Consider the following 57,671-nt stretch of genomic DNA (forward strand, 5'->3'; position numbering starts at 1 on the left):
CGAGGAGCGTGCCGCGGATGCGGCTGCGGAAGTCCTGCTGCTCGATCCGCCCCCAGAGCCCGGTGACGATCCCCCTGCCGAGTGTCCTGCCTCCGGCGGGGGCGGCGGGGGTGGCGGCGGCGCCCGCCGGGCTCGCCGCCCGGCTCCCTCCCCCCTGCCCTCCGGCCGGGTCGGGGCCGCCGTGCGGGGCCGCCGTGGCGGTGCCGCCCGCCGGGTCGGGGGCCGTCGGTGGGGCCGCCGGGGCGTGGCCGCGCGCCGGGGCGGGATCACCCGTACCGACTGCCGGGGCCTGGCCTCCGGCCGGGGCGGCGGTGCTGTGCGGGGCCGCCGTGCGGGTGGCGTCCGCCGGGCTCGGGCCCGCTGTTCCGGCGGGCGGGCCGGGAACGTTCGTACCGGCCGCGGGGGTGGCGGAGTCCTGCGGTGCTGCGGCCCGGGCGGGAGGGAATCCCCGAGGCAGGGGGTTCGGGGGCACCGGGCCCGAGGCCGTGCCCTCGCCGTCGTCCGTATCGATCACGTCGTCCACCCCCGGCACCGCGCCCCCCGCTGACCTGTATCCGCCGCGCATGCGAAACCCGCACTGTAGTGGACAGCATCGATCGAAACCGGAAGCGGTACGCCAAGAGGCTCCTGAACGAGCAGAGATCGGCCGGAAATCGAATACTTCCTGCCGCGTCCCGCCTGGTGGCACGTTTTGCCACTTGTCTTCGGGGTGGTCGGTTCCGGCCACACCGCGTTCATCGGACGTTCTCGACGGCCGCCGAGCCTCGACGCCATGAAGAAGGCTCTCCTCGCCGCGACCGTCGTCGCCTCCGCGCTCACCGCCACCCTGATCACGGCCCCCGCCGCCCACGCCGGCCACCGCTCCGCCATCCCCTTCACCGAGGCTACGGTCACCGCCGCGGCCGACGGCTCCTTCACCCTGAAATGGAAGGCACAGGGTGCCGGGCGGGTCGAGATCAAGGCGAACGGCAAGGTCGTCGCCAAGGGCGGCGCCCGGGGACAGGCCGTGGTCACGGGCCTGCCCGCCGCCGACCGCCAGTGGTTCGACTTCAAGCCGCAGCACGGCCGGGGCCTGCGCCTCGCCGACCGACTGATCAAGCTGGACGGCACCGCCAACTTCCGTGACGCCGGCGGCTACCGCACCGGCACCGGCCAGTGGGTGAGGATGGGCGAGGTCTACCGCTCCGACGCCCTCGACAAGCTGACCTCCGAAGACCTCGCCAAGCTGCAGCGCCTGCGCGTCAGGACCGTCTTCGACCTGCGCATGCAGGACGAGCGCACCAAGGACGCCGACAAGGTCCCCGCAGGCGCCGCCTACGTCGTCGCCGACGTCTTCGCGGGCTCCGGCTCCTTTCAGACCATGCCCCGCACCCCCGAGGAGGCGGTCGAGGCCATGATTGACGCCGAACGGGCCATGGTCTCCGGCGAGGGCGGCAAGAAGGCGTACGCGCAGGTCCTCGACGGCATCGAGCGCGACCGCGCCCGCTCCGTCCTCTTCCACTGCACCGCCGGCAAGGACCGCACCGGCTGGGCGGGTGCGGCCCTGCTGACCGCCCTCGGGGTGCCCCGCGAGACCGTCGAGGCCGACTACCTGGCCAGCAACGACTACCGCAGGGCCGCCAACGACGCGATCCTCTCCCACCTGCCCGCCCAGCAGGCGGCCGTCTACAAGCCGCTGCTCGACGTGCGCCCCGAGTACCTGAACGCCGGCTACGAAGAGGTCGAGGACAGGTACGGCTCCTTCGACCGCTACCTGAGGGACGGCCTCGGCATCGACGCCCGCGAGCTGAAGCAGCTCAAGAAGGACCTGCTCGTCGGCTGACGACGACGGAGAGGGGCCCGGATCCACGGGCCCCCTCCGCCCCGTTCAGTCCAGAACGGGCAGCAGCTCCGGCAGGTGGCCGTCCGAGGTGCGGGCCGCCTGCTGCCGCTCCTGCGGCACCTCCCCGTACAGCGTCGTACGGGGCTTCGCGGGACGGCCCGCCGCATCGGCGACCGCCACCAGGTCCCGGACCGACTTGTACGAGCCGTAACTCGACCCCGCCATGCGGGAGATGGTCTCCTCCATCAGCGTGCCGCCGAGGTCGTTCGCACCCGAGCGCAGCATCTCGGCCGCGCCCTCCGCGCCCAGCTTCACCCAGCTCGTCTGGATGTTGGGGATGTGCGGGTGCAGCAGGATCCGCGCCATCGCCGTCACCGCGCGGTTGTCGCGGACCGTCGGGCCAGGCCGGGAGATGCCCGCCAGGTACACGGGCGCGTTGGTGTGGATGAAGGGCAGCGTGACGAACTCCGTGAAGCCGCCCGTCCGCTGCTGGATGCGGGCCAGCGTGCGGAAGTGGCCGAGCCAGTGCCGCGGCTGGTCCACATGCCCGTACATCATCGTGGACGAGGAGCGGATCCCGAGCTCGTGCGCGGTCGTGACGACCTCGATCCAGTCCGCCGTCGGCAGCTTGCCCTTGGTCAGGACCCAGCGCACCTCGTCGTCCAGGATCTCGGCCGCCGTCCCCGGGATCGAGTCCAGGCCGGCCTCCTTGGCCGCCGTCAGCCAGTCCCGTACGGACATGCCCGTGCGCGTCGCGCCGTTGACCACCTCCATCGGCGAGAAGGCGTGCACGTGCATGCCCGGCACCCGCTGCTTCACGGCCCGCGCGATGTCGAAGTACGCCGTCCCGGGCAGGTCGGGGTGGATGCCGCCCTGCATGCACACCTCGACCGCTCCCACGTCCCAGGCCTGCGCGGCCCGGTCGGCGACCTGGTCGAGGGAGAGGGTGTAGGCGTCCGCGTCCGTGCGGCGCTGCGCGAAGGCACAGAAACGGCAGCCGGTGTAACAGACGTTGGTGAAGTTGATGTTCCGGGTGACGATGTAGGTGACGTCGTCGCCGACGACGGACCGGCGCAGGTCGTCGGCGATCCGGCACAGGGCGTCGAGGGCCGGCCCGTCCGCGTGCAGCAGGGCCAGGGCCTGGGCGTCGGTCAGCCTCTCGGGGTCGTCGGCGGCCTGCGCGAGCGCGGCCCGTACGTCCGTGTCGATGCGCTCGGGGACCATGCCGGGGGCCGCGGCCTCGCGCAGGGCCTCCCAGTCGCCGTAGACGTGGTCGAAGTCCTCGCGCCGGTCGGCGGTGCGGCCCTCGGTGTCGATGGTGGCGTGCAGGTCCGTGCGGCCGGTGCCGCTGCCGCCGTACGCGGCGAAGCCCTCGTCGGGCTCCTGCCAGGGCCGGCCCTCGACGGTCGCGGACTCGTCCGCCAGGCCCGTGTCCGCGTCGGCCAGAGCCCGTACGTGCGGCAGCAGCCGCGGGTCCAGCCAGGGCTCGCCGCGCCGGAGGAACTCCGGGTAGACGGTGAGGCGTTCGCGCAGTTCGAAGCCGGCGGCGGCGGTCCGCGCGGCCAGCTCCTCGATGTGCGGCCAGGGGCGTTCGGGGTTGACGTGGTCGGGGGTCAGCGGGGAGACGCCGCCCCAGTCGTCGATGCCCGCGCCGATGAGCAGGGCGTACTCGGCGTCCACCAGGTTCGGCGGGGCCTGGATGCGGGCACTCGGGCCCAGGATGTGGCGGGCGACGGCGATCGCGGCGGCCAGCTCCTCCAGCTCCGCGTCCGGCATACCGCGCATGGCGGTGTCCGGCTTGGCGCGGAAGTTCTGGACGATGACCTCCTGGATGCCGTGGTAGCTGCGCTGGATGCGGCGCAGCTCGAAGAAGGCCTCGGCCCGCTCCTCGTACGTCTCCCCGATGCCGATCAGGACGCCGGTGGTGAAGGGGACGTTGGAGCGGCCCGCGTCCTCCAGGACGCGCAGTCGTACGGCCGGTTCCTTGTCGGGGGAGCCGTGGTGGGGGCCGCCGGGCTCGGACCACAGGCGGGTGGCGGTGGTCTCCAGCATCATGCCCATGGACGGGGCGACGGGCTTGAGGCGCTGCAGCTCGGACCACGACAGGACGCCGGGGTTGAGGTGCGGCAGGAGCCCCGTCTCCTCCAGGACCCGGATGGCCATGGCGCGGACGTAGGCGAGGGTGTCGTCGTAGCCGTGCGCGTCGAGCCACTCGCGGGCCTCGGGCCAGCGGTCCTCGGGGCGGTCGCCGAGGGTGAAGAGGGCCTCCTTGCAGCCCATCGCCGCACCCTTGCGGGCGATGTCGAGGACCTCGTCGGGGGAGAGGTACATCCCGTGCCCGTCCCGGCGGAGTCTGCCGGGGACGGTGACGAAGGTGCAGTAGTGGCACTTGTCGCGGCACAGGCGGGTGAGGGGGATGAAGACCTTGCGCGAGTACGTGATGACGCCGGGCCTCCCGGCCGCGGCGAGCCCGGCGTCACGGACGCGGGCGGCGGAGGCGGCGAGGTCCCGCAGGTCCGCGCCGCGCGCCCGGAGGAGCACGGCCGCCTCGGCCGCGTCGAGCGCGACGCCGTCTCGGGCCCGTCGCAGCGCCCGGCGCATCGCGTTTTCGGTCGGAGCCTCACTCGGAGTGGTCATGGGGCGAGCATACGATCCGACGCCCCGGCGCAGGAGAGGGTCATCTCATCAGCTCACCGGCGTTGACCAGCAGCGATTGGCCGGTAATCGCCCGGGCGCGGTCGGAGGCGAGGAAGACGGCGGCGTCGGCGACATCCCCGTCGGTGGCGAGATCGGGCAGCGCCATGCGCCGGGTGAGGCGGGCGTGCACCTCGGCCTCGGGGACGCCCTCGGTGTGCGCGGTGAAGGTGACGAAGGCCTGTACGGGCGGCCCCCACATCCAGCCGGGCAGCACGGTGTTGACGCGGATCCGGTGCGGGCCGAGCTCGCGGGCCATGGAGTACATGGCGGAGGTCAGCGCCCCCTTGGAGGCGGCGTACGCGGCCTGCTGCACCTCGTTGGGCGCGGCGACGGCGGACTGCGTCCCGATGATGACCACGGACCCGCCGCGTTCCTTGAGGGCGGGCAGACAGGCCCGGGTCATGCGCAGGGTGCCCAGCAGGTTGACGTCGATGATCTGCTGCCAGGTCCCGAAGTCGGCGTCCTGCAGCCCGCCGAAGTACGAGTCCCACGCGGCGACGTGCACGACGGCGTCGACGCCCCCGAACCGCTCCACGGCCAGGGCCGCGAGGGCCTCGCACTGCGCCTCGTCGCCGATGTCGGTCGGCCGGTGGGCGGTGTGGGCGCCGGCGGGGTCGATCTCGGCGGCGGACTTGGCGAGGTTCGCCTCGGTCCGGGCCCCGAGCACCGCGTTCCCGCCGTCCCGCACGACGGCGGCGGCGACCTGATGCCCGAGCCCGGCCCCGACGCCGGAGACGATGACGGTCTTGTCTCGCAACAGCACGACGTACCTCCAGACGCGCAGCCATATCTGACGCACCGTCAGGCTAGGGTCGCTTCCCGCGCAGGGGAAGGGGTGTGCACCACCGGCAGGAGCGGATGACAGGCGTGGCGTCCAGCCACCGTCTGGTGCCGGCGCCCTGCCTGGTGCACCCGGAGCGGGTGACGGACTACCCGGCCCGGGATCTGCCGGAGGAGCTCGCCGAGGCCTGGCAGGACGACTTCCGCCGACTGGCCGAGGCGTATCCGCTCGTGTCCTTCTCCGACGCGGCCGAGGCGCCGGGCATCACACTGGGCGGGTACCCGTCCTGGTTCACCCGGGAGGGGCCGGTGGAGGTGGACTGACAGCCCCGGGGCCCTGCGGTCCGCGTCGACGGTGGGGGGTGTTCGGGGGATGATCGGATGGAACGCGTGATCGGATGGAACGCGTCCCGGACGGGCCGGCAGGCCGCGCCGGGGCCCCGGTCGGAGGACGTGAGTCGGAGGACGTGAGGACCATGTCGCTCTCGCACCCCGTCGGCGCGCCGTGGCGCGCCCGGCTGTTCGCCCTGCTGGCGCTGGTCTGTGCGCTGGGCGCGTTGGTGGTGCTGGTGGTGGCCGGGGCGGGCGGCGGGCTGACCGTCGTCGTGGTCGGGGCGGCCGGTACGGTCCTCGCCGCCATGGGCGCCTGGTGGCTGGTGGCCCACCGCGGGCCGGTCCGTGCCGTCGGGGCCGTGCTGGTCGTGGCCGCCCCGGTGGCCGTCCTCGTCATCTACGCCCGGGCCGACCTGTGGCCCACCGCGCTGGCCGCCCTCGCGCTCTGGGCGGCCGCCGGGGCGTGCGCGCGGACGGCACTGCGCGCGGCGCGGCCACCCGCCGGCATGCGGGCGGTCGCCGCCGACCGGCCCCGCCATCCGGTGCTGATCATGAACCCGAAGTCCGGCGGCGGGAAGGTCGGCCGCTTCGGCCTCGTCGAGAAGGCCGAGGCGCTCGGAGCCCGGGTGGTGCTGCTGGACCCGGAGGTCGTCACGGACGTCGCCGCCCTCGCCCGCCGGGCGGTGGCCGAGGGGGCGGACCTGCTCGGGGTGGCGGGCGGCGACGGCACCCAGGCCCGGGTGGCCGAGGTGGCGGCCGAGCACGGACTGCCGTTCCTGGTGATCTCCGCGGGGACCCGCAACCACTTCGCCATGGACCTCGGGCTGGACCGCGAGGATCCGGCCCGGTGCCTGGACGCCCTGGCGGACGGTGAGGAGATCAGGATCGACCTGGGCTTCGTGGGCGGTCGCGCCTTCGTGAACACCGCGTCCTTCGGCGTCTACGCGGAGGTCGTGCAGCGCCCCGAGTACCGGGACGCCAAAGCGGACTCGGCGCTGAGCGCCCTGCCCGACCTGCTGCTCGGGTACGCGGGCCGCGCCCTCGAAGCGACCACCGACGACACGCGCCTGGAAGCCCAGCAGGCGCTGCTGATCAGCAACAACCCCTACTCCTCACCCGATCCCCTGGCCGTCGGCGCGCGTCGGGCACGCCTCGACCTGGGGGTGCTGGGCGTCGTCGGGATCCGGGTGAACAACGCCGCCCAGGCGGCCGACGTCGCGCTGCGGGGCGCGCGGGCGACGGGCCTGCACGTACTGACCTCCCGGCGGGTCGTTGTCGGATCGGACGCGGAGAGCCTCCCCGTCGCCGTGGACGGGGAGGCCCTGACCCTGCCCGCACCGGTCACCTGCTCCATCCGCCCGGGCGCCCTGCGCGTACGGGTGCCGCGGGGGCGTCCGGGCGCTCCGGCGGGCAGGCCACCCCTGCAGTGGCGCGAGGTCCTCGCCCTGCTCCTCGACCGGCCGTCGCCGCGCTGAAGGCGTGCTGACGGCGCGTGCTCCGGTGCGCCACCGTCCCGGGATGCCCGACCCACCGGGCGGCGTCACAATGAGCCGTACCCGGTGTCGCCGTTGCGGTGCTCCCGCAGTTCACGCTGGTCGTGGCGTGGCGGAGAGGAGACAGCATGAAGGACCTCAAGTTCGAGCAGAAGAGTTCCCTTTCTCGCCTGGAGGCCGCCGATCAGCTGTCCGCGCTCGCGGAGGCGCTGCGGCACGGGGGCAACGCCGAACTGCAACTCGGCCCCGGCACGATGACCCTGCGGGTCCCCGACGAACTCCGTACCGAGATCGAGGTCGAGGTCGGCGACGGGGAGATCGAGATGGAGATCGAGCTGAAGTGGCCCACCACGCGGTCCGGAGCCGGAGCCGGAGCCGCGTCGTAGTGGCCTCGGATGCCTCGGATGCCTCGGACCGCGGTTCGGAGCCCGGCCCGCAGCCCGGTTCGGAGCAGGGCCCGCCGCCCGGTGCGGAGCCCCGCTCGGAGCCCGGTTCGGAGCCCGGCTCGGAGCCCGGCCCTCGGCCCGGTGCGGAGCCCGGCCCGGAGCCCCCTCCGGGGCGCGCCCTGGAGGAGGCCTCGTACGAGACCCCCTACGAGGCCGTGGACAAGGTCCGCGGCGACTACACGGGTGCCGTCTACGGCTCGCTGCTCGCCGCCTCCGTCGTCGTCGGCGCCGGGACGCTCGGCTCGTACCCCCGGCTGCAGCTCATCGCGCTGCTGCTGGGCACCGGCGTCGTCTTCTGGGCCGCGCACGTCTTCGCCCACCTCTTCGGCGCCCGCATGGCGGGCCGGCTGAGCTGGCGCGCCATCCGCCGCACGGCCCGGGAGGAGCGCCCGATCATCGAGGCGGCCGTCCCGCCGGCGCTCGCCGCGGCCATCAGCCCGCTGTTCGGCCTGGGGCCGCACGGCGTCGCATGGACGGCGCTCCTCGTCGCCCTCGCCGGGCAGGTCGGCTGGGCGACCGTGGCCGCCAAGCGGGCCGGGGCCTCCCGCCGCCTGATGGTGGTCGCCGGTGCGATCAACCTCTTCCTCGGGCTGCTCATCGTGCTGCTCAAGGTCGGGATCCAGCACTGAGGTCCCACGGCTCGGCGTGGTCGCCGCCCAGCGTGGCGGCGTACTCCGCCAGGGCTGCTCCGAGGCGGCACACCCCCTCGGAGATCTCCTGAGGGGGGTGGTGCGCGCAGCGTAGCGAGAGAAACATGTAGGCGGCATGGATGTGTCGGGGGTGGACGCGACGCCACCCGCCCCTCCCGATCTGACGCCACATCAGCTAGACCGTTCCCATGACGACAGGAGAGCAGGACGCGCAACAGGACGCCGGCACCCGCGTCGACGACTACGCCGCGCTGGCGGCCGTCGGCCCCTACGGAGTCCGCCCCGGCCATGCGCTGATCACCATGGTGGAGCCGCACCCGGGCCACGAGTACGCCTACAACCGCTGGTACGAGGACGACCACTACTACGCGGGCGCCATGGCCATGCCCTGGATGTATGCCGGTCGCCGCTGGGTGGCCACCCGCGAACTCCAGGAACTGCGCTACCCCGAGAAGTCGGCCGTCGCCCAGCCCGTCACCGCCGGCTGCTACATATCGACCTACTGGGTCACCGAGGGCCGCTACGACGAGCACATGAAGTGGACCGTCGGCATCAACAAGCGGCTGAATCGCGACGGCCGCGTCCACCAGGACCGGACCCACGTCTTCACGGCCTTCCAGGACCACGCGGCGACCGTCTACCGCGACGGCGCCGCCGGTCCGCGGGACTACCACGCGCTCGACCATCCGTACGCCGGGCTGGTGGTGCAGGTGGTCGACGCCGACGGCTCCGAGCAGCGGGCCGAGTTGCTGGAGTGGCTGCGCTCACGCGCCCTGCCGAAGCGGCTGCACGGCTCCCCGGCGGCGATGGTGACCGTCTTCCGGCCGACACCGCTGCCCGGTGACCGGATGACGTATGTCAAGCAGGTGGAGGGGGTCGACACGCGGCTCACGCTGCTGTGGTTCCTGGAGGAGGACCCCCGGACCTGCTGGGACCGCTTCCGGGGGCTGGACGCGGAGGTCGCGGAGGCGGGACTGGGGCGGGTGGAGCTCGTGGCTCCGTTCATCCCGACGGTGCCGGGGACCGACCGGTACGTCGATCAGCTGCGCTGACGCGGGCATGGCCGAGCCCCCTCGGCCAGGACGGCGGACCGGTCGAGAGGGCTCCAGTCAGTGGTGCGGGTGGTGCGGGTGATGCAGGTGGTGCAGGTGGTGCCTGTGGTGCGGTCGGGACGTCTCGTGGTCTTCAGACGATGCGTCCCAGTCGGCCTTCGGTCACATCGGCGACGAACGAGGTCCACGAGCCGGGCGCGAAGGTGAGGGACGGGCCGTCCTGCGCCTTCGAGTCACGTACGGCGATCGACTCCATGGCGGGGGACTTGACCTCGACGCAGGCGCCGTTGGCGGAGTAGGAGGACTTGACCCAGTGGTCGGTGGCACCCTGGCGAATAGCCATGTTTCTCTCCGGTGAGCGAGTAGTTCCGGTGTCTTGTCGGCCATTTCCGGCTGACCTGATCGACGCTACCCGCAGCTCCTGACGGGTGAAGGAAGCATTCACCCGACCGAGTGGCATATTCCATTCAAGCCTTCTGTGGCTGGGGATCGACGGTGTACGGTGCCGCCCCTTCGGCCGTCCAGCCCCACGCGTCACAGGACTATTCACCCTTGTCGGCATATTGGTCGATGATCCGCAGGATGAACTCGCGTGTCTGGTCCACCCCCAGGGCCTGGGCGCGCAGGTGCTCGTACATCACGCTGTACTTCTGGACGTCGTTGGCCTTCTCCAGGTACAGGTCGCTCGTCACGCCCTCGATGTAGACGACCGTCGAGTCGGACGCGTCCGGGAACTCCAGGATCGCGTACTGGCCGTTCACGCCGGGGTGCGCGCCCAGCTCGAACGGCATCACCTGCACCGTGACGTGCGGCTGCTCCGACTGCTCTATCAAGTACTCCAGCTGCCGGATCATCAGCCGGGCGTCACCCACGTGCCGGCGCAGCGCGGCCTCGTCGATGACCGCCCACAGGCGCAGCGGGCCGAGGTCGGGGTTGTTGTTCTCCGTCTCGGAGAGCCGCTTCTGGCGGTGCATCCTGACCTGGACGCGCTTGTCCACGTCGGCCGGGGCGGTCTCCGGCCACGCGCCGCGGACGAGGGCCTGGGCGTACTCCGTGGTCTGGAGCAGACCCGGGATCACCAGGGGTTCGTACGTGCGCAGGCTGGCTGCGTCGGTCTCCAGCCCGATGTAGACGCTGTACGGGATGTCGCCGAAGGCGTGCCACCAGCCCTGCTGGCGGGAGTCCTTCGCCATCTGCATCAGGGAGTCGATGAGCCGGCGGTCCTCGACCTCGTACACGTCGCACAGGTCGCGGACGTCGCGCTGGCTGATCGAACGGCGGCCGTTCTCAAGTCGGCTGATCTTCGACTGGGAGACGAGGAGGCGCTCGGCGACCTGTTCGGCCGTCATGCCCTTGTCCTCGCGGAGCTTGCGCAGCTCCATTCCGAGTCGGCGGCGTCGGACGGTGGGATTGACATTGGACGCCACGTGAACGGCACCTCCGCCTTCTTCTGTCGTGCAGCTGTCTCTCTGCGTGTCTGATGTTCAGCAGACTGCCACCGAATCGGGCGGCGCCGCTGGGGAACGGCAGGGAAAACACAGACGCGCGGGGTGACGGGGCCGGCTGACCGGCCCCGTCACCCCGCGCGCTGGCGGCTCCCGGACCGGATCCTTGACAAGGCCGGTCACGGCGGTGGCGGTTCTGTGCGGTGGCGCTGCTGTGCGGTGGTGGAGCTGTGCGGTGGCGCTGCTGTGGGACCGGGGTGGGGACCCCGGACGCGTCCGGGCCCCACCGGGGGTGGATCAGTGCGCGGCCACGCGTGCCATCGCGCCCGTGCGGCGCGGCTGCAGCGGGACGCCGCCCGCCGCGGGCCGGGCCGGCGGTGCCGGTGCGCGGTCCCGGCGTGGCTGAGCGGCCACACCGTTCTGGACGTCCATCACGGCGTGCGCCACGAGTCCGCCCATCGGGTCGTGCCTGATCAGGTCCCGCAGGCGGGACCTGGACGAGCGTCCCTCGTTGCCGGGGTACAGGTGCTTGCCGAGTCCGACCGCGTGGGCCAGAGCGGCGAGCGCCGCGGTCCGCGGGTCCGGCGGTACGCCGGTGCGGATCGCACTGTCGAGCCGGGCTCGGATCTCCCGGCTGATGTCCGTGTCCGTCGCCTGGTAGCGAGTCGTCGGCAACACTCCGCACATCTGTCCCGCGACGGCGTGGACCATGCCGCAGCGCTCCAGGTGCGCGAGGTAAATCTGACGAAGCCCCAGCCGGGGTCCGCCGATCCAGTGGACGGCCCGTACCGGGCTGCCGCGCCTGCGCAGCAGTTCCAGTGCGGAGTCCAGAGTCGGATCTCCTGTCGGCCGTGGCATCACCACGGCGATACGATCCCCATCAGGGGCTATCCGTCCTGCCAGAGCCAGCTCCACTAGCTGTGCCCCGGCCAGGCCGAGGTCGAGCGACTGCGGCTGCGCCGTGGTACCCGTGGCCGGGTCCAAGGCGAGCAGCAGAAGCTCCTCCGGAATTGTTCTGCGGCTCCTGCCCATCCATGCCTCCCCGCGTGGATGAGTGACAGGGTGACGCCTCTCACATTCATCTGTCGAGAGCGCGTGGCCGCTTTGTGGGGGAACCCGCAGCTATGTCGTTCTCGTCTGGCACGGGGGCGATGCTCTCTAGACGGGACACTGTTAGACATTCGGACAGCCGAACATGGCGGCGATGAGGAGGAGCGGTGGCGGGCGAGTCCCCCGACAAGTCGGTAGATGAAGGAACGCCGGGGGCGGCGGGGTCGTCCGCGCAGCGCGACCCGAGGGTGTCGGTGTTCCGGCCGAGGGAATCCGAGGACGGTGCCGTGGTCGCCCGTGAGGGCGAAAGCGGTGCGGAGTCCGAGCGCGCGGCCGAGGCCGGTGCGGACGTCGATGCCGAGCGCGCGGCCGAGGCCGAGGCTGATGCCGAGGTTAGTGCCGGTGCCGGTGCCGGTGCCGGTGCCGAGGTCGGTGCCCGTGTCGGTGCCCGTGCCGGTGTCGGTGTCGGCGGGCGGGATCCGTTGCGTGAGGCGGTGGCGGCCTGGGTCGCCACGGCGGAGGCCCCGGAGCCGGATGCTGCCGGGCCTTCCGCTTCCGGCTCCGATTCGGCCCCCTCGGACGAGGACGGGCCGGGCTCCGCCGCTGCCGAGCCGAAGCCTGAGCCCGAGCCGACGGCGAAGCCCGAGGCGGCGGCGAAGCCGTCGGCCGAAGCGGGCGGGGCCGGCTCCGCGTCGGCCGGGCCGAAGGCGGCTCCGGCTGCGGACAGTGAGCACACGGCTGTTCTCCGTGCGGTGAAGCCCGGCTCCGGCGGGGCGGCCAAGCCGTCGGCAGGGCCGAAGGCTGAGCCCCCGGTGGCGGACAGCGAGCGCACCGCGGTGTTCCGGGTGCCGAAGGTGGACACGGTGAAGCCCGAGGGCGGGCAGAAGTCGAAGCCCACCCCCGCGAAGCCGGCCTCCGCCTCCGTATCGGCCTCCGCTTCCGCTTCCGCATCGGCACCGGCACCGGCACCGGCACCGGCACCGGCACCGGCACCGGCACCGGCTCCCGCCGACGAGGACGCGGACAGCGAGCGCACCGCCGTCTTCCGCGCCCCGAAGCCCAGCACCTTCGTGCCGCTGCGCACCGACGTCGGCGGCACGACGGACGCGAAGCCGAAGCCGAAGACCCCGGTTCCGCCGACCCCGTCGGCCCCGGCTTCCGCGTCGAGCACCACCGAGCTGCTCGACCGGAGCGACCGCAGCGAGCGGACCACGCAGCAGCCGCTGCCGCCCAAGCCGCCGCTCGACATGCTGGCGGACCTCACGAACAACCCGCCCCCGCCGCCGAGCCCGCTGCGCACCGCCATCCGCCGGTTCAAGATCTACGCGCCGCTCGTCGTGATCCTGGCGGTCATCCTGGCCGTCGTGCAGCTCGTACGCCCGCTGCCCGAGCCAAAGCTCGTGATGACCGCGAAGTCCTCGTACACCTTCGAGGGCGCCGCGCCGCAGCTGCCCTGGCCCACCGAGGGACAGGCGTACATGGCGGCCGCCGGCCTCGGCACGATCGGACAGTCCGGCGAGCAGAAGCCGGTGCCGATCGCGAGCGTCACCAAGTCGATGACGGCCTACATCATCCTGCGCGACCACCCGATAAAGAAGGGCGAGCAGGGCGCGATGATCGACGTCGACAAGACGGCCGAGACCGAGGGCAAGAAGAACGACTCCGTCAACAACGAGTCCACCCTCGACACGGTCAAGGAGGGCGACAAGATCTCCGAGTACGACGCGATCGCCGCCCTCATGATCCCGTCGGCCAACAACATCGCGCGGCTCCTCGCGCGCTGGGACGCCGGTTCCCAGGAAGCGTTCGTCAAGAAGATGAACGACACCGCCAAGGAACTCGGCATGACCAACACCACGTACACGGACCCCTCGGGGCTGGACGCGACCACGGTCAGCACCGCCGAGGACCAGGTGAAGCTGGGCCTGAAGCTGGTCGAGATCGAGACGCTGCTCGACATCACCAAGAAGCCGAACTGGGTCGACCCGTCCGGCAAGAGCTGGCGCAACTGGAACGGTCTGACCGGGCCCAGCGGTGCGCTCGGCATCAAGACCGGTACGACGACGAAGGCGGGCGGAAACCTGCTCTTCGCCGCGCAGAAGAAGATCGGCGACACCAACCAGCTGATCGTCGGAGCGGTCCTCGGCCAGCACAAGCCGTCGATCATCGACACCGTGCTCGCCGCGAGCAAGCAGCTGATGACCGGTACGCAGAAGGCTCTCGAAGGCGCGACCGTCGTCAGGAAGGGCGATGTCGTCGGCTACGTCGACGACGGACTCGGCGGCCGGACGCCGGTCGTCGCCACGGCCGACGTGGAGGCGATCGGATGGGCGTCGCTGAACGTGACCGTGAAGCTGGCGGACGGCGGCGGAACGATGCCCCAGACGGCCAGGGCCGGCACCGAGGTCGGCATGCTGACCGTCGGCGAGGGCGCAAGCCAGGTCAAGGTGCCGGTGGCGCTCAAGAGCGACCTGGCCTCGCCGGGCATCGGCAGCAAGCTGACGCGCATCGGCTGATCGACTGGTCGGCTGATCGGCCGACCAGTGGGCAGTGGGCAGTGGTCCGTGGGCGTCCTCGGGCGGCCACGGCCGCCGCAGGTGAGAGCGCTGATCCGGCGCCCCGGGCAACCCCGGGGCGCCGGTGCGCGTCTAGCGAGTGTCCGCCCGGTCCCGTCGGCCGGACGCGACAGGGCCTAGGGACCCGGGACGCGCGGACGCGTTCCGGTGGGGATCCATGTGTTGGGGAGTGCGGCAGTGACCACCGCTGAGCAGCAGGGCCGGCGCCGGGCAGCCATCCCGTCGGCAGACGGTGGCGGCCCGGGCCGCGGCGTCCTGCCGTCGCAGCAGGGGCCCCACGAACGGCCCCGGCGGCGCACCCGTACCCGCGTCCTCGATCCGTTCCGCCGCCACCCGGTGGCCGTCGCCACCGTGCTCGCGGCCGTGCTGCACGTCGTCTGGTTCTTCGCCTTCGCCAACAGCGGCGGTGACCTCGCCGCGCAGGACGCCTGGTCGGAGTTCGTCGGCCGGCATCCCGACTCCGCCTACAACCTCGCCTGGTACGGCGGCATGCACCCCGTCTCGTACAGCGTGGTCTCGCCGTACCTCATGCACATGCTCGGCGTGCGGACCACGATGATGATCGCGGGCACCGTCTCGGCCGGGCTCCTCGCCCTGATCCTGACCCGCTGCCGCGGGGCCGTACGGGAGCCGCTGTGGCCCGCCCTGGCGGGGACGTACGGGCTGTTCTGCAACGCGCTCTCGGGCCGGGTCACCTTCGGGCTCGGTGCGATGTTCGCCCTCGGCGCGGTCGCGGCGGTCTTCTGCTGGCCCCGCAAGTGGGCGCGGCGGCGCTGGGCGAAGGCCGCGGTCGCGGCCCCGCTGGCCGGGATCGCGACCGCCGCCAGTCCCGTCGCCGGCCTCTTCCTCGGGGTGGTCGCGGCCGCGCTGTTCCTGAGCCGGCGGCGCCCCGGTGCGTACGCGCTCGGGCTGGCGCCGGTGGCCGTGGTCGGGCTGTCGGCCTGGCTCTTCCCGTTCTCCGGGACCCAGCCGATGAAGATCGGTTCGGCCGGGCTGCCGTTCCTGTTCGGGCTGCTGATCTTCTTCCTCGTGCCCCGGCGCTGGCGGACCGTCCGGATCGCCGCCGCGGTCTACGCCCTCGGGGTATTCCTGACCTGGGCGATCGACTCCCAGGTCGGTTCGAACGTCACCAGGATGGTGATGCTGTTCGGCGGCGCCGTGCTGCTCGCGGCCCTCCCGTACGAGGTTCCGCGCTCGCGGCGGTGGTACGGGGTGCTGCTCGCGTTCGTCGGGCTGAACGCCTGGATCACCGCCAACAGCATCACGGACATCGTCCGCACCACCCCGGTGGCCGCCTGGAACCGGGAGCTGGCCCCGCTCGTGGACCAGCTCCAGAAGGCGGGCGCGGACCGCGGCCGGGTCGAGGTGGTGCCCGTCAGCAGCCACCGGGAGTCCTCCGCCTTCCCCTCGTACGTGAACCTCGCGCGCGGCTGGAACCGGCAGGCCGACCTGGAGCGCAACCCGCTCTTCTACGACGACACCCTCACCGCCGACAGCTACCGGGCCTGGCTGGAGCGCTGGGCCGTGCACTACGTGGTGCTGCCGGCCGACAAACCCGATTCGGGCGGCGTGGACGAGGCGAAGCTGGTGCGTGCAGGGCTCCCGTACCTCCAGCAGGTGTGGGGCGACGCGAACTGGCGGCTCTTCAAGGTCGACGCGCCGACGAACCTGGTGACGGGGCCGGCGAGCGTGGTGCGCGCGGGCGCCGACCAGTTGGTGCTCGATGTGAAGCAGGCCGGGCGGGTGCTGGTGAGGATTCCGCACTCCCCGTGGCTGGGGCTGGTGGACGAGGCGGGCAAGCCGGTGCCGCCGCCGCAGGAGACCGCGGACTCCAAGGCGCGGGGTGCCGTGCCGAAGGAGTTCGCGAACACGGCCGGATGCCTGTTCAAGGCGCTTCCGGACGACGAGGGCGACGTGTGGACCGAACTGCTGGTCCCGGTGCCGGGGGAGTACCGGGTGGCGGCGAAGTACCAGCTGCCGCGGGGCACGCCCTGTCCGGAGGAGGTCGTCCGGACGGCGCCGGGAGGGCCGGAGCGTCCGGCTCCGGTGACCGGCTCGACTCCTTGACTCCTGACTTCTTTGCATGCCGGTCCGGGTGCATTGCTCCGTATATATGCATACGATCCCAGTAGTCCGATTGGGTGCTTCCTGAGGGAGTTGACGACGGGATGAACAAAGAGCAGAAGCGGGACGTCCGGGCGGCCATCGCGAAGGCGCAGGAGACCTCCTCCGCGCCGCCCCGCCCCCCGGGCCACGGCTTCGACGGTCCTGTACGGAGCAAGGTCAAGGGCGGACTGCACACGAAGGCCGCGCTCAAGCGGGCCGGCACTCCGCAGGGTGACCGCATCGGCGAACGCACCAGCGGCCTGAGCTGATCCCAGGGCCCGGGACACCAAGGCCCGGCCCCGGATCCCAGGGCCCGGATGCCAGGGCCCGTATTCCCGGCCCCGGGTCCCCAGGGCCCGGCCCTGGATCCCAGGCCCCGGACCCCAGGGCCCGGATTCCCGGCCCCGGGTCCCCGGCCCCGGATCCCAGGGGGTCGCATCCGCGATGGCGCAGCCCTTCCGGCCCCGGCCGGGAGGGCTTCGAGCGTCCCGGTCCGGCTCGATCGAGGCCGGATCTCGTGGGACCGGGCCGGATCCCGCCGCCCGCCCGCGTGGGCGGGCGCATTACCGTGACCTGACCATGAACGAGATGCAGCGCGGAGCGCGGCTGCGGCCCCGCCTGCGGCTGCCGGCCTGGACCTCGACCCTGACCTGGAAGGCCGCGGTCTTCATCACCCTGATGTGCTGCGGGCTCGCCGCGCTGCTCGGATGCCTCGTGCACGGTGCCATGACCCGCCAGACCGTCGGTACGGTGCGCGAGAAGGCGCTCGTCAAGCTGGAGCGGAGCATCCACGGGTACGAGACCGGCGCGCGCCTGCCCCGGGGCGAGGGCATCGACCCCGCGGGCCTGCCCCCGGGGCTGCGCGCCCTGGCACGCGGCGGGAAGCGCGGCACGGAGGTCGGCACGCACCGCGGGCGCCCCGTGATGTGGGCGGCCGCGCCCGCCGAGGACGGCACCGCGATCGCGGTGTTCGTGGACTTCCGCGGAGCCGAGCGGACCATCCTCGACCTCGACCGGGCCATCCTCGGCTCCTCGGGCCTCGCCATCGGCGTCACCCTCCTTATCGGCGCGGTCGGCGTCACCCGGATCACCCGGCGGCTGCACGTGACCGCTCAGGTGGCCCGCCGGATCAGCGCCGGCGACCTGGACGCCCGGGTCGGCGACGCACCCCGCAACAAGGACGAGGTCGCCGCGGTCTCCCGGGCCCTGGACACCATGGCCTCCTCGCTCCAGCGCAAGCTGGAGGCGGAGCAGCGGTTCACGGCCGACGTCGCCCACGAGCTCCGCACCCCGCTGACCGGCCTGAACGCAGCCGCCGAACTCCTGCCGCCGGGGCGCCCGGCCGAACTCGTACGCGACCGGGTGCGGGCGATGCGCTCGCTGACCGAGGACCTGCTGGAGATCTCCCGCCTGGACACGCGCAGCGAACGCGTGGAGCTGGACTCGTACGACCTGGCAGACCTGGCGGCCCGCACCATCCGTGCGTCCGGCACGGACACGGCCCTGACGGTGCTGGCCTCCCCGCGGGTGGAGACGGACCGGCGCCGCCTGGAGCGGATCCTGGGCAACCTCGTGACCAACGCGCACAGCCACGGTGCCGCCCCCGTCACGGTCACCGTGGACGGCCCGACCCTGACGGTGACCGACGCGGGGCCGGGCTATCCGGAGTACCTGATCGCGACCGGCCCGCAGCGGTTCCGCACCGAGGGCACGAGCAAGGGCCACGGGCTGGGCCTGACCATCGCGGTCGGCCAGGCACGGGTCCTCGGCGCCACCCTCGCCTTCCGCAACCGGGCGGAGGGCGGCGCCGAGGCCCGCGTCACGCTCCCAGGGCCCGCAGCACCGGCAGCAGCTGAGCCTCCTCCCGGTCGAGATGGCCTTCCAGCTCCCGGCTCAGGCGCTCGACGCGCTCGCTGAACCCCTCGCGAGCGCCCAGGGCCCGTACCAGCTCCTCCTGAAGCCGTGCGATGACGCGGTGCTCGGCGTCGAGACGGCGGAAGAACTCCCGCATGTGCGGATGCTGTTGCTCCAGATACGGGAAGAGCCCCGCGTCCTCGCTGCGGTGGTGGAACTCCAGGGCGTGGCAGAACGCCAGGCAGTGCTGGCGCAGTTGGAGTCCGATCGAGGCCACCCCGTCCCCCCGGGCGCCCGCCTCCCGGGCGCCGTCCGCCGCGAGCTCCCGTACGTGGGCCAGCTGCACCCGCAGCCAGCCGTGCACGCTCAGCAGCTTCCCGGCGATCCCGCCCTCCTCCTCGGGGGCGGGGGCCTCGTGCGTGCGCTGCAGTGCCACGACGGGGATCACCCGCGCGGTGCGTTCCTGGTACTCCCCGTACCCGGGCTCGGCGCGGACGACCTGTGCGAACAACTCGTCGCGCCGCGCCCCGGCGGCGGGCAGGGCGACCGCCTCGTACTCCTCGGTCCCGGTCTCGACCCGGACGAGGGGGCGGGCGAGGAGGTTGTGGTACCAGGCGGGATGCCGGTCCGCCCCCGCGGCGGACGCGACGACGAGCGGCGTGCCGCCGTCGCGCAGGTAGCCGAGGGGAACGGTGTGCGGCGTCCCCGACCGGGCGCCGGTGGTGGTGAGAAGGAGCAGCTCGGCCCCTTCGAAGGGTCCGCCGACCTTGCCGGCATTGGCCCTGAACTCTGCGATGACGTTCTCGTTGAACCCGTTGAAAGATGACACGGAGTGTGGGTTTCCTCACGGTGTGCGTGCGTGCGACGGCAGCGTTACAACCGAGGGAGATCACCCGTAGCCGGTGGCGTATGCGCCCATGGGCCCGGTCCTTCACAAGCAGGTGCCTGCCCAACCACCGCCCGGCCCACATCTCAGTAGGCGGCGTCACGCGACACGTGCGCCATCCAACCACAACGCGAAGAGGACCCCCAGCCGCTTCGCGGCTGGGGGTCCTCGACTGTGCCCTCGGCAGGATTCGAACCTGCGACACCGGCTTTAGGAGAGCCGTGCTCTATCCCCTGAGCTACGAAGGCGGGGGCTTGTCGGAAACGTTGCCGGAAACCCCAGAGGGATCGCCCGGCCCGCCTCGACAAACATGCTGGTCAGATGACGTGCACACACCCGGGTCGAGATGCCCTCGCGGACACTTTCCCGGGCACACGCCTGGTAGCCGTCTGACCGCTGACAGCCTAGCGGATCAGGCCGGGAGTGGTCGCATGGATTGCAGCAGGCACGGGTCCGGGGCGAGGGCATGGTCGTGACCTGGGGGTTCTGAAGACCGGAGGGCCTGGGCGCGGAGGTCGGGTGCGGGGGGACGGCTGCGGCGTCCGTTCTGTCTGCTTGCCCCCCTGTGGGGGCGTAAATGGGGCGACGGCAGCCCCCTGGAGTGGGTGCGGCCCCTCGTCGGGTCGGGGTGTGCGTCAGGAGGCGAGGAGCTCCTGTTGGGCCTTGCTGCGGGCCCCGAGGCGGATCCGGTGGCTGGTGGCGTTCTGCGAGAGGGCGAAGCCGAGGACGAAGATCTTCTGCCGCTCGGTGCCGTAGGCGATCAGGCGACGGTTCCAGAGGCTGAGGTCGAACTGGCTGTGTACGGACTCGGAGTCGGCGCGGTAGGGGTAGAGGAGTTGGTGGGTGAGGCTGGCCTGAGGGATCTGCTGGAGGTATTCGGCCCGGTGGGAGCCGCGCTCGGTGTCGCTCTTGAGGCGCTGACCGGTGTCGGTGGAGCGCAGTGACCCGTCGGCGGGGGTGGTGGTGATGCCCACGGAGACGCGGTAGTCGTGATCACCGTGCCGACAGGGGACGCCTGGTCATCTGCGGCTGCGCACCCTCGCCCCCACGATCAAGGGCGCCGGAACTGACGACGTCACCGCCCGCGCCCAGAGCCTGCGGCCCGACACCGGGGCCGCCGGCCTCCCCCTCCTCCTCCGGTTCGTGGAGCTCGCCCTCGCCTTCCGCCACGCCGTCCGCGGTGAGGACCAGGACCAAGCCGCCGCCATCGGCCGGCTCCGGGCGCTCACCGCCAACGGCGACCTCGCCTACTTCACCGACATCGCGCACCTCATGGCCGGCTTTCCCCTGTCCGCCTTCTGCACCGAGCGGCGCGTCACGAAACAGGGCGAACGGTGCCTGATGCGGCACGAGTTCGCCACGGCGTGCGACCCGCTCGGCTGGCCCGTGGCCCGTGGCCCTCGGGCACCGCCACCGCACGGGCTCGCACTCTTCCGTCAGGCCGGTCATGGTGCAGGCGTCAGCGGGCGCTCGTGGACGCCGGCAGCCCCGCTGAGCCGGTCCTACGCCTCGCAGCCGTGTTTCTCGGCGAGCTTGGTGGCGGCTTCCCGCACCACGGCCGCATTGTTGCGGATCTCGGGGGCGTCCGGGTCGACGAGGTCCTTCTCCTCCTCTTCCCCCTTCTTCGAGGGCGCCATGAGCGTCACAGTGATGTTCGGCGCCGTCGAGCCCATGCGGGCGGCACAGCCGGCGGGCAGGTTGGCCTCGGCCTTGTCGAAAAGCGCCCAGCCGGTGAAGCCGGGGCCGAGGGGGACGGAGTTCCTGGGCTGGTAGTGGGGGTCGTTCCGGTTGTCTTCGATGATCAGGGTGTAGACCCCTCGGGGGTAGTCGCTGTCCGCGTTGGCGCGCAGCACCTGGCACCCCTTGAACACCGCGTGATCGGTGCTCTTGCCCTTGCTTTCCCACTCCTCCGCGCTGACCTCGCCACCTTTCCCGTCGTCGATCAGTTCCGCCGTCTGCCGGCTGAGCGCCCCATGACACAGTGTCTGCGGCAGCGGTGGGTTCTCGTCTTCAGGCCAGAAGCTCGCCGTCACGACGGCCACCCCGGCGGCGCCGAGCACGACGGTCAGCGGCAGCCACTTCCTCTCCATGTCTACGGCTGTCCCATCTTCTTCTGGGCGTCCTCGATGCCTTGCTGGTACCAGTTCTCGGCAGTCGTCTGGAGACCGTCCTCGTACTCGCCCGGGCTCGCGTCCAGCTCCTCCCTCGTGAGGCCCTTCTCGGTCGCCATCTTCCGCATCATGGCGTTCATCTGGTTCTCGCCATTCTCGAAGTGGTTGACCATGTTCTTACGCGTTTCCTCGTCGACCTTGGCGTTGAGCTCGTTCATGTACCCGGCCGTGCCGGCGTCGACCGTGCGCTGGAGCGCGTCGCCGACGACGGGGATGGCCGTCAGGGGTGCGCCGATGGCGTGGTAGTTCATCCTCTGGTTCCAGGCGTTGGTGTCCTTCTCCGCCTGGCCGAGGTCGTAGATGACATCGCCGCGCACGCCGTCGAGGTGGCCGAGAACCGACGCCGACTGCTTGACCCAGGCGCGCATCTCGGGATCCTCCTTGCGGTACGAGTCCGGCGGGAAGCCGTTCAGTCCCTCGGCGATCACCACGCTCTGCGAGTGGTGCATGACACCGAACGCCTTGGGGTCCTCGGCGACGCCGCGCATGAGACGGGTGAGGTCGCCCCGCTCGATCGTGAGGTTGTTGAAGCCGGTCGGCCCGTCCATGTTCTTGCCAAGGATCTGGTGCACGTCAGAGGCGTAGTCGCCAATCATGTTGCCCATGCTCGTGCGCATGGCCAGGGGCACGGAGCTCTGGGTCCCGTAGGTCTGCTCGCCGGTGTACTCCTTGGCGATCCGCTCGAAGATCGCGGCCTGCACGCCGTCGTGGTGGGCGGGGACGCCGTGCAGCGGACTGCCCGGCTCACGGCCGGTGGCCGCGGCCTCCAGGGCGGCCCCGAACTCGGCGCGGGCCGATGTGCGCTGCGTCTCCTCGGGCATCTTGAACTCGACGTCGCCGCCCGGCCACTTTCGGTCGTCCAGGAAGTACTTGAGGTTGTCCGTGGTGTTCGGGTCGAAGTAGTGGGTTGCGGCGGACGGGTTGCGGCTCATGGCGTTCATCAGACCCTTCATCGGGTCCTCCTGCGTGCCCTGCCAGTTCTTCATGACGCCGTCGTAGGCGTCGTCGTTGTCCGTCTCCCACTCGCGGATGGTGTCGCCGACCTCGTGCAGGAACGCCTCGCTGAAGACCGGGTCGCCCTTGTCCTTGTCGTACGGGGACGCCTTCTTGTCGTCCGGGTCGTACGCCTTGTCGCCGGCGTCGGCGGCCATCAGGTCCGTAAGGTCCTTGAGGCCGGCCGCGCCGCCCCCGAGTTGCCCCGGGTGCTGGCGGGGCAGGCCGTTGCCGTCGCGGGCCGTGGTGATGAGCTTGTCGGTCCAGGCCGAGGTGACGCCGCCGGGTGAGCCGATCGAGGAGTCGGGTCCGGTGGCGGTGGCGAGGGAGCCGGAGAGGGCCTTGTAGAGGCGGGCGTCGGTGCTGGACAGCTGGCCGTCGCGGCCGCCCGACTCCAGGCTGCCGGCGAGCAGCAACACGGCTTCCTGCTGGTCGCGGCCGCGGTAGCTGAGGTTGGTCATCAGCTGCTCGGCGAAGGCGGGCGAGTTCTTGCCGCCCTCGGCGAGCTGGAGCAGCCGGTCGCGCTCCTTGTCGTCGAGGTGCTCCCAGCGGGCGTAGAGCCCCGCGGCCTCGCGGCCGTTCTCGGCCTGCTGCTTCTCATCGGCGCGCATCTTCTTGGCGTCGGCGACGCCGCCCAGGTCGGTGGAGCCGAAGTCGTTGGGGTGGTTCTTGATCAGCGCGCGCAGGCCCCAGGCACACAGCTCGTCGGCCTCGTTGGCCCGCTTCAGGATGCCTTCGAGCTTGCCGCGCAACGCCTCGAACTGCGCCTCGGTGGCTATCGGTTCGGTGCTGTCCTTCGACCGGCGGTCGGGATGGACACGGTGGCTGAGCACGCCGTTCGGGTAGATGGTGATCCCCGGCGGAGGGTTTTCGTACGCAGCCTTGAGATCCTGGTGGGCGGTCTTGAACAGAGTGCGGGCGTCCTGGAGAAGGTCCCGCACTGATTCCGCCTCGGTGACGGCATCACCGAACTCCTTGGCCGTCTTCGTGACGAACTCCTTCGTCACAGAGGCGTTCTCGCCCTTCCAGGTGGACTTGTCCGCCTTGGTCTTCATGGCCGACGCATCGGTCTTGAGCTGCGTCAGTTTGGCGATCATCTCGGTCCACTGAGTGACCACCGTGTCCATCGGACCGAGGTTGGCATTCAGGAGCTGCTCGAACGTGGGCATGACTGCGGCTCCTTACCGGAAGAACTTGTCGATCTGGGAAGCGGACACGGCACCCTCGCGGCCAGGAGCGACGGGACCGATAATGCGCAGCTGCGCTCCGATCCACTCGTCATTGGCCTTGCTGGACTTCTTCGTATAGTCGAGGTGGTTCGAGATATGCGCGCATGCCTGGAGAAGGGTCTTCACCTGCGTCTCCCAAGTCTTGTGCACCTCCGAAAGCGCGGCACCCGTATCGAAGCCGTCACCCTTCAGGCTGCTCCCGGCACTCTCGCTCGCCGCGCTCGCGTGCTTCCCCGCAGGCTCCAGACCATTGAAGAGCCCATTGGCGGCATGGCCGATCTCGCCCAGGTCGTCGTCTTCGACCACGTAGTCGGCCGAGCCCGGCGTCGGCGCCGCACTGCCGGCTTGGTTCAATCTCATGATCACGGCTGCCTTGTCCGCAGCCCACTCTTCTTCGAACGACATCGTCAGCACCCCCGTATTGCTGGTCGTGAACTGCCCCGTCGGCCGCGCTCCCCACCGTAGTAGCGAACGGCTGACGGCTACAGATAATCGATCATACGAACAGGTTCCGTGCGATGGAGCGCCGCCGGGGCTGACCAGGCCGCAAGGCCGCCGACGTCCCAGTCACCGTTCATGCCGGCGCTCGCGACGCTCATGACACTCCGGCCGTTCAACCCGCCGCCGGGCATCACCATCAGCCCGGGCACCGTGTTGCCGCCGACAGCTGCGGCAAGCGCTATCGCCAAACCCGTGGCAGCCCGCCGCGGGCGATCTTCCATGTGGTGCGGACCGGCTGTGCCTGGCGGCGGTTGCCGATGGGCTTCGCGCCCTGGCCGACGGTGTACTGGTACTTCGCACGGTGGCACCATGAACGCCCCGTGGAGCGCATCCATGAGGTCCAGTAGCCGGTGTCACGTCCGGAGGAGTCGTACGGAGCGGCTGCTTGCCGGCTCGCTGTCGGTCTGGCTCTCCGCTTCGGCGGAACGGTCGCCCGGCTGGACCTTCCGTCGTGCGGGGACGGCGTGCGCCGCAACGCGCGTTTGTACACGGTGCCCGTCGGAGGTGACTCCCAGCTGCCGATGCTGTGGGTTCCCTGGCGGCAGGCCGTCGGTGAAGTGGCGTACCTCGGTATCCCGGAATTCGAGCTGTTCGTGGAGGGCTACCTCGAAGGCTGGATCCCGGACGGCTGGGTCACGCTCACCCCGGGTGGGCGGTTCGAAGGCGGTCGTCGCGGAGCTGGACCTGGCGACCGGCACAGAGGAGCCGAAGGGCCTCGATGCAGGTGTGCGCGTTCTGTACCTCACCGGCGTTAAAGCGATACCGGAGGGCTGTTCGATCACCCAGACGATGACCTCGTCGTGCGGCATCACGCGTAGCAGTACGAAGATGTCGCCACTATCCGGAGCCCGGGTGACGCCGCGGATCCCCTGGGCGATGCGGATCGTGCGGATGTGCGGGACCTTGGCCTGCTTCAGTGACTTCGGCTGAGCCCGCGAGGGGTACGAGCGCGTTACCCGACAGCGTCGCCGTCGAGGTCCAGGTGGATCAGGGCCAGCGCCGAGGCGATCTCGACGGTCATCTCGTCGTCGGAGCCGAACACCATGCACATGTCCTGATGGAGCGGTTCGAGGACCTGCCGGGCTTCGGCGGCTCGGCCCTGGGCGAGCAGCAGCATTCCGATGTTGTGCCGCAGCTCCACCGCTTCCTCGCTCACGTCACTGTCGACGGCCCGCACCACGTGCAGCACGCCCTGGAGCGCGGCGAGCGCGTCGGTGACCTGGCCCAGTTCGGCGCGGCACCGGGCCGCCTGGGCGCGGCAGGCGCGGGACTGCTCGCCCGTGGGTCCGGCGATGCGGGCGTAGGCGTCGGAGAGGGCCTCGAACTCGGGCAGCGCGGCCCGGTAGTCGCCGCCGAGGAGGCGGATGGCCGCTCGCCGGCGGCGCAGCGCCAGAACGGCCTTGCTCTCGGAGCCGAGGGCGAGGGCCGCGGGTTCGATGATCTCGCCGAGCACCTCGGCGGCCTGAGTGAACCGCTCTTCTTCCAGCAGGGCTTCGGAATGGGCGTACGCCGCCTTGATGTCCTCACGCAGTTGGGCGGGCACGGGGACCGGCCGGGACGGAGAAGACCGCGGGCGAGCTTCCGGCCCTGCGCCAGGTCCGCCACGTTTGAGACGAAGCCGTGCGGGTGAGTCTGGGGTGCCACTACCACCTGTACGAGCTCGGACCCACGTACGAACAGGTGCGGGTCTGGCGGGCCGAGGTCGGCGGTCTCGTCCGGGAACTCGGTAACTGACCGTTCGGCACCGTGCGGTTTCTGATAGTTGTTTCACGGGGTACGGGCACATGCCCGCGGCGGTGTCCCCCGGCACCGCAGGGAGGACGCACATGAGCACCACCACTCGGGACGAGATCCTCGCCGGCGAGCAGCGGGCGGTGGACCACGCGTACGACTGCTACACCACGAAACTGGCCGAACTGAGCGGCACCTCGGCGGCCACCGCCTCGGCGAGCGGCAAGGACGGGATCGCCAACCGGGCCGAAGCGGAGGCGCGGGCCGAGGCATACGGGGGACTGGGCGACGAGGCGCTGGTCTTCTCCCGCGTCGACGCCCCGGAGGACCCGGGCGGAGAGCCCCGGCCGTGGTACATCGGGCGCCGTGGGGTGAAGGACAGCGACAACGATCCGGTTGTCCTGCTGTGGACCAGCCCCCAGGCGCAGACCTGGATCGAGACCCGGCCCGAGAGCCCGGGCGAGGTGGTCCTGCGCCGTCAGCTCCGCTGCGTACAGCGGATCGTCGAGGGCTACTTCGACGAGATCTCCCCGCCGGCACCCGCTCCCGTACCCGTACCCGAGCCCGTCGGCGCACCCGAGTCCGCCGACGTACCGGTGCCCCGTCGGGCCGCCGACGACAGCACGGCGGAGGAGGCGGACGCGTCCCCCGCCCCGGAACGTACGCCGGCCCCCACGCCCGGCGATGTCGTACGACAGCAGCGGCGCAAGGCACCCCAGCCGGACGACTTCCTGCTGCAGGAGCTCCGGCGGTCGCGCGGCGGCCGGATGAGGGACATCGTCGAGACCATCCGCCGCGACCAGATGGCGCTGGTCACCGGCTCGCCCGCGGACATCCTCGTCGTGCAGGGCGGCCCCGGTACCGGCAAGTCGGCGGTCGGTCTGCACCGGGTGACCTGGCTCGTCAACAACGAGCACTTCAAGGCCCAGGACATCCTCGTCATCGGCCCCCACCAACGGTTCCTCGACTACGTCGGCCAGGTCCTCCCCACCCTCGGCACCCGGGACGTCAACGCCGTCCAGCTGGACCGCCTGTGGGAGGGCGAGACCCTCGGTGCGGACTCCCCGAAGGCGCGTCTGGCGAAGTCGGGGGAAGGCATGGCGGCCGTACTGCGGCGCCGGGTCGAGAACGACTACCGTCCCGACGCCCTCGACGCCCTCACCGTCGCCCCCTCCTACGAGGGCGACGAGCCCGGGGTCGTCGTCACCGCCGGCAGTACGACCCTCCGCGTGCCGAAGTCCGAGGTCCTCGCCCTCCTCGACCAGGCTCACGCCGGCGACGGGCCCTTCCGTGAGCGGCGGGACCGCTTCCGCGGCCTGTTCGTCGACCGGCTCCTCCAAGAGCTCGCCGATGTCGCACCGCGCCGCGGACAGGCCGGCACGATCCGCCGCGACCTGGAACGCAACCGCCGGGTCGAGCGCCTCGTCGAACGCGTCTGGCCGTCCCCCGGCCCCCGGGAGGCCCTGCGCAGCCTCTACGACTCGGCCGACCTCCTGCGGGAATGCGCCGACGGCATCCTCGACGAGGACGAGCAGACGGCCCTGCTGCGGGCGCGCGCCGCCAGCGCCGACGCCGACCCCTGGACCCTCGACGACCACGTCTGCCTCGAAGAGCTTCGCGTGCTGATCAGCGGCGAGACCCCGCCGCGATACGGCCACATCGTCGTCGACGAGGCCCAGGACCTCACGCCCATGCAGGCCCGCTCCCTGCGGAGGCGCTGCGCCGTGGGCGGCTCCATGACCATCCTGGGCGACCTCGCGCAGGCGACGGGCGCCCACACCCCGACGAGCTGGGACCTGCTCGGCGCACTCCTCTCCGACCACGGCGACTGGAGCGTGGCCCAGCTCACCACCAGCTACCGCGTCCCCGCCGAGATCATGGAGTTCGTCGCCCCTCTCGCCCGCGTGGTCGCCCCGTCACTGCCCTACCCCCAGGCTGTCCGTGAGGCGGGCGCCGACGCCGTGCGGGCCGTGGCGACCGAACCGTGGAAGCTGCTCGACGACACCGTCGCCCACGTGGCACGCCTGGTGCGCACCAGTGACGGCAACAGCCCCCGCTCCGTTGCCGTCATCGTCCCCGACGACTCCGACTGGCTGGACGCCATCAGCCACCGAATCCACGAGGGCGGCGACATCGCCGAGCGCGATCGCGATGCCGTGTCCGTACTGGCCGCCGCGCAGGCCAAGGGAATGGAGTACGACCACGTCCTGGTCGTAGAGCCCGCGACGATCGCCGACCGCGGTCCGGCCGGGCTGCGCCAGCTGTACGTGGCCCTCACCCGCAGCACCCAAAGCCTGACGGTCCTGCACACCGCCGCGTTGCCGGAGGCGCTCACCGCTTCCGCGGACGACGTCGAACCCGCGGCACCGGACGTCCGGCCGGCGGGCGCGGTGGAACGCCTTCCCCGGATCGGCAGCGATGTCCGGGTCGAGGTCGTAGGCCACGTCTCCGGCGGTCGGTACAAGGTCAGGCCGCTGTCTCCGGTGATCGGCCGGCCGCTCGTGCTCACCGTCCGCCAGGGCTCGGTTCCCCCGCGCCGGGGTGACAAGCTGGACTGCTGGGTGTTCGCGAACGACACGAGCCAGACGGTGCTCACCGCCGATCAGCGTGGCCGGTCGCCCGTCTCGGAGCGGATGGCGGGGCGCTACCTCGCGGCGCTGGACGTGCTGGGAGAGCTGACCGGCAGCGACGGCGACGTTCCCGACGCCCGCAGCCGCCTCTCCGAACTCCAGGGCATGGCAAACCGTATCCTTCGCCGGGACCAGGCCGACTGGGTCGATGTACTCCATCTGTTCGGTGATCCGGACAGAGAGCGCCTCGGGGCTCTTCGAGACCTTGCCGCGACAACCAACCGTGCCCTCAAGGACGGCACTTTCGACGCATGCCGGCTCGCGGAGGGGCTGAACGCTTCCGGCTGGGCAGGGCCCCTCGCCGAAGCACGGCGCGAGCTCCAGGAGCGTTTCGGCACGGCGACGAAACCGAACTCCGACGGCGCGATCCTCATCGCCCCGACGCAACCAGACCAGAAAGAGGAAGTGCAGATGACTACCGCGGACACCGCCGACCCAACACCGGCTGCGACCACGAAGGACGGCTTCCTCCGCGCGCTGGAAGCAGCTGCCGGGGCCGACCGTACGTGCAGGAAGCACGAGGCGGTTCGCCATGCGCTGAAGGCAGCACTGCTCTGGGCGGACCTCCAGCCGGCCGACTCCTCAGTCGTCGACGTCAGCTGCGCCACCCAGCATGGTCTCTTTCTCTACGAGGCCCTGGGCGCGGGCTGTTCCACCTATGCGGACCTGCGATCGGGTGCGACCCGCCTGCTCGAGATCAACCACACGCTGCCCGCGCCGGCCGACGCTCTCTACCTTGTCCTTTCCGAACCGCCCGCCGAAGACTGGTCCGTGGACACGATTCGCGACGTCTTCCGTGTCAATGTCATCTGGCGCAGCCCGACCGGCTGGGGCGGCGACAACGCACATGCCGCCTTCGGCTCCTCCGGGTGAGCAACCGAGTCGGACGTTCCCGGGTCTGCGGAGCGGGCGGTTTCCCTGCCGCTACCGCCGGACGCTCCGGAGCATCCGGCGGCGAGTGCGCCGAGCAGCACCGTGGCCACTGCGAGTGCCGGGGCGCGCCCCGGTCGTCGTGCGCGGATCACCGGGCGGCCGAATTGCGGCCGATGTCCCTCAGCGGCCGGCGCGCCGCCGCCAGCTGCCCCTGAGGGCTGTCCCGGCGCCGCCGCCCCCTGTGCGCAACGTCGGGGGGACGGCCGGTCGGTGCTGTGGCCGGCCGGGGCGGCTGTCGGCGAGGATGCCCGCGCGCTCTCGGCGGTCATGTCGAGCGGGCGCTGAGCGCGGCGTCGGGTGGGCTCTGAGCCGCGACGACGCGCCGACCGTTCCGAGAAGGCGGGCGTGCCTGGGCGGAGACCGCCTCGTGATCCGCCGACAGCCTGGCCGATCACCCTGCCCGCGGTGGCCCCGATTGCGCCGCGGTACGGCTCCGCCCTGACGTGCCGTCGGCGGGGCGTCGCGTCGTGTGGCCGACCTCACCCCCGGTGGATCGTTGCTGCCGGGTGTCGGACGTCGGATATCGTCCCTGCGGTGAAGCTCATACCCATACTCACCCGGCGGAGGTCCGCCGGGCCGGCCGCGGCGCCGGCCGCGACGTCGGGTGCCCGGCTCGGCTGGCTCGACGCGCTGCGCGGCATCGCCGCCCTGATCGTGGCACTTCACCACTTCGACGTGCTGCGGATGCTGCCCTTCGGGGGCGCCGTCTGGCGGAACTTCGACATGGGCCTGTTCGGCGTCATGCTCTTCTTCATCGTCAGCGGCTACATCATCCCCGCCTCTCTGGAGCGGCGGGGGGACGTCCGCGGCTTCTGGATCGGCCGGATCTTCCGGATCTACCCGGCCCTGATCGCCGCCATCGTCCTGTCGATGATGATCCTGCCGGCCGGGGACGGGTCGATCGCGCTGCTGCGCACCGGTGACGACCTGGCCTCGCTGGTGGCGAACGGCCTGATGCTCCAGGACCTGCTCGGCGTGATCAACGGCATGAACGTCACCTGGACGCTCTGCTACGAGATGGTCTTCTACTTCCTCGTCACCGCCCTGTTCACCCGCGGCCTGCACCGGCACAGCGCTCCGATCGCGGTCGGTCTGGCCGGTGTGGCGCTGGTGACCGGTACGGCCGTCGGCACCCAGCTGCTGAACGCGGAGCTCGGCTCGACCCGCACGCTCCTCCTGATCGTCACACCGATCGTGCTCGCGGGCCTCGCCGGTGTGCTCAGCGGCAACCGCACGCTGACCGGGGTGGGCGCCCTGCTGCTCGGCGGCATCGGTCTGGTCCTGGTCACGCTGAACAGCAGGGCCCCCGCCTTCGAGACCTGGATGATCTTCTCGACGATGTTCGCCGGTACGGTCGTCTACCGGGCGCAGCACGGGCAGCTCGGCCGGGTCCCGGCCCTGCTCGCCTGCGGGTTCGTCGTCGTCGCGGGTGCGCTGGCCGGCCGGCTCTACAACCACGGCAAGATCCTCGAACTGACCTGGTCCTCCGGCTGGAAGGCCTGGTCGGTGGCCTACCTGGCGGCCTGGGCGCTCTTCGCCGTCGGTTTCCTGCTGCGCGGGCGCCGCTTCCCGAAGGTGCTGACCTGGCTCGGCGCCATCAGCTTCTCCGTGTACCTGCTGCACATCCCGCTGCTGCGCACCGTCGAACCGCTGCTGGGCATCCCGCCGCAGCCGTCCTCGACGCTCGGCCGGATCGCCTGGACGGCGATCTTCCTCGGTGTCGTGGTGGCCGTCAGCCACCTGATGTACCACCTGGTCGAGATGCCGATGCAGCGTCTGGGCAAGCGCGTGCAGAAGGCGGTGGAGCGCCGCCGTCCGGCGGACCGGCCCGCGGCCCCGGACGCGCCCGCGGTTCCCGCCGGGCCCGAGCCCGCCCTGTCGGCACCGCGGACCGACTGAGTCCTCCTCACGGGCAGGACCGTGCCCCGGAACAGCCTGTGCGGCCGGTTCCGGGGCACGGTCGTGCGGGCGGCCGGGGCCGCCCGGCGGGTCAGTCCTTCTCGTAGAGGCCGAACATGTCGACGATCAGGTGCGTCCGGTCCCAGCCGCGGTTCCAGAAGTCGATGACGCCGGTGGTTCCGGTGCTCGCCTGGACCAGGTTGGGGACGGTCTCGCCCTTCGTCCAGTTCAGGTTGGAGGAGTTCGGCGGGGTCGGCCTGGGCGCGGTCCCGCTCTCGCGCTGGGGCCAGGTGTACGGGTCCGGGGCGACCGTGAGGTGCCCGCTGCCCCGGGTTTCGGTGACCGTGGTGTTCAGGACGAACGCCGTGACCGTCGTGCTGCCGTCCGCCAGCGGCAGCCAGCGGAAGTCCTGCCCCTCGACCGGGAAGTCCCACTCGCGCGAGTCGTGCAGACGCGTCGGCCGGGTGGGGACGTAGGAGGCCTTGCTGCCGGGGCTGTAGTAGCCCACGACGTCCACGATGACGTCGGCCGGGTCCCAGGCGCCGTTGCGGACGCTGATCCTGCCGTCGGGGCCCACCGGGACGATCACCGAGTTCGCGATGGTCTGGCCGGCCTTGAAGTTCACGTTCGACGTGCCCGGCGCCGCCTGCCCGCTCGGGAAGACGGTCAGGTGCCCCGCCCCGCGGGGGGCGGTGACGGTGACGTTGAGGGCCACCGCGGTGACACCGCTCGCCGGGACCGAGCCGTTGCCGGCGACCTGGAGATCGAAGGTGCTCTGTCCGGCGACCTGACCCCGGGTGCCCTGGCCCGTACGGCTGTCGGCGATGCGGAACGGGTCCAGCGAGGTGTAGCCGCCGGCGGCGGCCGAGCGGCTGAAGTACCCCGTGACGTCCGCGAGCAGGTCGACGTCGCCGTAGCTGCGGTTGACGAGTTCCACGTAGCCGTCCGCACCGACCGGCACGATCGTCATGTTCGGCACGGTCTGGCCCTCGACGAAGTTGACGTTCGAGGTGGTCGGCTGCACCGTGCCCGACGGGTAGGCCGTGATGTGGCCGGCCGAACGGGGGCTGACGACGGTGAGGTTGAGCGCCACGGCGGTCACGTCGGCCGGAATGCCACTGTTGCCGCCGACCCTCACCCGGGTTACGCCGTACGGGGTGACCGGGCGGTTGCTGCCGCCGATGCCGGCACGGGTGTCGAGCAGCCGGGTCGGGGCGTGCGGGGTGAACTTGGAGCCGAGGGACTGGACCTCGACGCTGTTGGTGGCGGTCACGTTGTTGTTCTGGTCGGTCAGGGTGACCGTGACCTTGTGCTTCCCGACCTCGGCGAAGGTGTGCTCCGAGGTGAGGAGCTTCGTCCTGGTGACGTGCTCGGTGTCGGTCCTGCCGTCGCCCCAGTCGATGTCGACCCGGACGGGGGTGTCGACGCCGGTGGTGATCCGGGACGCGAGGCTGATGCCGCGCGCGGTGGTGGCCGAGGCGCGCAGGTCGACCGCGAGGGCGGTGTTGTCCTTCACGGCTCCTGCGGCCTGCGGAGAGGCCGCCGCCTTGCCGGTCGTGCGGACCGTGCGCTCGGCGGGGCTGTGGAAGACGGCGGACTTCGCCGCTGCCGCCCTCGCGGACTCCACCTGTGCGGAGACGCTCCCCTTGCGCTCCGCGGGCTGGTCGGCGGCCTGGGCCGCGGTCGGTACGAAGCCGATGGCCGCCGCTACGACGGCAGCCGAGATCATGACGCGGTGGTGGTGCACCGGTCCCCCCTTGATGTTGAACGAGTTCAAAAAATGAAGCGCGTTCAGCGTACGCATACCGATCGGTCGATGCGAACATATTTTCGGAACACGCGAACGCCTTGCCGATGGGGACGACGGGGCGTGCGTGGCGGTTGCACCGAACGTGTTCGAGTTCGCGTCGCGTGGTTCGTGTGGGCGGGTGGGGCGGGCCGGGGCGGTCCGGGGCGGCGGTTGGGCCGCCCGGCGCCCGGTTCGAGGTGGTTTCGTCCGCCATCCAGGGTCGGTTTCAAGCCGTTTGAATTTGTCCTGAATGGCTGGGGCGCATTGGCGAGAAATGACTGCTCGCTGGTGACGAACAATCGGAATCGGGTCATCCCGGATGAGTGTGAGAAGTGCCGATTCGGGTGGACCGTTCGCAATCCGGCGATTCGATCTCGATGCCTCGGGCGTTCCTCGGATCCGAGATGAGTCGCTTGACTCGATCTGGGTCGCCCGTGAAAGATCTAGGGGTGCGGAAGGGGGCTGCGCGTTGCAGGCCGGTTGTTCGCGTCCCCTTCGTGGTGAAGAGGTCTACCAGGGGGAATGTCGTGAAGTTTCAAGTGCTCGGACCAGTTGAGATAGAGACCGCGGACGGGGTGCAGGTTTCACCGAGAGCGCTGAAGCTCCGCTCCCTGCTGGCCTATCTCTGTGCCCACCACGGCGAGGCGGTGTCCTCGGGCCGGCTCATCGAGGCCCTGTGGTCGGGGGCTCCCCCGCAGACCGCCTCCACCGCCCTGCACGTCTACGTGTCCAAGCTCCGCAAGCACCTCCAGGGCCTCGATCTCGACGGCGCCGCTCTCATCACCACGCAGCCGCCCGGATACAGGCTGCGGCTCATCGGCTGCGAGCTCGATGTCTATGAATTCGACCAGTTGCTCGGAATAGCCCGGGGATTGCGTCGGGTAGGTGAGCGGGAAAAGGCTTCCGCGACATTCGAGCGGGCTATTTCATTGTGGCGCGGACAGGCCCTGGAGGATCTGCGCAGCATTCCGGCATTCGAATCCCTCGGGCGTCGTCTCGACGAGCGTCGGTCATTCGCGCACGAGCAGCGGTTCGAGCTGGAGCTGGAACTCGGGAACCACAAGGCCCTCGTCGGCGAGATATATGCACTGCTCGACGACCGGTCCACATGGGAGAACCTTTACGCCTACCTGATGGTGGCGCTCTACCGGAGCGGGCGGACCGCCGAGGCGCTGGCGACGTACAGCAGGGTCCGGCGGAACCTGGTCGAGGATCACGGCATCGAGCCCGCCCCCCGCCTCCAGCGACTTCAGCACGCGATCTTGACCCATGCCCCGTCCCTGGACGACTGTGGCGCGGATCAACTGGTGGGCGTGAACGCCGCATGAGGGCGGCCGCTCCGCTGCATAGGCTGACCATGGGTCAATCCGGATCCGGGTCAGGGTCCATGGAACGAGGAGAAACACTGATGGTCGGGTCCCGCGTCCTTTCCTTCGGCCACTATCAGCCGTCAAAAGTTTTGACCAATGCCGATCTGGAGCAAATGGTCGAGACCAGTGACGAGTGGATTCAGAGCCGGGTCGGGATCAAGACCCGCCGGGTGGCCGCCGCGGACGAGTCGGTCTCGGACATGGCGGCGAAGGCCGCAGCGAACGCTCTGGCCAATGCGGGGCTGACCGGAGCGGACATAGATTTTGTCATCGTGGCCACCTGTACGGCGCAGGACCGCTCTCCCAACATGGCGGCCCGCGTCGCAGCCGCCGTGGGCGCCCAGGCCCCGGCCGCAATTGACGTGAACACGGCGTGCTCTGGATTTCCGCACGCCATGGCGCTGGCGGACCAGAGCATCCGGACCGGATCCGCGACGAAGGCACTCGTCATCGGCGTGGAGAAGCTGACGGATTTCGCCGACTGGACCGACCGCACCACCTGCGTGCTCATCGGCGACGGAGCCGGAGCGGCCGTGGTGGTCGCCTCCGAGGAGTCCCTGATCAGCCCGGTCGTGTGGGGATCCGTACCCGAGATGGGGCACGCCGTCCGCATCGAGGCGCCGTCCCACACCTTCTCCCAGGAGGGGCAGTCGGTGTACCGCTGGGCCACCACCGCCCTGCCGAAGGTCGCGCTCCAGGTGTGCGAGCGGGCGGGAGTCAAGCCCGAGGACCTGGGCGGCGTCGTCCTGCACCAGGCCAACCTGCGGATCATCGAGCCCCTGGCCCGGAAGATCGGCGCGGTCAACGCCGTCATCGCCAAGGACGTCGTCGACTCCGGCAACACCTCGGCCGCCAGCATCCCGCTCGCGCTCTCCAAGCTCGTGGAGCGCGGCGAGATCGCGAAGGGGGCGCCCGTGCTGCTCTTCGCGTTCGGCGGCGGCCTGTCCTACGCCGGCCAGATCATCCACTGCCCGTGACCGGGACGGACGGCACGACCACGGCGAAGTCCTCCTCCGCCGCCCCCTGGTGGCCGCTGCTGCGGCTCCGGGAGGCGGCCGCGCCCAGGCTGCGCCTGCTGGTGTTCCCGCACTCCGGCGCCGGCCCCAACACCCTCTTTCCCCTGGTCGATCCGCTGCCCGACGACGTCGAAGTGCTCGGGCTGTCGCTGCCCGGCCGGGAACGCCGCTTCGGCGAGACCCCCGGCTGCCGTCTCGACGAGGTGCTGGACTCCGTCACCGACGAGGTGCTCGGCCGGGACCCGCTGCCCACCGTGGTCTTCGGCCACAGCCTCGGCGCGCTCCTCGCGACCCGCGCCGCGCAGCTCCTCGGCCCGCACTGCCGCGCCGCCGTCATCAGCGGCCAGGCCCCCGGCCGGACCCCGCGCCGGGCCCACACCACCAGCACCGAGGAGGACGCCGTCCGGCTGCTGCGGGACGGCGGCGGCACCCCGGACTGGGTCCTGCAGGACCCGGACATGCTCGCCCACGTCACGCGCGTCCTGCGCGCCGACATCGACCTCAGCCGGGAGGCCGCCGTGGGGTTCGAGGACGTGAAGCTCGACGTGCCCCTGCACGTCATCGGCGGCACGGCCGATCCGCTGGTCCCGCACGAACCGCTCGACGGCTGGGCCGAGCACACCACCGGACCCTGCCGGGTCCGCCGCTTCGACGGCGACCACTTCTTCCTCCTCGCCGCCGCGCACCGCGGCGCCGTCGTGGACATCCTGCGCGCGGCCCTCGCGCACTGATCCGTACCGGCCGCCGCCGCGGGCACACCCCGCGGCGGCTGCCGTTCTCACGCCCCGTCCATCTCGGAGTCCAGGTGGGCGGCGAGGGCCACCGCCGTCGGGTGGTCGAAGGCCGCCGTCGCACCCAGCCGCACCCCCGCCTCCGCGGCGAGCCTGCCGGTCAGCTCCAGTGCGGTCAGCGAATCCAGGCCCAGTTCCCAGAAGTCACGGTCCGCGGCCACCGCGTCCGCCCCGGCATGTCCCAGTACCTCGGCGACCCGGCGGCGGACGATCTCGACCAGCTCCGCCCGCCGCTCCGCCGCCGGCAGCCCGCGCAGGGCCTCCCCCGGGGAATCCACCCCCGTGGGGCCGGCCGGGGACACCCCGCCGCCACCGGCGAGACCTCGCAGCAGCGCGGGCAGCCGGCGCCCGTCACCCCGCAGCGCGGCGGGCGCCAGGGCGACCGGGGCGACCACCGCCCGGTCGCCCGCGCAGGCCGCGTCGAACAGCTCCAGCCCCTGCTCCACCGAGAGCGGGGCCAGGCCGCTGCGCGCCATGCGGGCCAGATCCGCCGCCGACAGCCGGCCGCCCATCCCACAACCGCCCCACAGCCCCCAGGCCAGTGACAGGCCCGGCAGGCCGAGTTCCCGCCGGCGCAGGGCCAGCGCATCCAACTGGGCGTTGGCAGCCGCGTAGTTGGCCTGCCCGGCGCCACCGAGCAGCCCCATGACCGAGGAGAACATGACGAACGCCCGCAGCGGCGCCCCCGCCGTCAGCCGGTGCAGGTTCAGGGCCGCCGCCGCCTTGGCCTTCAGCACCCGCTCCAGCCGGCGCGGGGTGAGCCCCGTGATCGTGGAGTCGTCGGTGATCCCGGCCGCGTGCACCACGGCCGTCAGGGGCCGGTCGGCCGGTACGTCCGCCAGCACGGAGGCCAGCGCCCCCGCGTCGGAGGCGTCGCACGCCACGACGGTGGCCGACGCCCCCAGCTCCGCCAGGTCGGCCACCAGCCGCCCGGCGCCCGGGGCCTGCGGCCCGCTGCGGCTGAGCAGCAGCAGGTCGCGCACCCCGTGACGGCGCACCAGGTGCTCGGCCAGCAGGGCGCCGAGGGCGCCGGTGCCGCCGGTCACCAGCACCGTGCCGTGCGGGCCCCACGCGGGCGCCGCCGGCTCCAGCCCGCCCGCGGCGGTGGCGGCCCGGGTCAGGGCCGGGTGCAGCACCGTGCCCGCCCGGATCGCGGACTGCGCGGCGCCGGAGGCCACGACCGAGGCCAGCGCCCGCACGTCGACCTCCTCGTCCGGGGCCACGTCGACCAGGACGAACCGGCCGGGGTGCTCCGTCTGCGCGCTGCGCACCATCCCCCACAGGGCGGCGCCGGCCAGGTCGCCGACCTCGTCGGCGGCCGTCGCGGCCACGGCGCCCGAGGTGACGAACACCAGCCTGCTGTCGCCGAGCCGGGTGTCCGTCAGCCACTCCTGCAGCAGCAGCAGGGTGCGCTGCGCGGCGGAACGGGTCGCGTCGACGGTGTCCGGGGCCTCGCCGCGGGCCGTGACGAACACGACGTCCGGGACCTCCCGCGCGGCGCCCAGAGTCCCGTCCAGGGCGAGCAGGTCCACGAACGGGGTCACCGCGATGTCCCGCGCCTTGAACGCCGTGGCCAGACCCAGGCTGTCGGACCCGAGCACGGCCCAGCGCCCCGTGCGTACGGACGCGGACGCGGACGCGGGTACGGAGGCGGCGGGTACGGACGCGGACGCGGGTACGGGTACGGAGTCGGCGGCGGGCCGGGACGCCCGCCCGCTCTCCGGTTCGCTCACGGGCCCGGTCTCCGGTTCGGCCGCCGGTGACCAGTCGAGCACCAGCAGGCCGGTCGCCGCGTCGTCCCCGGCCGGCCGGGACCGGAACACCACCGACTCGGCCGTCAGCAGCGGCCGTCCCCCGTCGTCCGTCAGCTCCAGCGCGAACGTGCCCGCGCCCGGCCGCGCGTCCAGCCGCACCCGGGCGGCTCCGGCCCCGGCGCCGTGGGCCCGTACCCCGCGCCACACGAAGGGCAGCGGGGTCTCCTGCCCGCCGGAGTCGAGCGAGTCCACCAGGAAGGGGTGGAGGGCGGCGTCCAGCAGCGCGGGGTGCACCGTGAAGGCCGTCCCCGCGGGCCGGGAGCCGTCCGGCAGGGCCACCTCGGCGAACAGCGCGCCGTCGGCGCGCCGCATCGACCGCAGCCCGCGGAAGCCCGGCCCGTACGCGAACCCGAGTGCGGCCAGCCGCTCGTAGGTGCCCTCCGGCAACGCCCCGCCCGGGGTCCGGTCCCTCTCCGCCGGGTCCGCCGAGTCCGCCGAGTCCGCGGACGGCCCGTCAGGGCGTACGTGCGGCGGTTCCGGCACCTCCAGCAGGCCACCGGCGTGATCGGTCCACGGCTCGCCGCGGGCCGCACCGGCCGGCCGGGAATGCACGGTGACGGTGCGCGCGCCGTCCGGGCCGGGGGCCCCGACCTGGCAGCGCAGGTCCACGGCCACCCCCGGAGCCAGTGCGAGCGGGCGCCGCAGCACCAGTTCGGCGATGCCCGCGGCCCCGACGGCCGCGCCGGCCTGCAGGGCGATCTCGACGAAGGCCGCACCGGGCACCAGGACCGCGCCCCGCACGACGTGATCGGCCAGCCACGGGTGGCTCTCCACCGAAAGCCGGGAGGTGAACAACAGGGCGTCCTGACTGGGGAGTTCGATCTCCGCGCCGAGCAGCGGGTGGCCGCTCGCCGCGATCCCCGCCGCGGCCAGGCCACCGTCGGCCGGACCGGGCAGCGGCAGCCAGTACGCGTCGCCCCCGAAGGGGTAGGCGGGCAGTTCCACCCGGCGGGCGCCACGGCCGGACAGCACCCGGTCCCAGGCCACGGAGGTGCCGCGCACGTGCAGTTCGGCGAGGGCGCCGAGCAGCGTGGCGGGCTCCGGCCGGCCCCGGCGGGCCGCCGCGGCCAGAACGGCCTTCCCCGGCTCGGCCAGGCACGAGCGGGCCATGGCGCTGAGCACGCCGTCGGGGCCCAGCTCCAGGCAGGCCCGTAGGCCGGCCCCGGCGAGCGCGGTCATCCCGCCGAGGAAGTGCACCGGAAGGCGGACGTGCTCCACCCAGTGCTCGGCGGTGCACAGCTCGGCGGCGGGCACCGGCCGCCCGGTGCGGTGCGAGACGACGGGGATCCGCGGCGGGTGGTACGTCACGGACCGGGCGACGGCCGCGAAGCGCTCCAGCATCGGTTCCATGAGCGGCGAGTGGAAGGCGTGGCTGACGTTGAGGAGCTTGCCGCGCCGGCCCGACTCCAGGCAGCGCCGCAGGAGTTCCCCGACGACGCCCTCGTCGCCGGACACCACGACCGAGCGGGGGCCGTTGACGGCGGCGACGCCCGCGACGTCCTCGTGCCCGGCGAGCCAGCCGAGCACCTCGTCCTCGGGCGCGTGCAGCGCGGCCATGGCGCCGCCCTCGGGCAGCGCCCCCATCAGCCGGGCCCGGGCCGCGACCAGGGTGCAGGCGTCCGGCAGCGACAGCACGCCCGCCACATGGGCGGCGGCGAGCTCGCCGACGGAGTGCCCGAGCAGCCGGTCCGGGCGCAGGCCCCACGCCTCGACCAGCCGGAAGAGTGCGACCTCGAAGGCGAACAGGGCCGGCTGCGTCCATTCCGTACGGTCGAGCAGCGCCGCCCCGGCGGTGCCCTCCGCGGCGAACATGACGGTCCTCAGCGGGCCTTCGAGGAGGGCGTCGAGGTGCCCGCACACCTCGTCGAGGGCCCGGGCGAACACGGGGAAGGCCTCGTACAGCTCGCGGCCCATGCCGGGACGCTGACTGCCCTGCCCGGTGAAGAGGAAGGCGAGTCCGCCCGGGGCGGAGCCGGCGGTCCCCCGGTGGACGGAGGTGGTCGCCGCGCCGTCCGCGAGGGCCGTCAGTGCCGCCGCGAACTCCTCGTGGCCGGTGGCGAGGACCACGGCGCGGTGGGCGAGGGCGGCGCGGCCCGCGGCCAGCGAGTGGCCGACGTCGACCGGTGCGGGAGGCCGTCCGGTGCCCAGTGCGTCGCGCAGTCGCGCGGCGGTCGCGCGCAGCGCGTCCTCGTCGGCGGCCGACAGCGGCCAGGCGACGGGCACGCCGGGCGGGAGCGGTACGTCCCCCACCCCGGGAGCGGCGGCCGGGCCGGGGGCCGGTACGGGGGCCGGCGCGGCGGCCGGGAGGGGTGCCGGAGCGGCGGCCGGGCCGGGGGCCGGTGCGGGCGGTTCCTCGACGATCACGTGCGCGTTGGTGCCGCTGATGCCGAAGGAGGAGACGGCGGCCCGGCGCGGGGCAGTGGCCGCGGGCCAGGGCCGGGGTTCCTGCAGCAGCCGCACGGCGCCCGCCGACCAGTCGATGTGCGGTGAGGGGGTCCGGGCGTGCAGGGTGCGCGGGAGCAGGCCGTGGCGCATCGCGAGGACGGTCTTGATCACTCCGGCGACGCCGGCCGCGGCCTGGGTGTGGCCGATGTTCGACTTGAGGGAGCCCAGCCACAGCGGGGAACCGCCCGGCCGGTCCCGGCCGTAGGTGGCCAGCAGCGCCCCCGCCTCGATGGGGTCGCCGAGCACGGTGCCCGTGCCGTGGCCCTCGACCGCGTCCACCTCGTGCGGGGCGAGCCCGGCCGCGTCGAGGGCCGCGCGGATGACCCGCTCCTGGGAGGGGCCGTGCGGGGCGGTCAGCCCGTTGCTGGCACCGTCCTGGTTGGTGGCGGTGCCCCTGAGGACGGCGAGGACCGGGTGACCGTGGCGGCGCGCATCCGAGAGCCGTTCCAGCAGCAGCAGACCGGCGCCCTCGCTCCAGCCGGTGCCGTCGGCGTCGGCGGAGTACGCCTTGCACAGGCCGTCGGCGGCCAGCCCGCGCTGGCGGCTGAACTCGGTGAACATGCCCGGGTTGGCCATGACGGTGACGCCTCCGGCGAGCGCCGCGTCGCACTCGCCGCGCTCGATGGCCTGCGCGGCCAGGTGCAGGGAGACGAGGGAGGACGAGCATGCGGTGTCCACGGTCAGCGCGGGGCCCCGGAGCCCGAGGACGTAGCTGATCCGGCCGGATATGACGCTGGGCGCGGAGCCCGTCAGCAGGTGGCCCTCGGCGTTCCTCGGGGCCTCGTGCAGCGGGGGACCGTATCCGGAGGGCATGGCGCCGACGAACACGCCGGTGCGCCGGCCGCGGACCGACCGGGGGTCGATGCCCGCCCGTTCGAAGGTCTCCCAGGCCAGTTCCAGCATGATCCGCTGCTGCGGGTCCATCGCGAGGGCCTCGCGCGGGCTGATCCCGAACAGGGCCGCGTCGAAGCGGGCCGCGTCCAGCAGGAATCCGGCCCGGCGGGCGTACGTGGTGCCCGGGCGGGCGGGATCCGGGTCGTGCAGGGCGGCGAGGTCCCAGCCGCGGTCGGCGGGGAACTCCGACATGGCGTCGCCGCCCTCGGTGACGAGCCGCCAGAGGTCCTCGGGGGAGCCGACGCCTCCGGGGTAGCGGCAGGCCATCGACACGATGACGACGGGGTCGCCGTCCTCCCGCGGGTCCGTGGGGCCCGGCGCTCCCGCGGGCCCGTCGGACCGGCCGGTGTCCGGTTCGCGCAGTTCCCGCAGCCGCCGCGCGGTGGCGTCGGGCGTGGGGAAGTCGAAGAGCAGGGTGGCGGGCAGCCGCAGTCCGGTGGACTCGGCGAGCCGCCGCCGCAGCTGCACCAGGGTCAGGGAGCTGAAGCCGAGGTCGCGGAAGGCGGCGTACGGGTCGATGTCCGCCGGGTCCGCGTGGCCGAGCAGTGCGGCGGCGTGGCCGCGTACGAGGTCCAGCGGGTCCGGCGGGTCCGGCCGGTCCAGCGGGTCCGGCGGGTCCAGCGGGTCCGTGCCGGAGGGTTCCCCGGCCGGTACCGCCGCGGGCGACCGCAGGACCGGCTCGGCCGTCCCGACCGCCTCGGCGGGGACCGGGGCCGCGGTGCGCGGCCGGGTGCGCAGCCAGTGCCGGCGCCGCTGGAAGGGGTAGGTGGGCAGCGGGACGCGGCGGCCCCCGGCGGCCGAGGCCACCGCGGCCAGGTCGGCCGCGGCGCCGTGGGCGTGCGCCTCGCCCAGCGACAGCAGGAACCGGTCCGGGCCGCCCTCGTCCCGGGCGAGGGTGCCCACCACGCCGATGCCGGCGCCGTCCCCGGCCGGGCGCGACTCCAGGGTGTCGGCGAGCCCGGCGGCCAGCACGGCGTGCGGGCTGACCTCGATGAACAGGTCGAAGCCGGCCTCCAGCAGGGTCTGCGTGGAGCGGTCGAAGCGCACGGTGTCGCGCAGGTTGTGGTACCAGTAGTCGCCGTCGAGCACCTCGGTGTCCAGGAACTCCCCGGTGGTGCTGGAGCAGTAGGGGATCCGGGCCGTGCGCGGCCGGATGCCGTCCAGGGCCGTGCGCACCTCGTCGGCGATGCTCTCCACCTGAGGGGAGTGCGAGGCGTAGTCGACCGGGAGGGTGTGCGTACGGACGCCGCTCTCCTCGCAGGCCGCGCGCAGGGCGGCGAGCGCCTGCGGGGATCCTCCGGCCACCGCCGACGAGGGGCCGTTGACCACGGCCAGGGCCAGCTCCCCCGGATGCCGGGCGAGCAGCGGGCGAAGTTCCCGCGGGGACAGCGCCACCGACATCATGCCGCCGGTGCCTGCGAGGCGGACGATGGCCCGGCTGCGCAGGGCGACCACGCGGGCGGCGTCCGCCAGGTCCAGCGCCCCCGACACGCAGGCTGCGGCGATCTCCCCCTGCGAGTGGCCGACCACGGCTTCCGGTTCCACGCCGTGCGCGCGCCACAGCGCGGCCAGCGACACCATCACCGAGAACAGCACGGGCTGGACCACGTCCACCCGGTCCAGGCCGGGCGCCCCGGGTGCGCCCCGCAGGACCTCCGTCAACGACCAGTCGGTGTGGGGGGCGAGGGCCTCGGCGCACTCCTCGATCGAGGCCCGGAAGACCTCCGAGGACTCCATCAGCTCCAGCGCCATGCCCTCCCACTGCGAGCCCTGGCCGGGGAAGACGAAGACGGTACGGGCCGGCCGGCGCACCCGTCCGCGGACGAGTCCCGGTGCGGGGCGGCCCTGCGCGAGGGCCTCCAGTCCGGCGAGGAACTCCTCCCTCGTGCCCGCCACGAGCACGGCCCGGTGTTCCATCCGGTCGCGGGTCGCGGCCAGCGCGTAGGACACGTCGGCGGGGGTCAGGCCGAGGTCGGTGGCGAAGCGCTCGCCGAGGGCCCGGGCCTGGTCGCGCAGCGCCGAGGTGCTGCGGGCGGAGAGCACCCACGGTACGACGGCGCCCGCGGCGCTCTCCCGTGCCGGAGCGGGGGCCGGCCGCGGCGGGGCCTCGCCCAGGATCACGTGGCAGTTGGTGCCGCCGACGCCGAACGAGCTGACCCCGGCCAGCCGCGGGCGGCTCCCGCCGGGCCACGCGCCGTGCTCCTTCTGGACGGCGAGCCCCAGCCGGTCCAGGGGCACGAGGTCGCCGGGCTGCTCGAAGTTGCGGCTGCGGGGGATCTCCCCGTGCCGGATGCTGAGGGCCGCCTTGAGCAGTCCGGCGATGCCCGCCGCGCCCTCCAGGTGGCCGATGTTCGTCTTCACCGAGCCGACCCGCAGCGGGCCGACGGCCTCACGGCCGGCCGTGAACACGCCGCCCAGCGCCTCGGCCTCCAGCCGGTCGCCGCGCCGGGTGCCGGTGCCGTGCAGTTCCACGTAGCCGATGTCGGACGCCCCGACGCCCGCCTGCCGCAGGGCGGCGCGGATGACGTCCCCCTGGGCGTCGGGGTTCGGCACGCCGAGCCCCTCGCCGCGGCCGTCGTTGTTGACGGCGCTGCCGTGGACGACGCAGACGATCTCGTCCTCGTCGGCGAGCGCCCGGGCCAGCGGCTTGAGCAGGACCACGGCGGCGCCCTCGCCGCGTACGAAGCCGTTGGCGCGGGAGTCGAAGGTGTAGCACTCGCCGTCCGGGGAGAGCACCCCGAACCGCGCGGCGCGCACGGCGCTCTCCGGGATCAGGTTGAGGTGCACGCCGCCGGCGAGGGCGATCTCGGACTCGCCGCGGCGCAGGCTCTCACAGGCCAGGTGGACGGCGACCAGGGAGGAGGACTGGCCGGTGTCCACGGTCATGCTGGGACCGGTGAGACCGAAGGTGTAGGAGAGGCGGTTGGCGACGAGCGCCCGCTGCAGACCGGTGAAGGCGTACGGGCCGATCGCCTCGGGGCCCTGCTGCGCGAGCAGGGCCTCGTAGTCCGCGGCGATGGCGCCGACGAAGACGCCCGCGCCGCTGCCGCGGACCTCGGACGGGCGCAGGCCGGCGTTCTCGAAGGCCTCCCAGCCCAGTTCCAGCACGAGCCGCTGCTGCGGGTCCATCGCCTCGGCCTCCAGTGGGGAGATCCCGAAGAACTCCGCGTCGAAGCCGGCGACGTCGTCGAGGAAGCCGCCGCGCCGCGCGTTCGCGGTGCCCGGCCGCCGGGCGTCGCCGTCGTGGAACTCCTCCGCGTCCCAGCGGTCGGCGGGCACGTCCGTGACACCGCTCGCGCCGTCCCGCAGGAGGCGCCAGAAGTCCCGTGGACCGGCCGCGCCCGGCAGGCGGCAGGCCATGGCGATCACGGCGATCGGTTCGGCCGGCGCGGGCCGCTCCGGGTGGCCGGCTGTGGTCCCAGGCTTGCTGCTCATCGCTCTCTCGTCCGCCCGTCTGCTCGTCCGCTCGTCTGTTCCGTCCGCCGGCCCGCCGCCGCCCGCCGGTTCAGTCCTTGAGGAAGTCCAGGACCCTGCCGATGACCTCGGGGTCGCCCAGGATCCGGCGGTGGCCGAGCTTGCGCGTGATGAGCAGCTCCGCCCGGTCGCCGTAGCTCGCGGCCAGCCGACGGCCCTGGTCGACGCCGACCTCGCGGTCGTTCTCGTCGTGGACGACGAGGATCCGCGCCGTGACCTCCTCCGGCCGGTGGTCGGCGGAGAAGCGGTTCCAGATGTCCCGCTCGGGGGCGAAGTGCAGCTCGCTGCGCCGCCGCAGTTCGGTGGCGAGGGCGGGACGCAGGCCGAGCTGGCCGCAGAAGGTCTCCGGCAGCGAACCGAAGTCCGCCACGGAGGAGAGGGACACGAGCCGCTCGGTGACCAGGCCGCCGCGGGCCGCCAGGTAGGCGGAGGTGCCGCCGAAGGAGTGCCCGACGACCGCGTGGAAGTCGCCGTACCGCTCCTGCACCGCCCGCATGACCGCGCCGTGTTCGAGGATGGTGCAGGTCGAACCGGCCGACGCGCCGTGCCCGGGGGCGTCGTAGGCGACGGCGGTCAGGCCGAGGGCCTCGATGCCCGGGACGAAGCCGGCGAAGTTCGCGGCCCGCCCGCTCACGCCGTGCACCAGCAGGACGGGCTTCCCGCCGCTGCCCCAGCGGTACGTGCGGATCTCGCGTCCGCCGACCGTGAGGGTGTCCTGCTCCGCGCGGTCGTGGACCTCCCGCTGCTCGGGCCGGACCGGCGTGCGGGGCGGCGCGCCGAGGAACAGCTTCCAGGCCGGGCCCCCGGCCGCCTTGACGGAGACGTACGACACGGCGTTGATGACGTTGCGTATGGTGCTGAGGGAAGCCATCCGGCTGCCTGCTTTCTCGCGTGGTCGGGACGGGAAGTGGGGGGAACGGGCGCCGAACCGGGCACCCCTGGACGTCAGTTGACCTGACGTTCCCGGTCCTGCCAGAACCGGTCGCGCAGCTCCCGCCGGAGGATCTTTCCACTCGGGTTGCGCGGGAGGGTCTCGATGAACTCGAAACCGGACGGAATCTTGAAGTCGGCGATCGTGCCCTTGAGGGAGAGCACGAGCTGCCGCGGACTGACCTCGTGCCCGGGCCTGACCACGACGAACGCGTGGATCGCCTCCCCCCAGCGCTCATCCGGAACGCCCACGACCGCCGCCTCGACCACGGACCCGTGGCGGGCGAGCGCGTTCTCGATCTCGGCCGGATATACGTTCTCGCCGGCGACGATGATCGTGTCCTTGATCCGGTCGCAGATGAACACGTAGCCGCCGTCGTCGAGGTAGCCGGCGTCCCCGGTGTGGATCCAGCCGTCCACGAGGGTGTCGGCCGTGGCCTCGGGCAGCCCCCAGTACGAGAGCATCCGCGACGGAGTGCGCAGGCACACCTCGCCGACGGCGCCCGTGGGCAGCTCCCGGCCCGCCCGGTCGATCACCTTGGCACCGAAGCCCGGGTAGGGCCGCCCCGCCGCCTTCAGCCGGGCCCCGCCGGCCACGTGCTCGTGCGGCGGCAGGCACACGGCGGTGTTGCCCGTCTCGGTGAGCCCGTAGATCTGCGCGAACTCGCAGCCGATCCGCTCCAGGCACTCCTGGAGCAGGCTCTCGGAGATCGGCGAACCGCCGTAGACGATCTTGCGCAGGGTCGCGAAGTCGGCCGCGCCCGCGCCCGGTTCGGCCAGCATCATCTGGAGCATCGCCGGGACCAGGCAGGTCGTGCTGACCCCGTGCTCACGGATCAGCCGGACCGCCTCACCGCTGACGAACATCCGCATCGCGACGTTGGTGACCCCCGCGTTGAAGCCCTGCGTGGCCCACCACAGGCCGCCGATGTGGAAACCGGGGATGCCGATGAGGCTGACGTCGTCCTCACGCCAGTCGATCCACCTCAGTTGCTCGGACTCCAGGGCGTCCCGCACCTTGAAGAAGCTGCGGTGCGCGAGGACCACCCCCTTGGGCAGGCCCGTGGTGCCGCTCGTGTAGATCTGCGCGAGGGGATCGTCGGGGCCGGCGGACGTCTCCGGGTCGGCGACCGAGTGCCCCGACTGCCACGCGGTGAAGCCGCTGCCGGGCCCGTCCGGCCCGTCGAGGGGGACGATCAGCACCTGCGACGGCAGGTCGGCGGCCGCCTTCCGCGCGACGTCGAGGAACTCGTCCTCGACGAAGAGCAGACCCGTCCCCGAGTCGCGCAGGATGTGGTCCACCTCGGAGGCCGTCAGCCGCCAGTTGATGGGCACCAGGACCGTGCCGGCCTTCGCGCAGCCGAAGAGGATGTCGTAGTAGTGCTCCGACTCCTTGCCCAGATACGCCACCCGGGACCCGCGCACCGCCCCGGCGGCGTGCAGCGCCCGCGCCGTGCGGTTGCTGCGCCGGTGCAACTCCCCGTAGCCGACCTCGCGGCCCTCGCAGACCACGGCCGTGCGGTCGGGGCGTTCGGCGGCGTGGAAGGCCACCGTCCGGTCCAGCGTCTGCAACTGCGGGTGGTACATGTCCGGCTCCTCGCTCCTCAAGTCCACTGGTTGCCCTCCGGCCAGTACCGCCGGCCGCGTACGGGAACCGGCCCGGGGGCCTCCCGCACGGGCCCGTCCACGCCCTCCATCAGCACGTGCGCGTTGGTCCCGGTGAAGCCGAACGCGCTGACCCCGGCCAGCCGCCGCGGCCCGTCCGGCCACGGCGTCGAGGCGGTCGGCACCCGCAGGGCCAGGCGCCGCCACGGGATCGCCGGGTCCGGCACGTCGAAGCCGGGCTGCACCGGTACCGTGCGGTGGTTCAGCGCCAGTACGGTCTTGATCAGGCCGGCCGCGCCGGACGCCGTCTCCAGGTAGCCGAGGGTGCCCTTGGCCGAGCCGACGAGCAGCTCGGGGGCGTCCGGCACGTCCCGGCCGTAGACGCCGGCGAGCGTCTCCGCCTCGATGACCCCGCCCAGCTTCGAGCCGTTGGCCTGCGCCTCGACGTAGTGCACGGCGTGCGGGTCGATCCCGGCGGTGCGCAGCGTGTCCGCGATCACCCGGCGCTGGCCCAGCGCGGACGCCGCGGCCATGGCGGGCCGGTCGCCGTGCTGGTGGATGCCGCTGCCGCGGATGACGGCGTACGGGACGTCCCCGTCCGCCTTGGCGTCGGACCGCCGCTTGAGCACCAGTACCCCGCAGCCCTCGCCCCGCACGTGCCCGTCGGCCGCCGCGTCGAAGGGCCGGCTGCGGCCCGTCGGCGAGACCATGCCCGCCCGGGCGAACACGGCCGTGGTGAACGGCGCGAGCAGCAGGTGGCAGGCGCCCACCACGGCGAGGTCGCACTCGCGGGCCCGCAGCGCGTGCGAGGCCAGGTGCAGCGCGGTGAGCGCCGAGGAGCAGGCCGTGTCGACGGTGAGCACCGGCCCGCCGAGCCGCAGTCCGGTGGCGACGCGGGCCGCGGTGGCGCTCAGCGCGCCACCGGTGCCCATGTACGGGGACAGGCCCTCGGGCCCCACCCCGTTGCGCAGGCAGGCGTAGTTGTACTCGACGGTGCTCACCCCGGCGAACACCCCGACCCGGGTGTCCGTGCCGGGCTCGGTCCCCGCGTCCCGGAGCGCCTCGGCCGCCACGGTCAGCAGCAGCCGCTGCTGCGGGTCCATGAAGGCCGCCTCCTCCTCGCCGATGCCGAAGCGCTCGGCGTCGAAGAGGTCGATGTCGGCCAGGTAGGAGCCCTGGCCGAGCAGTCCGGCCAGGGGGGCCAGATCGGGCGCGGACACGTTCCACCGGGGGCGGCCGGCGGAGTCGACGGGTATCCCGCCGCCACCGGCCACCACCCGGCCGTCCCGCAGCGCCTCCCAGTACTGCCGGGGGCTGTCCAGACCGCCCGGCAGGCGGCAGGCGAGACCGGTGACGGCGATGCCCTCGCTCTCGCGCAGCCGCTGCCGCGCCAGCATCAGGACCAGCTGCTTGTGGGAGAGCCCCGACAGGGACTCGATGTACTCCTTCACCGCGTCACAGGTCCATGAGGTCGGCGAGTTCGGCGTCGGCGTCCGCCTCGGACAGCTCCCGGACGTCCTTCGGCTCCCGGCCCCCGGCCGCCTCGTCCGCGGCCGGCGGGGCGATCTCCTGGTCCAGGTACGCGGCCAGCAGCAGGATCGACGGGTAGTCGAACACGATCGACGTCGGCAGCGGCACCTGGAAGCCCGCCTCCAGGGCGTTCTTCAGCTCGACGGCCACCAGGGAGTCGAGTCCCAGCTCGGTGAACTTCGCGTCCGCCGGCACGTCGTCCGCGCCCTCGAAGTGCAGGAGCACGGCGATCCGTTCGCGGATCAGCTCGTTGACGGTGGCCCGGCGCTCGGACCGGGGGAGCGCCCGCAGTGCCTCCAGGTCGACCTGGCGCACCGCCGCGGCGGACGCCCGCGCCACCTCCCGGTAGAGCGCGCTGACCGCGGGACGCCCCGACGCGTACCGGTCCCAGTCGAACTCGCCGACGGTGACGTGCGATTCGCTGCCGCCCAGCGCCTTGAACAGGCACCGCGCACCGTCCGTCGGCTTCAGGAACCGCATGCCCTGGCCCTCGATGCCGCGGATCAGGTCGGCGCTGAGGTTCGCGGCCATGCCGACCTCGGCCCACGGTCCCCAGCCGATGCTGAGGCCCGGCAGGCCCGCCGCGGAACGCCACTGCATCACCGCGTCGATGAAGGCGTTGCCCGCCGCGTAGTTGCCCTGCGCCACCGGTCCCAGCACCGAGGCCACCGAGGAGTAGCCCACCAGGAACGGCTCCTCGGGGAAGGTCCGCAGGACCTGGTCGAGCTGCCAGGTGCCGAACACCTTGGCCTCGAAGACCTTCTCGACGCTCTCCCAGTCCATCGCCGAGATCGGCATGTCGGCCAGGACGCCCGCGCCGTGGAAGACACCCGCCAGCGGCCTGCCGGTCGCCCTCAGGTCCTCGGCGATGCGCCGTACGTCCTCGGCACGGGCGATGTCGCCCTGGTAGGCGGTCACCGACACCCCCTCGCCGAGGCCCGCCGCGATGGCCGCGGTCCGCTCGGCGGACACGGCGCGGCGGCTGACCAGAGCGATGTGCCGGGCGCCGAGGGCGACCAGGCGTTCGGCGGTGACGGTGCCGATGGCACCCAGACCACCTGTGATCAGGTAGGTGCGGTCGGCGGCGATCTCCACCGGCCGGGCCGGTCGGTCGCCCGGTCCGGAGAGGTCCAGGACGAGCTTGCCGACGTTCGCGCCCCGGCTGAGGACGCCGAACGCCTCCTCGATCTCGTCCAGGGAGTACGAGGTCGTCGGGAGCGGCCGGATCTCCTCCCGCTCCAGGAGGCCGGCGACGGTCTCCAGGATCTGCTTGTTCACCGCGCGCAGCTCGTGCTCGGGGAACTCGCTGAGGTCGAAGTTGTGGTAGGCCACGTCCGGCCGTGCCTCGCGCGCCTGCTCCGCCGACCAGATGCCGATCTTGCCGAGCTCCACGAAGCGCCCGCCCCGGCCCAGCGCCCGCATGCCCTCGGCGATGTACTCCTTGTTCAGGCTGTTGAGGACGATGTCGACCCCCGCGCCGCCGGTGATATCCAGGATCCGCTCGGCGAACTCCGGCGAGCGGGAGTTCAGAACGTGCTCGACGCCCTGGGCGCGGAGCAGGGCCTGCTTGCGGGGACTGGCCGTGGCGATGACCTCGGCCCCGGCGAGCTTCGCGAGCTGCACCGCGGCCTGCCCGACCCCGCCCGCGGCGGCGTGTACCAGGACCCTGTCGCCGGCCTTGATGCCGGCCAGGTCGTGCAGGGCGTAGTACGCGGTCACGTACGCGGTGGCCAGACCGGCCGCCTCGGCGAAGCCGACGTTGGCGGGCTTGCGCACCGCCATGGCGGACGGCACCGTCACCCGGCGCTTCATGCAGCCGAGGTGGCTCAGGACGACCTCGTCGCCCGGGGCGAACTCGGCGTCCGGGCCGGCCGCGACGACCGTACCGGCGCCCTCGAAGCCGAGGGGCAGCGGCCGGTAGGGCACCCCGGTGTCCTCGGCGTGCTGTTTGAGCAGGCCGAGGGCGTTGAGGACGTCCTTGAAGTTGAGGCCGGCGGCGTGCACCCGGACCTGCACCTCGTCCCCCTGCGGGGCGACGTCGGCCAGCGGGACCGGCTTGATGTGGGAGAACTCGCCGTACTCCGTGACACCGAGCTCGAAGTTCGCCTCGTCCGCGGCGGCCGGCTCCACCGGGCGCAGCCGGCGCACGTGCCGGTTGCCCGCCCGGTAGCCGATCTGGAACTCCTCGGCCTCCGCGGCCAGCCACTCGTCGGCCAGCGACCGCGCGTCGCCGCCCTCCGGCAGGTCGACCAGGGTGACCTTGTACGTCGGGTACTCGCTCCACAGGGACAGGCCGAAGCCCCACAGGGAGGAGGCGGGCACGGCACCGGCACCCGGCGCGGGCACGTCGCCCGGCAGCCGCTGCGCCCCCTCGGTGACCAGCCACAGCCGCTGCTCGCGGCCGAAGCCCTGCTGCTCCAGCGAGGCCAGCAGCGCCAGCAGGTCCCGGTAGTTGGCCTCGGACTCGGCGCGCAGCCGTTCCTCGGTGACCGGGCCCGGCAGGTCACGCCAGAACCAGGCCACGTCGGTGGGCCGGCCCGCCAGGGCCTGGGCCGCGCGGGCCGCCGATCCGGCGTCCGGTGCGAACGCCAGGGCGACGTCCGCGGCCGCGAGCTCGCAGACCGCCCCGGCGAGGGCCTCCTCCTCCCGTCCGACCACCAGGATCCGGCGGGCGGCGCCCTCCGCGGCGCGCCGCACCAGCGAACGCTTGGTCCAGCGCGGGGTGTGGAAGAAGCGGCGGCGGGGGCCGCCGGCGGTGTTGGCCACCCGCTTGAAGCCCAGGTCGCGCACGATGAACAGCGGCCGGTCGCCCTCCAGCAGCAGCAGGTCGGCGGTGAGTTCGCCGTCGGCGCTCTCCTCGCCGGTGATCCGGGCCAGGCTGCGCAGGACGCCCTGCTTGGGCTTCTTCAGCAGCTGGAAGGTGCCGAAGGCGACCGGCAGGTAGGTGTGGCCGTTGTCGAGGACGGCCGCGAGGGACTGGATGACGTTGTCGAGCACGGACGGCGGCATGTGCTCCACCGGGCCGGCCGGCCGGCCCAGGAGCCGTGCGACGGCCACGCCGTCGCCCTCGCGGGTCAGCAGCTCGATGCGCCGGAACTCGGGGCCGTACTCCAGGCCGAGGTCGGCGAAGTCGGCGTACAGGTCGTCCGCGTGGCGCGGGGCCGGGGCCTGCTCGCCCGGTTCGGCGGCGGCCCGCGCGGACAGTTGCGCGGCGGCCCGTTCCAGCTCCGGCAGGAGGGTCCAGCCGGCGGCGATCCGTGCGACGGCGTGCCGTCGCTCGATGGCCCGGCCGGAGCCGTCGACCCGGCTGACGATCTCCACCTCGGCGCCGCCGTCCGGCCGTTCCGTCAGGCGGGTGCGGACCTCGGTGGGCTGCTCCTCGGTGAGGATCAGCGGTTCGAGGATGTCCACGCCCTGAAGCGGCCGGCCCGTCTCGCCGTACACGGCGTCCTGCAGAGCCAGCAGGATCTCGACGTAGCCCGCTCCGGGGAAGACCACCTGGCCCATGACCACGTGGTCGGCGAGGTGGGCCGGGCGGTCGGGACCGATGACCGCGGCGAACTCGCGTACGCCCCGCTCCCGGCCCGCGGCGTCGGTGACCTCCTGGCCGAGCAGCGGGTGGTGGACGCGCGAGGCGTCGGCCACGAGCTCCTTGGAGTGCCGGACCCCGCTGATCGGGAGCCAGTAGCGCTTGCGGTCGAAGACCGTGCGCGGCAGCCGGACGCGGCGGTGCGGCCGGCCCGCGTGGTAGCCGGCCCAGTCGACGTGCAGGCCCGCGGCGTAGACGTCGGTGAGCGCCTTGCGGGCGGTGGCGCCGCCGGTGTCCTCGGCCCCGGAGCTGGCCACCCACACGTGGTCGCGGGCGTCGAGGATGCGCCGGCCCAGGCCCAGCAGGGTGGCGGCGGGGCCGACCTCGATGAAGACGTGGCGGCCGCGGGCGCCGATCGCGGCCATGCCGGCGCTGAAGTCGACCGGCTCGCCGATGTGCCGCACCCAGTACTCGGGGGTGGCCAGCTCGGCCGGATCGGCGACCCGGCCGGTCAGGTTGGAGACCAGGGTCAGCTCGGGCACCCGGAAGTCGATGGTGGCGACGACCTCGCGGAACGCGTCGAACACCTCGTGCATCAGCGGTGAGTGGAAGGCGTGCGAGACCGGCAGCGCCTTCGTCTTCACCTCGCGCTCGGTGAGCGCGGCGACGATCTCGGCGAGCGACGCGCTGCCGCCCGAGACCACGCACTGGCCGGGGGCGTTGAACGCGGCGAAGGAGACGTCCGGGTAGGACTCCAGCAGCGGCGCCACCTCCTCGGCGGGCGCCGTCACGGCGACCATGCCGCCGGGCGCGGTCACCGACTGCATCAGCCGGGCGCGGGCGGCCACCAGGCGCACGGCGTCCTCCAGCGAGAACAGCCCGCCGATCGCCGCGGCGACGACCTCGCCGATGCTGTGGCCGATCAGGACGCTCGGCTCGATGCCCCAGCTCAGCCAGAGCTTCGCGGTGGCGTACTCCAGGGCGAACAGCGCCGGCTGGGTGTACCGGGTCTCGTGGATCGCCTCGCCGTCGTCCGCGGTGCCCAGGACGAGGTCCTTGACGGACCTGCCGACGGCCTCGGTGAACAGCAGGTCGCAGGCGTCCAGGTGCTCGCGGAAGACCGGGTACGCCTCGTACAGCGAGCGGCCCATGCCGGGGTACTGCGAGCCCTGCCCGGTGAAGAGCAGCGCGACCTTGCGCAGGTCGGAGGCGGCCGCGGGGGGCTTGTCCAGCAGCGCCGCGAGCTCGGCGCGGTCGCGGACGACACCGGTCAGGCGGGTGCCGAAGTGGGCGCGGCCGACGTTGCCGGTGTAGCAGAGGTCGGCGAGGTCGACGTCCGGGTTGTCGGCGAGGAAGGCGCGGTAGTTCCCGGCCTGGAGGGCCAGGGCCTTCTCGCCCTTGGCCGAGAGGGTGAAGACGTGCCCGGTGTCCGCTGCGGCGGTCCGGTCCTCGTCCTCGGCCTGCCCGGCCCGCGGCCCGGCGGGCGCCGGGGGCTGCTCCAGTACGGCGGAGGCGATGGTGCCCTGGAAGCCGAAGGAGTTGATCAGGGCGCGGCGGACCGGGGCGGTCCAGGGGCGGCCCTCGGCCGGCACCTCGACGGGCATGGTCGCCCACGGGATGTGCGAGGAGGGCTTGTCCACGTGCAGGTGCGGGTAGATCTCGCCGTGCTGCAGCTGGAGCGCGGCCTTGACGACGCCGCCGATGCCGGCCGCGGCCTCCATGTGGCCGATGTTGCTCTTGAGCGAGCCGACGACGAGCGGCGCGTCCGCGGTGTGCGAGCGGGAGAAGACACCGCTGATGGCGCCCATCTCGATGGGGTCGCCGAGCGAGGTTCCGGTGCCGTGCGCCTCGACGTAGGAGACGTCGGCGGGCTCCAGCATCGCCGCGCCCAGCGCGGCACGCATCACCTGTTCCTGCGCGGAGCCGTTGGGGACGGTCAGGCCGCCGCTCTCGCCGTCCTGGCGCACGGCCGTGCCACGGACCAGGGCGATCACGTGGTCGCCGTCGCGCAGGGCGTCGGACAGCCGCTTGAGGACGACCATGCCACAGCCCTCGGCGCGGCTGTAGCCGTCGGCCGAGTCGTCGAAGGTCTTGCACGTGCCGTCGGGCGAGAGCATGCCCGCCTGGGAGAAGACGATGTGGTTGCGCGGGTGGTGGATGGCGTTGACGCCGCCGCACAGCGCGATCTCGCACTCGCCGCGGCGCAGCCCCTCGACCGCGAGGTGCAGGGCGACCAGCGAGGAGGAGCAGGCGGTGTCGATCGCCATGCTCGGGCCGCGCATGCCGAGGAAGTAGGAGATGCGGCCGGCCGCGACGCTGTGGGCCGTACCGGTGCCGACGTTGGCGTCCAGCTCGTCGTAGGCCAGGTCGTCGATCTCGATGGTGTAGTCGACGCAGCTGATGCCGACGTAGACGCCGCCGGTGCCGCCGCGCAGGCCGGTCGGGTCGATGTTGGCGTGCTCCAGCGCCTCCCAGGCCGTCTCCAGTACGAGCCGCTGCTGCGGGTCGATGTACTGGGCCTCCTTGGGGGAGATGTTGAAGAAGCGCGGGTCGAAGAGGTCGATGCCGTCCAGGAAGCCGCCGCTGTGCGGGAGGATCTTGCCCTTGGCGTTCTCGCCGCCGGAGGCGAACTCCGCTACGTTCCAGCGGGATTCGGGTATGGGACCGGTTCCCACACCCCCGGCGCGCAGGAACTCGGTGAAGCCCTCGGGGGTGTCGTTGCCGCCCGGGAACCGGATGCCGGCCCCGACGATGGCGATGGGTTCGTACTTCTCCAGCATCAGCTCCTTCAGGAGCTGCTGGTGCTGCCGGAGAGCCTCACGGGACGCCTCCGGCTCATCCTGCTCACGGGCGGGCGTGTTGGACACGGTCTTTCCTCCAGATCCGGCAGGGCCGCGCGGGCCCTGCCGGAGAGACGTGGTCAGGCCTGGTAGAGGTCGCTCAGCAGGTCGTCGACCAGGGACTTGCGCAGATCGGGGGCGGCCGGGGCGGCGGGCGCGGCGGGTGCCTCGGTGCCGGGGGCCGGCGTGCCGTCCAGCGGCTGGGTGAGCAGGTGGTCCAGGAGCCGGTCGACCGTCGGGCTGCCGAAGAGCACGGACGTGTCGATCGTGACGCCGAGACCGGCCTCCAGCCGCTGCTTGATCTCGGTGGCGCGCAGCGAGGTCAGGCCCAGGTCGAAGTAGTTCTGGTCGAGCGGAACGGTCTCGGTCCCGGTCATCAGCAGGGCCGTGCGGAACTCCTCGACCACGAGGGTCTCCAGCTCCGTCCGCCACTCCGACCGGGGGAGCCGCCGGAAGCGGGCGGTCGCACGGGGAACGTCGGTCATGATGGCACCGCAGTCGTCGGGTGGGTGATGGCGATCTTCACTTCGCCGTGGCAGTTGCCGCCGCTCGCGTCCCAGTACCGGCAGGCGGTGTGGACGACGAGCAGCGGCTCGCGGATGTCGCTGCCCTCCCACTCCACGACGTCCAGGATCTGGATCTCGCCGGAGAAGTGGCGGCCGCGCATGGCCCGCTTGAAGGTGCTGCGGAAGTCGGTGATGAGGAAGTCGGCCAGCTGACGCTGCCAGTAGTCCTCCATGGACCAGTGCGCGAAGGACTCCAGGAGTCCGTCCTGCACCGACCTGGCGATGACGTAGTACAGCATCTGGTTGTAACAGATGTTGAATTCCACCGAGTTGAAGTGCCCGGTGTCGTCGATGTAGCACGACTGTGGGATCTCGAAGGTGCAGCGCGCCGTCAGCGGCCCGTCCGCGCCCCCGTCCCCGGTCCCGCCCGTGACCTCGCACGACTTCAGGTACTGGCAGTGCTCCCGGTAGGGCCGGAGCACGCGTCCCAGCAGTTCGGTGTCGGTGTCGAGCCGGTCGGGGCGGGACCCGGCCGGTGGAGTTCTTGTCTGCGTCACGTGTCTCTCCAGAACCCGTACTCAGTAGGAGACGGGCAGTGCGACGGGCGAACGGATGAAGTAGGCCGGCCGGAGCCGGACGTCCTCGGCCGGGACCGTGAGCCTCAGGTCCGGCAGGCGACGCAGGACCACTTCGAGGGCGACCGCGATCTGGATGCGCGCGAGCTCGGTGCCGGGGCAGTAGTGGGGTCCGAAACCGAAGGCGACGTGCCGGTTGTTGTTCCGCGCGAGGTCGAAGGTGTCGGGCTCGTCGAACTGCAGGGCGTCGCGGTCGGCGGCGCCGAGGGAGAGCAGCACGGTGTCGCCGGCGGGGATGGTGACGCCCCCGATCTCGACGTCCTCGGCGGCGAACCGCCGGGCCGCGGTGTGGTTCGACCCGAACATCCGCAGGAACTCCTCGACGGCGTCCTCCATGAGTTCCGGCTCCTTGCGCAGCCGTTCGGCGAGGTCCGGGTCCTGAAGGAGCGTGTGGATGGCGCAGCCGATGACGCCCGCGGTGGGGTCGTAGCCGCCCAGCAGGACCATGAAGCCCATGCCGATGAGCTCGTGCTGGTCGAGGCTGCCGCCCTGGTCGTCCTTGCCCTCCAGCCACTCGGTCCAGATGTCGTCGCCGGGCTGCGCGCGCTTGCGCTCGATCAGGTCCGTGAGGACCTTCAGCATCCCGATCCCGCCCTCGCGCATCTCCTCCGGGTCGATGCCGAGGATCACGTCGGCCCAGCGCCGGAAGCCCGCCCGGTCCTCCTGGGCGATGTCGAGCATGTCCGCGATGATCTCGATCGGCAGCGCGGCGGCGTAGGAGGCCATCAGCTCGGTCTCGCCGTGCTCGCCGAGTTCGTCGACGAGGCGTTCGGCCACCTCGACGATCCGCGGCCGCAGGGCCCGGACCCGCCGGGGCGCGAACGCCATGTTCATGAAGCGGCGCAGACGGGTGTGCTCGGGCGGGTCCTCCCGTACGAGCGACTTGGTGAACTCCACCGGCAGCGGGAACCGGTGGTAGGTGTCCTTGGCGTGCCGCACGTGGCGCACGAGCCGGTGGTCGCCGAGGCCCTTGCGGACGTCGGAGAAGCGGGTGACCAGCCAGGCCTCCACACCGTCCGGAGTCCTGATGTGGTGCACCGGGCCCTCGGTGTGCAGCCGGCGGTACGTGGCGTAGGGATCGGCGAAGAACTGGGCGTCGAACGGTGTGCCGAGCGGCCCCACGGGGCATCGGGCGGCGTCGACCCGCACGGTGTCCTGCGCCAGGTCCTGACTGCTCTGCAACGTCGTCTCCTCGCTGTGCATCAGACCGTGATGTGCAGGGACTG

Annotated in this window: 38 protein-coding genes, 1 tRNA gene and 2 pseudogenes (2 of these 41 running past the window's edge); 17 read left to right on the forward strand and 24 right to left on the reverse strand. The window is 72.5% G+C overall.

All coding sequences use genetic code 11. The features are described 5' to 3' along the window. Positions 1–70: the beginning of an ADP-ribosylglycohydrolase family protein gene (locus ACIPXC_RS13835; protein WP_401616785.1), read on the reverse strand. It extends 1,067 nt beyond the left edge of the window; the window shows 70 of its 1,137 coding nt (coding positions 1–70); its start codon is at positions 68–70; its stop codon lies off the left edge, out of view. A 702-nt stretch (positions 71–772) separates the two neighbouring features. Here ACIPXC_RS13835 and ACIPXC_RS13840 point away from each other — a divergent pair. Beyond that, positions 773–1,822 carry a tyrosine-protein phosphatase gene (locus ACIPXC_RS13840; protein ID WP_401616642.1) on the forward strand — a complete coding sequence of 350 codons (1,050 nt, stop codon included), beginning with the start codon at positions 773–775 and terminating at the stop codon, positions 1,820–1,822. Positions 1,823–1,867: 45 nt separating this feature from the next. Here the strand turns inward: ACIPXC_RS13840 and ACIPXC_RS13845 are convergent, their stop codons facing one another. Both ACIPXC_RS13845 and ACIPXC_RS13850 read right to left on the reverse strand, forming a co-directional pair. Further along, on the reverse strand, positions 1,868–4,459 hold the full coding sequence (locus ACIPXC_RS13845; RefSeq protein WP_401616645.1) for a bifunctional FO biosynthesis protein CofGH: 2,592 nt from the start codon (positions 4,457–4,459) through the stop codon (positions 1,868–1,870). 40 nt (positions 4,460–4,499) lie between these two features. Next, a complete protein-coding gene (locus ACIPXC_RS13850; protein ID WP_401616788.1) occupies positions 4,500–5,282 on the reverse strand; it encodes an SDR family oxidoreductase in 783 nt (260 codons plus the stop codon). A 104-nt stretch (positions 5,283–5,386) separates the two neighbouring features. Between ACIPXC_RS13850 and ACIPXC_RS13855 the strand changes: the two genes are divergently transcribed. From ACIPXC_RS13855 to ACIPXC_RS13875, 5 genes are all read left to right on the forward strand, one after another. After that, complete coding sequence (locus tag ACIPXC_RS13855; protein ID WP_401616648.1) at positions 5,387–5,623, forward strand: hypothetical protein; 237 nt, start codon at positions 5,387–5,389, stop codon at positions 5,621–5,623. A 152-nt stretch (positions 5,624–5,775) separates the two neighbouring features. Beyond that, positions 5,776–7,107, forward strand: a complete 1,332-nt coding sequence (locus ACIPXC_RS13860; RefSeq protein WP_401616651.1) for a diacylglycerol/lipid kinase family protein — start codon at positions 5,776–5,778, stop codon at positions 7,105–7,107. 146 nt (positions 7,108–7,253) lie between these two features. Beyond that, complete coding sequence (locus ACIPXC_RS13865) at positions 7,254–7,511, forward strand: amphi-Trp domain-containing protein (protein ID WP_401616654.1); 258 nt, start codon at positions 7,254–7,256, stop codon at positions 7,509–7,511. Between the two features lie 179 nt (positions 7,512–7,690). After that, positions 7,691–8,200: a hypothetical protein gene (locus tag ACIPXC_RS13870; protein WP_401616791.1), complete on the forward strand. Its 510-nt coding sequence runs from the start codon at positions 7,691–7,693 to the stop codon at positions 8,198–8,200. Positions 8,201–8,409: 209 nt separating this feature from the next. Next, entirely contained in the window at positions 8,410–9,273 is an 864-nt protein-coding gene (locus tag ACIPXC_RS13875) for a hypothetical protein (protein ID WP_401616657.1), read from the forward strand. A 133-nt stretch (positions 9,274–9,406) separates the two neighbouring features. Here the strand turns inward: ACIPXC_RS13875 and ACIPXC_RS13880 are convergent, their stop codons facing one another. From ACIPXC_RS13880 to ACIPXC_RS13890, 3 genes are all read right to left on the reverse strand, one after another. Beyond that, positions 9,407–9,616, reverse strand: coding sequence for a DUF397 domain-containing protein (locus ACIPXC_RS13880; protein ID WP_401616660.1), 210 nt, complete (start codon positions 9,614–9,616; stop codon positions 9,407–9,409). Positions 9,617–9,815: 199 nt separating this feature from the next. After that, on the reverse strand, positions 9,816–10,700 hold the full coding sequence (locus ACIPXC_RS13885; protein ID WP_401616662.1) for a helix-turn-helix domain-containing protein: 885 nt from the start codon (positions 10,698–10,700) through the stop codon (positions 9,816–9,818). 315 nt (positions 10,701–11,015) lie between these two features. Continuing rightward, positions 11,016–11,750, reverse strand: a complete 735-nt coding sequence (locus ACIPXC_RS13890; protein WP_046778813.1) for a GPP34 family phosphoprotein — start codon at positions 11,748–11,750, stop codon at positions 11,016–11,018. 185 nt (positions 11,751–11,935) lie between these two features. On the opposite strand from ACIPXC_RS13890, the gene ACIPXC_RS13895 reads away from it, so the two are divergent. The 4 genes from ACIPXC_RS13895 (at position 11,936) to ACIPXC_RS13910 (ending at position 18,367) form a co-directional block, all read left to right on the forward strand. Next, entirely contained in the window at positions 11,936–14,284 is a 2,349-nt protein-coding gene (locus tag ACIPXC_RS13895; protein ID WP_401616665.1) for a D-alanyl-D-alanine carboxypeptidase, read from the forward strand. 237 nt (positions 14,285–14,521) lie between these two features. Further along, complete coding sequence (locus ACIPXC_RS13900; protein ID WP_401616668.1) at positions 14,522–16,411, forward strand: MFS transporter; 1,890 nt, start codon at positions 14,522–14,524, stop codon at positions 16,409–16,411. Between the two features lie 101 nt (positions 16,412–16,512). Then, positions 16,513–16,719, forward strand: a complete 207-nt coding sequence (locus ACIPXC_RS13905) for a hypothetical protein (protein ID WP_401616671.1) — start codon at positions 16,513–16,515, stop codon at positions 16,717–16,719. Between the two features lie 310 nt (positions 16,720–17,029). After that, positions 17,030–18,367 carry an ATP-binding protein gene (locus tag ACIPXC_RS13910; protein ID WP_401616674.1) on the forward strand — a complete coding sequence of 446 codons (1,338 nt, stop codon included), beginning with the start codon at positions 17,030–17,032 and terminating at the stop codon, positions 18,365–18,367. Here the strand turns inward: ACIPXC_RS13910 and ACIPXC_RS13915 are convergent. From ACIPXC_RS13915 to ACIPXC_RS13945, 7 genes are all read right to left on the reverse strand, one after another. Next, on the reverse strand, positions 18,270–19,133 hold the full coding sequence (locus ACIPXC_RS13915) for a nitroreductase/quinone reductase family protein (protein WP_401616677.1): 864 nt from the start codon (positions 19,131–19,133) through the stop codon (positions 18,270–18,272). The two genes, ACIPXC_RS13910 and ACIPXC_RS13915, sit on opposite strands and share 98 nt — an antisense overlap. Positions 19,134–19,365: 232 nt before the next feature. Then, positions 19,366–19,438 (reverse strand) — tRNA-Arg (locus ACIPXC_RS13920). A 387-nt stretch (positions 19,439–19,825) separates the two neighbouring features. After that, positions 19,826–20,164 carry a hypothetical protein gene (locus tag ACIPXC_RS13925; protein WP_401616680.1) on the reverse strand — a complete coding sequence of 113 codons (339 nt, stop codon included), beginning with the start codon at positions 20,162–20,164 and terminating at the stop codon, positions 19,826–19,828. A 19-nt stretch (positions 20,165–20,183) separates the two neighbouring features. Further along, positions 20,184–20,639, reverse strand: coding sequence for a hypothetical protein (locus tag ACIPXC_RS13930; RefSeq protein ID WP_401616683.1), 456 nt, complete (start codon positions 20,637–20,639; stop codon positions 20,184–20,186). Positions 20,640–20,692: 53 nt separating this feature from the next. Next, complete coding sequence (locus ACIPXC_RS13935) at positions 20,693–21,280, reverse strand: hypothetical protein (RefSeq protein WP_401616686.1); 588 nt, start codon at positions 21,278–21,280, stop codon at positions 20,693–20,695. 2 nt (positions 21,281–21,282) lie between these two features. Continuing rightward, positions 21,283–23,523 (reverse strand): DUF6571 family protein, encoded by a 2,241-nt coding sequence (locus tag ACIPXC_RS13940; protein WP_401616689.1) that lies wholly within the window; start codon positions 23,521–23,523, stop codon positions 21,283–21,285. A 12-nt stretch (positions 23,524–23,535) separates the two neighbouring features. Then, positions 23,536–23,988 carry a hypothetical protein gene (locus ACIPXC_RS13945; RefSeq protein ID WP_401616691.1) on the reverse strand — a complete coding sequence of 151 codons (453 nt, stop codon included), beginning with the start codon at positions 23,986–23,988 and terminating at the stop codon, positions 23,536–23,538. Positions 23,989–24,284: 296 nt separating this feature from the next. On the opposite strand from ACIPXC_RS13945, the pseudogene ACIPXC_RS13950 reads away from it, so the two are divergent. Beyond that, positions 24,285–24,431 (forward strand): annotated as a pseudogene (locus tag ACIPXC_RS13950) (transposase); the annotation flags it as partial. A 301-nt stretch (positions 24,432–24,732) separates the two neighbouring features. Next, complete coding sequence (locus ACIPXC_RS13955) at positions 24,733–25,014, forward strand: hypothetical protein (protein WP_401616794.1); 282 nt, start codon at positions 24,733–24,735, stop codon at positions 25,012–25,014. A gap of 22 nt (positions 25,015–25,036) precedes the next feature. Here the strand turns inward: ACIPXC_RS13955 and ACIPXC_RS13960 are convergent. Continuing rightward, positions 25,037–25,636: pseudogene (locus ACIPXC_RS13960) on the reverse strand (serine/threonine protein kinase); the annotation flags it as partial. A gap of 274 nt (positions 25,637–25,910) precedes the next feature. On the opposite strand from ACIPXC_RS13960, the gene ACIPXC_RS13965 reads away from it, so the two are divergent. Further along, entirely contained in the window at positions 25,911–29,318 is a 3,408-nt protein-coding gene (locus tag ACIPXC_RS13965) for a HelD family protein (protein ID WP_401616694.1), read from the forward strand. Between the two features lie 594 nt (positions 29,319–29,912). Next, positions 29,913–31,277 carry an acyltransferase family protein gene (locus tag ACIPXC_RS13970; RefSeq protein WP_401616697.1) on the forward strand — a complete coding sequence of 455 codons (1,365 nt, stop codon included), beginning with the start codon at positions 29,913–29,915 and terminating at the stop codon, positions 31,275–31,277. Between the two features lie 91 nt (positions 31,278–31,368). On the opposite strand, the gene ACIPXC_RS13975 is transcribed toward ACIPXC_RS13970, so the two are convergent. After that, positions 31,369–33,081, reverse strand: a complete 1,713-nt coding sequence (locus tag ACIPXC_RS13975) for a hypothetical protein (protein ID WP_401616700.1) — start codon at positions 33,079–33,081, stop codon at positions 31,369–31,371. Positions 33,082–33,605: 524 nt separating this feature from the next. Here ACIPXC_RS13975 and ACIPXC_RS13980 point away from each other — a divergent pair. From ACIPXC_RS13980 to ACIPXC_RS13990, 3 genes are all read left to right on the forward strand, one after another. Further along, positions 33,606–34,394: a BTAD domain-containing putative transcriptional regulator gene (locus ACIPXC_RS13980; protein ID WP_401616703.1), complete on the forward strand. Its 789-nt coding sequence runs from the start codon at positions 33,606–33,608 to the stop codon at positions 34,392–34,394. A gap of 80 nt (positions 34,395–34,474) precedes the next feature. Further along, a complete protein-coding gene (locus ACIPXC_RS13985) occupies positions 34,475–35,413 on the forward strand; it encodes a beta-ketoacyl-ACP synthase III (RefSeq protein WP_401616706.1) in 939 nt (312 codons plus the stop codon). Continuing rightward, positions 35,410–36,183, forward strand: a complete 774-nt coding sequence (locus ACIPXC_RS13990; protein WP_401616709.1) for a thioesterase II family protein — start codon at positions 35,410–35,412, stop codon at positions 36,181–36,183. The genes ACIPXC_RS13985 and ACIPXC_RS13990 overlap by 4 nt, the downstream gene beginning before the upstream one ends. A 47-nt stretch (positions 36,184–36,230) precedes the next feature. Here ACIPXC_RS13990 and ACIPXC_RS13995 read toward each other — a convergent pair whose 3' ends face one another. The 9 genes from ACIPXC_RS13995 to ACIPXC_RS14035 all read right to left on the reverse strand — a co-directional run. Then, a complete protein-coding gene (locus ACIPXC_RS13995) occupies positions 36,231–44,831 on the reverse strand; it encodes a type I polyketide synthase (RefSeq protein ID WP_401616712.1) in 8,601 nt (2,866 codons plus the stop codon). 70 nt (positions 44,832–44,901) lie between these two features. Then, a complete protein-coding gene (locus ACIPXC_RS14000) occupies positions 44,902–45,741 on the reverse strand; it encodes an alpha/beta fold hydrolase (RefSeq protein WP_401616715.1) in 840 nt (279 codons plus the stop codon). 74 nt (positions 45,742–45,815) lie between these two features. Further along, positions 45,816–47,387 carry a fatty acid--CoA ligase gene (locus ACIPXC_RS14005; RefSeq protein ID WP_401616718.1) on the reverse strand — a complete coding sequence of 524 codons (1,572 nt, stop codon included), beginning with the start codon at positions 47,385–47,387 and terminating at the stop codon, positions 45,816–45,818. A gap of 17 nt (positions 47,388–47,404) precedes the next feature. Then, on the reverse strand, positions 47,405–48,856 hold the full coding sequence (locus tag ACIPXC_RS14010; protein WP_401616721.1) for a polyketide synthase: 1,452 nt from the start codon (positions 48,854–48,856) through the stop codon (positions 47,405–47,407). A 4-nt stretch (positions 48,857–48,860) separates the two neighbouring features. Continuing rightward, positions 48,861–55,331: an SDR family NAD(P)-dependent oxidoreductase gene (locus ACIPXC_RS14015; RefSeq protein ID WP_401616724.1), complete on the reverse strand. Its 6,471-nt coding sequence runs from the start codon at positions 55,329–55,331 to the stop codon at positions 48,861–48,863. Positions 55,332–55,384: 53 nt separating this feature from the next. After that, a complete protein-coding gene (locus tag ACIPXC_RS14020; protein ID WP_401616727.1) occupies positions 55,385–55,789 on the reverse strand; it encodes an acyl carrier protein in 405 nt (134 codons plus the stop codon). Further along, positions 55,786–56,367 (reverse strand): FcoT family thioesterase, encoded by a 582-nt coding sequence (locus ACIPXC_RS14025; RefSeq protein WP_401616729.1) that lies wholly within the window; start codon positions 56,365–56,367, stop codon positions 55,786–55,788. Before ACIPXC_RS14025 ends, ACIPXC_RS14020 begins: the two co-directional genes overlap by 4 nt. A gap of 21 nt (positions 56,368–56,388) precedes the next feature. Continuing rightward, positions 56,389–57,648, reverse strand: a complete 1,260-nt coding sequence (locus tag ACIPXC_RS14030; protein ID WP_401616732.1) for a cytochrome P450 — start codon at positions 57,646–57,648, stop codon at positions 56,389–56,391. Then, on the reverse strand, positions 57,648–57,671 hold the 3' end of the coding sequence (locus ACIPXC_RS14035) for a cytochrome P450 (protein ID WP_401616734.1). 1,176 nt of this gene lie beyond the right edge of the window; the window shows 24 of its 1,200 coding nt (coding positions 1,177–1,200); the start codon falls outside the window, past its right edge; the stop codon is at positions 57,648–57,650. The genes ACIPXC_RS14030 and ACIPXC_RS14035 overlap by 1 nt, the downstream gene beginning before the upstream one ends.

The sequence above is a fragment of the Streptomyces sp. NPDC090021 genome (assembly GCF_044748225.1).
GTDB lineage: Bacteria > Actinomycetota > Actinomycetes > Streptomycetales > Streptomycetaceae > Streptomyces.

Coding starts and splice junctions, on each gene's coding strand:
- ACIPXC_RS13840 (WP_401616642.1), top strand. CDS start 773: ATGAAGAAGGCTCTCCTCGCCGCGACCGTCGTCGCCTCCGCGCTCACC.
- ACIPXC_RS13845 (WP_401616645.1), bottom strand. CDS start 4,459: ATGACCACTCCGAGTGAGGCTCCGACCGAAAACGCGATGCGCCGGGCG.
- ACIPXC_RS13860 (WP_401616651.1), top strand. CDS start 5,776: ATGTCGCTCTCGCACCCCGTCGGCGCGCCGTGGCGCGCCCGGCTGTTC.
- ACIPXC_RS13865 (WP_401616654.1), top strand. CDS start 7,254: ATGAAGGACCTCAAGTTCGAGCAGAAGAGTTCCCTTTCTCGCCTGGAG.
- ACIPXC_RS13875 (WP_401616657.1), top strand. CDS start 8,410: ATGACGACAGGAGAGCAGGACGCGCAACAGGACGCCGGCACCCGCGTC.
- ACIPXC_RS13880 (WP_401616660.1), bottom strand. CDS start 9,616: ATGGCTATTCGCCAGGGTGCCACCGACCACTGGGTCAAGTCCTCCTAC.
- ACIPXC_RS13890 (WP_046778813.1), bottom strand. CDS start 11,750: ATGGGCAGGAGCCGCAGAACAATTCCGGAGGAGCTTCTGCTGCTCGCC.
- ACIPXC_RS13905 (WP_401616671.1), top strand. CDS start 16,513: ATGAACAAAGAGCAGAAGCGGGACGTCCGGGCGGCCATCGCGAAGGCG.
- ACIPXC_RS13910 (WP_401616674.1), top strand. CDS start 17,030: ATGAACGAGATGCAGCGCGGAGCGCGGCTGCGGCCCCGCCTGCGGCTG.
- ACIPXC_RS13930 (WP_401616683.1), bottom strand. CDS start 20,639: ATGACCGGCCTGACGGAAGAGTGCGAGCCCGTGCGGTGGCGGTGCCCG.
- ACIPXC_RS13935 (WP_401616686.1), bottom strand. CDS start 21,280: ATGGAGAGGAAGTGGCTGCCGCTGACCGTCGTGCTCGGCGCCGCCGGG.
- ACIPXC_RS13940 (WP_401616689.1), bottom strand. CDS start 23,523: ATGCCCACGTTCGAGCAGCTCCTGAATGCCAACCTCGGTCCGATGGAC.
- ACIPXC_RS13945 (WP_401616691.1), bottom strand. CDS start 23,988: ATGTCGTTCGAAGAAGAGTGGGCTGCGGACAAGGCAGCCGTGATCATG.
- ACIPXC_RS13965 (WP_401616694.1), top strand. CDS start 25,911: ATGAGCACCACCACTCGGGACGAGATCCTCGCCGGCGAGCAGCGGGCG.
- ACIPXC_RS13975 (WP_401616700.1), bottom strand. CDS start 33,081: ATGCGTACGCTGAACGCGCTTCATTTTTTGAACTCGTTCAACATCAAG.
- ACIPXC_RS13985 (WP_401616706.1), top strand. CDS start 34,475: ATGGTCGGGTCCCGCGTCCTTTCCTTCGGCCACTATCAGCCGTCAAAA.
- ACIPXC_RS13995 (WP_401616712.1), bottom strand. CDS start 44,831: ATGAGCAGCAAGCCTGGGACCACAGCCGGCCACCCGGAGCGGCCCGCG.
- ACIPXC_RS14000 (WP_401616715.1), bottom strand. CDS start 45,741: ATGGCTTCCCTCAGCACCATACGCAACGTCATCAACGCCGTGTCGTAC.
- ACIPXC_RS14005 (WP_401616718.1), bottom strand. CDS start 47,387: ATGTACCACCCGCAGTTGCAGACGCTGGACCGGACGGTGGCCTTCCAC.
- ACIPXC_RS14020 (WP_401616727.1), bottom strand. CDS start 55,789: ATGACCGACGTTCCCCGTGCGACCGCCCGCTTCCGGCGGCTCCCCCGG.
- ACIPXC_RS14030 (WP_401616732.1), bottom strand. CDS start 57,648: ATGCACAGCGAGGAGACGACGTTGCAGAGCAGTCAGGACCTGGCGCAG.